Annotated in this window: 55 protein-coding genes, 1 pseudogene and 1 riboswitch (1 of these 57 running past the window's edge); of the genes and pseudogenes, 44 read left to right on the forward strand and 12 right to left on the reverse strand. The window is 36.0% G+C overall.

Features of this window, described 5'->3' with window-relative positions:
• The 7 genes and pseudogenes from BHX94_RS12965 to ribH all read left to right on the forward strand — a co-directional run.
• A pseudogene (locus tag BHX94_RS12965) lies at positions 1–83 on the forward strand (YjiH family protein) (its annotated part extends 94 nt beyond the left edge of the window); the annotation flags it as partial.
• A 20-nt stretch (positions 84–103) separates the two neighbouring features.
• Positions 104–1,753 (forward strand): urocanate hydratase, encoded by a 1,650-nt coding sequence (gene hutU / locus BHX94_RS01340; protein WP_111744603.1) that lies wholly within the window; start codon positions 104–106, stop codon positions 1,751–1,753.
• A 54-nt stretch (positions 1,754–1,807) separates the two neighbouring features.
• Complete coding sequence (gene hutI / locus BHX94_RS01345) at positions 1,808–3,037, forward strand: imidazolonepropionase (protein ID WP_111744604.1); 1,230 nt, start codon at positions 1,808–1,810, stop codon at positions 3,035–3,037.
• A gap of 170 nt (positions 3,038–3,207) precedes the next feature.
• A riboswitch (FMN riboswitch) is annotated at positions 3,208–3,334 on the forward strand.
• A 124-nt stretch (positions 3,335–3,458) separates the two neighbouring features.
• The gene (ribD, locus tag BHX94_RS01350; protein WP_111744605.1) at positions 3,459–4,520 is read left to right on the forward strand and encodes a bifunctional diaminohydroxyphosphoribosylaminopyrimidine deaminase/5-amino-6-(5-phosphoribosylamino)uracil reductase RibD; all 1,062 of its coding nucleotides are present in this window, start codon (positions 3,459–3,461) and stop codon (positions 4,518–4,520) included.
• Complete coding sequence (locus BHX94_RS01355; protein WP_096076090.1) at positions 4,501–5,124, forward strand: riboflavin synthase; 624 nt, start codon at positions 4,501–4,503, stop codon at positions 5,122–5,124. Before ribD ends, BHX94_RS01355 begins: the two co-directional genes overlap by 20 nt.
• A complete protein-coding gene (gene ribB, locus BHX94_RS01360; protein WP_111744606.1) occupies positions 5,124–6,314 on the forward strand; it encodes a 3,4-dihydroxy-2-butanone-4-phosphate synthase in 1,191 nt (396 codons plus the stop codon). Before BHX94_RS01355 ends, ribB begins: the two co-directional genes overlap by 1 nt.
• On the forward strand, positions 6,311–6,775 hold the full coding sequence (gene ribH / locus BHX94_RS01365) for a 6,7-dimethyl-8-ribityllumazine synthase (protein WP_096076092.1): 465 nt from the start codon (positions 6,311–6,313) through the stop codon (positions 6,773–6,775). The genes ribB and ribH overlap by 4 nt, the downstream gene beginning before the upstream one ends.
• Positions 6,776–6,857: 82 nt before the next feature.
• On the opposite strand, the gene BHX94_RS01370 is transcribed toward ribH, so the two are convergent.
• Together BHX94_RS01370 and BHX94_RS13070 are read right to left on the reverse strand one after the other, a co-directional pair.
• The gene (locus BHX94_RS01370; protein ID WP_096076093.1) at positions 6,858–7,847 is read right to left on the reverse strand and encodes a proline dehydrogenase family protein; all 990 of its coding nucleotides are present in this window, start codon (positions 7,845–7,847) and stop codon (positions 6,858–6,860) included.
• A gap of 169 nt (positions 7,848–8,016) precedes the next feature.
• Positions 8,017–8,148, reverse strand: coding sequence for a hypothetical protein (locus BHX94_RS13070; protein ID WP_257790034.1), 132 nt, complete (start codon positions 8,146–8,148; stop codon positions 8,017–8,019).
• A 162-nt stretch (positions 8,149–8,310) separates the two neighbouring features.
• Here BHX94_RS13070 and BHX94_RS01375 point away from each other — a divergent pair, with 162 nt between their 5' ends.
• The 5 genes from BHX94_RS01375 to BHX94_RS01390 all read left to right on the forward strand — a co-directional run bounded on the left by BHX94_RS01375 (position 8,311) and on the right by BHX94_RS01390 (position 11,564).
• A complete protein-coding gene (locus tag BHX94_RS01375) occupies positions 8,311–9,405 on the forward strand; it encodes an AAA family ATPase (RefSeq protein ID WP_111744607.1) in 1,095 nt (364 codons plus the stop codon).
• A gap of 11 nt (positions 9,406–9,416) precedes the next feature.
• Positions 9,417–10,142, forward strand: a complete 726-nt coding sequence (gene pnuC / locus BHX94_RS01380; protein WP_111744608.1) for a nicotinamide riboside transporter PnuC — start codon at positions 9,417–9,419, stop codon at positions 10,140–10,142.
• Positions 10,143–10,220: 78 nt separating this feature from the next.
• Positions 10,221–10,355 (forward strand): VOC family protein, encoded by a 135-nt coding sequence (locus BHX94_RS13075; protein ID WP_275068258.1) that lies wholly within the window; start codon positions 10,221–10,223, stop codon positions 10,353–10,355.
• 74 nt (positions 10,356–10,429) lie between these two features.
• The gene (locus tag BHX94_RS01385) at positions 10,430–11,095 is read left to right on the forward strand and encodes an NAD(P)H-dependent oxidoreductase (RefSeq protein WP_379874944.1); all 666 of its coding nucleotides are present in this window, start codon (positions 10,430–10,432) and stop codon (positions 11,093–11,095) included.
• Between the two features lie 136 nt (positions 11,096–11,231).
• Positions 11,232–11,564 (forward strand): hypothetical protein, encoded by a 333-nt coding sequence (locus BHX94_RS01390; protein WP_096076097.1) that lies wholly within the window; start codon positions 11,232–11,234, stop codon positions 11,562–11,564.
• A 35-nt stretch (positions 11,565–11,599) separates the two neighbouring features.
• Here BHX94_RS01390 and BHX94_RS01395 read toward each other — a convergent pair whose 3' ends face one another.
• Positions 11,600–12,124 (reverse strand): gamma carbonic anhydrase, encoded by a 525-nt coding sequence (locus BHX94_RS01395; RefSeq protein ID WP_096076098.1) that lies wholly within the window; start codon positions 12,122–12,124, stop codon positions 11,600–11,602.
• A gap of 86 nt (positions 12,125–12,210) precedes the next feature.
• On the opposite strand from BHX94_RS01395, the gene BHX94_RS01400 reads away from it, so the two are divergent.
• Entirely contained in the window at positions 12,211–13,032 is an 822-nt protein-coding gene (locus tag BHX94_RS01400; protein ID WP_111744609.1) for an alpha/beta fold hydrolase, read from the forward strand.
• Between the two features lie 29 nt (positions 13,033–13,061).
• Positions 13,062–13,469 carry a transcriptional regulator, SarA/Rot family gene (locus BHX94_RS01405; RefSeq protein ID WP_096076100.1) on the forward strand — a complete coding sequence of 136 codons (408 nt, stop codon included), beginning with the start codon at positions 13,062–13,064 and terminating at the stop codon, positions 13,467–13,469.
• Between the two features lie 43 nt (positions 13,470–13,512).
• Here BHX94_RS01405 and mnmM read toward each other — a convergent pair whose 3' ends face one another.
• Positions 13,513–14,064, reverse strand: coding sequence for a tRNA 5-(aminomethyl)-2-thiouridylate-methyltransferase MnmM (mnmM, locus tag BHX94_RS01410; RefSeq protein ID WP_096076101.1), 552 nt, complete (start codon positions 14,062–14,064; stop codon positions 13,513–13,515).
• Complete coding sequence (gene mnmL / locus BHX94_RS01415) at positions 14,065–15,012, reverse strand: tRNA modification radical SAM protein MnmL/YtqA (RefSeq protein ID WP_096076102.1); 948 nt, start codon at positions 15,010–15,012, stop codon at positions 14,065–14,067.
• A gap of 86 nt (positions 15,013–15,098) precedes the next feature.
• Here mnmL and BHX94_RS01420 point away from each other — a divergent pair, with 86 nt between their 5' ends.
• From BHX94_RS01420 to BHX94_RS01430, 3 genes are all read left to right on the forward strand, one after another.
• Positions 15,099–16,268, forward strand: a complete 1,170-nt coding sequence (locus tag BHX94_RS01420; RefSeq protein ID WP_096076103.1) for an MDR family MFS transporter — start codon at positions 15,099–15,101, stop codon at positions 16,266–16,268.
• A gap of 336 nt (positions 16,269–16,604) precedes the next feature.
• Complete coding sequence (leuS, locus tag BHX94_RS01425; RefSeq protein ID WP_111744610.1) at positions 16,605–19,019, forward strand: leucine--tRNA ligase; 2,415 nt, start codon at positions 16,605–16,607, stop codon at positions 19,017–19,019.
• An 8-nt stretch (positions 19,020–19,027) separates the two neighbouring features.
• On the forward strand, positions 19,028–19,324 hold the full coding sequence (locus BHX94_RS01430; protein WP_111744611.1) for a rhodanese-like domain-containing protein: 297 nt from the start codon (positions 19,028–19,030) through the stop codon (positions 19,322–19,324).
• A 184-nt stretch (positions 19,325–19,508) separates the two neighbouring features.
• On the opposite strand, the gene BHX94_RS01435 is transcribed toward BHX94_RS01430, so the two are convergent.
• A complete protein-coding gene (locus BHX94_RS01435; RefSeq protein WP_096076106.1) occupies positions 19,509–20,756 on the reverse strand; it encodes a BaiN/RdsA family NAD(P)/FAD-dependent oxidoreductase in 1,248 nt (415 codons plus the stop codon).
• Positions 20,757–20,914: 158 nt separating this feature from the next.
• On the opposite strand from BHX94_RS01435, the gene BHX94_RS01440 reads away from it, so the two are divergent.
• The 8 genes from BHX94_RS01440 to BHX94_RS01475 all read left to right on the forward strand — a co-directional run bounded on the left by BHX94_RS01440 (position 20,915) and on the right by BHX94_RS01475 (position 29,076).
• Entirely contained in the window at positions 20,915–22,537 is a 1,623-nt protein-coding gene (locus BHX94_RS01440) for a putative polysaccharide biosynthesis protein (protein ID WP_111745073.1), read from the forward strand.
• Positions 22,534–23,244 carry a pseudouridine synthase gene (locus BHX94_RS01445; RefSeq protein ID WP_111744612.1) on the forward strand — a complete coding sequence of 237 codons (711 nt, stop codon included), beginning with the start codon at positions 22,534–22,536 and terminating at the stop codon, positions 23,242–23,244. The genes BHX94_RS01440 and BHX94_RS01445 overlap by 4 nt, the downstream gene beginning before the upstream one ends.
• A 68-nt stretch (positions 23,245–23,312) precedes the next feature.
• Positions 23,313–23,759: a YtxH domain-containing protein gene (locus tag BHX94_RS01450; protein WP_111744613.1), complete on the forward strand. Its 447-nt coding sequence runs from the start codon at positions 23,313–23,315 to the stop codon at positions 23,757–23,759.
• 122 nt (positions 23,760–23,881) lie between these two features.
• Positions 23,882–25,294 (forward strand): dipeptidase PepV, encoded by a 1,413-nt coding sequence (gene pepV / locus BHX94_RS01455; protein WP_111744614.1) that lies wholly within the window; start codon positions 23,882–23,884, stop codon positions 25,292–25,294.
• Position 25,295: 1 nt separating this feature from the next.
• A complete protein-coding gene (gene dat / locus BHX94_RS01460; protein WP_111744615.1) occupies positions 25,296–26,135 on the forward strand; it encodes a D-amino-acid transaminase in 840 nt (279 codons plus the stop codon).
• 186 nt (positions 26,136–26,321) lie between these two features.
• On the forward strand, positions 26,322–27,113 hold the full coding sequence (locus tag BHX94_RS01465) for a phosphotransferase family protein (protein ID WP_096078068.1): 792 nt from the start codon (positions 26,322–26,324) through the stop codon (positions 27,111–27,113).
• 13 nt (positions 27,114–27,126) lie between these two features.
• Positions 27,127–27,762 (forward strand): tRNA (guanosine(46)-N7)-methyltransferase TrmB, encoded by a 636-nt coding sequence (trmB, locus tag BHX94_RS01470; protein WP_111744616.1) that lies wholly within the window; start codon positions 27,127–27,129, stop codon positions 27,760–27,762.
• Positions 27,763–27,873: 111 nt separating this feature from the next.
• Positions 27,874–29,076 (forward strand): MalY/PatB family protein, encoded by a 1,203-nt coding sequence (locus tag BHX94_RS01475; RefSeq protein ID WP_111744617.1) that lies wholly within the window; start codon positions 27,874–27,876, stop codon positions 29,074–29,076.
• 39 nt (positions 29,077–29,115) lie between these two features.
• On the opposite strand, the gene BHX94_RS01480 is transcribed toward BHX94_RS01475, so the two are convergent.
• Complete coding sequence (locus BHX94_RS01480; RefSeq protein WP_096076113.1) at positions 29,116–29,400, reverse strand: hypothetical protein; 285 nt, start codon at positions 29,398–29,400, stop codon at positions 29,116–29,118.
• A 94-nt stretch (positions 29,401–29,494) separates the two neighbouring features.
• Here BHX94_RS01480 and BHX94_RS01485 point away from each other — a divergent pair, with 94 nt between their 5' ends.
• The 14 genes from BHX94_RS01485 (at position 29,495) to ccpA (ending at position 44,415) form a co-directional block, all read left to right on the forward strand.
• Positions 29,495–30,559 carry a M42 family metallopeptidase gene (locus BHX94_RS01485; RefSeq protein ID WP_096076114.1) on the forward strand — a complete coding sequence of 355 codons (1,065 nt, stop codon included), beginning with the start codon at positions 29,495–29,497 and terminating at the stop codon, positions 30,557–30,559.
• A 150-nt stretch (positions 30,560–30,709) separates the two neighbouring features.
• Positions 30,710–31,474 carry an amino acid ABC transporter substrate-binding protein gene (locus BHX94_RS01490; protein WP_111744618.1) on the forward strand — a complete coding sequence of 255 codons (765 nt, stop codon included), beginning with the start codon at positions 30,710–30,712 and terminating at the stop codon, positions 31,472–31,474.
• Positions 31,458–32,177 (forward strand): amino acid ABC transporter permease, encoded by a 720-nt coding sequence (locus BHX94_RS01495; protein ID WP_111744619.1) that lies wholly within the window; start codon positions 31,458–31,460, stop codon positions 32,175–32,177. The genes BHX94_RS01490 and BHX94_RS01495 overlap by 17 nt, the downstream gene beginning before the upstream one ends.
• Entirely contained in the window at positions 32,174–32,902 is a 729-nt protein-coding gene (locus tag BHX94_RS01500; RefSeq protein WP_096076117.1) for an amino acid ABC transporter ATP-binding protein, read from the forward strand. Before BHX94_RS01495 ends, BHX94_RS01500 begins: the two co-directional genes overlap by 4 nt.
• Positions 32,903–33,055: 153 nt before the next feature.
• A complete protein-coding gene (locus BHX94_RS01505; RefSeq protein ID WP_111744620.1) occupies positions 33,056–34,054 on the forward strand; it encodes a PTS sugar transporter subunit IIC in 999 nt (332 codons plus the stop codon).
• A 4-nt stretch (positions 34,055–34,058) separates the two neighbouring features.
• Positions 34,059–34,367, forward strand: a complete 309-nt coding sequence (locus tag BHX94_RS01510; protein ID WP_111744621.1) for a thioredoxin family protein — start codon at positions 34,059–34,061, stop codon at positions 34,365–34,367.
• Between the two features lie 77 nt (positions 34,368–34,444).
• Positions 34,445–35,320: a DUF1444 family protein gene (locus BHX94_RS01515; protein ID WP_111744622.1), complete on the forward strand. Its 876-nt coding sequence runs from the start codon at positions 34,445–34,447 to the stop codon at positions 35,318–35,320.
• Positions 35,321–35,445: 125 nt separating this feature from the next.
• Entirely contained in the window at positions 35,446–36,042 is a 597-nt protein-coding gene (ytpR, locus tag BHX94_RS01520; protein WP_111744623.1) for a YtpR family tRNA-binding protein, read from the forward strand.
• 9 nt (positions 36,043–36,051) lie between these two features.
• Entirely contained in the window at positions 36,052–39,618 is a 3,567-nt protein-coding gene (locus BHX94_RS01525) for a DNA translocase FtsK (protein WP_111744624.1), read from the forward strand.
• A gap of 11 nt (positions 39,619–39,629) precedes the next feature.
• Entirely contained in the window at positions 39,630–40,925 is a 1,296-nt protein-coding gene (murC, locus tag BHX94_RS01530; protein ID WP_111744625.1) for a UDP-N-acetylmuramate--L-alanine ligase, read from the forward strand.
• 82 nt (positions 40,926–41,007) lie between these two features.
• Complete coding sequence (locus tag BHX94_RS01535; protein WP_111744626.1) at positions 41,008–41,550, forward strand: DUF948 domain-containing protein; 543 nt, start codon at positions 41,008–41,010, stop codon at positions 41,548–41,550.
• Positions 41,551–41,647: 97 nt separating this feature from the next.
• The gene (locus BHX94_RS01540; protein ID WP_170120724.1) at positions 41,648–42,187 is read left to right on the forward strand and encodes a YtxH domain-containing protein; all 540 of its coding nucleotides are present in this window, start codon (positions 41,648–41,650) and stop codon (positions 42,185–42,187) included.
• Between the two features lie 82 nt (positions 42,188–42,269).
• Positions 42,270–43,340 (forward strand): bifunctional 3-deoxy-7-phosphoheptulonate synthase/chorismate mutase, encoded by a 1,071-nt coding sequence (locus BHX94_RS01545; protein ID WP_111744628.1) that lies wholly within the window; start codon positions 42,270–42,272, stop codon positions 43,338–43,340.
• An 85-nt stretch (positions 43,341–43,425) separates the two neighbouring features.
• A complete protein-coding gene (gene ccpA / locus BHX94_RS01550; protein ID WP_111744629.1) occupies positions 43,426–44,415 on the forward strand; it encodes a catabolite control protein A in 990 nt (329 codons plus the stop codon).
• A 68-nt stretch (positions 44,416–44,483) separates the two neighbouring features.
• Here the strand turns inward: ccpA and BHX94_RS01555 are convergent, their stop codons facing one another.
• From BHX94_RS01555 to BHX94_RS01565, 3 genes are read right to left on the reverse strand one after another with little or no spacing between them, the layout of a single operon-like run.
• A complete protein-coding gene (locus BHX94_RS01555) occupies positions 44,484–45,620 on the reverse strand; it encodes an acetoin utilization protein AcuC (protein WP_111744630.1) in 1,137 nt (378 codons plus the stop codon).
• A complete protein-coding gene (locus BHX94_RS01560) occupies positions 45,617–46,255 on the reverse strand; it encodes a CBS and ACT domain-containing protein (RefSeq protein WP_111744631.1) in 639 nt (212 codons plus the stop codon). The genes BHX94_RS01555 and BHX94_RS01560 overlap by 4 nt, the downstream gene beginning before the upstream one ends.
• A gap of 9 nt (positions 46,256–46,264) precedes the next feature.
• The gene (locus BHX94_RS01565) at positions 46,265–46,897 is read right to left on the reverse strand and encodes a GNAT family N-acetyltransferase (RefSeq protein ID WP_111744632.1); all 633 of its coding nucleotides are present in this window, start codon (positions 46,895–46,897) and stop codon (positions 46,265–46,267) included.
• Between the two features lie 131 nt (positions 46,898–47,028).
• On the opposite strand from BHX94_RS01565, the gene acsA reads away from it, so the two are divergent.
• Positions 47,029–48,741 carry an acetate--CoA ligase gene (gene acsA / locus BHX94_RS01570; protein ID WP_111744633.1) on the forward strand — a complete coding sequence of 571 codons (1,713 nt, stop codon included), beginning with the start codon at positions 47,029–47,031 and terminating at the stop codon, positions 48,739–48,741.
• Between the two features lie 103 nt (positions 48,742–48,844).
• Positions 48,845–50,512 carry a formate--tetrahydrofolate ligase gene (locus BHX94_RS01575; protein WP_111744634.1) on the forward strand — a complete coding sequence of 556 codons (1,668 nt, stop codon included), beginning with the start codon at positions 48,845–48,847 and terminating at the stop codon, positions 50,510–50,512.
• 93 nt (positions 50,513–50,605) lie between these two features.
• Here BHX94_RS01575 and BHX94_RS01580 read toward each other — a convergent pair whose 3' ends face one another.
• A complete protein-coding gene (locus BHX94_RS01580; RefSeq protein ID WP_111744635.1) occupies positions 50,606–52,996 on the reverse strand; it encodes a transglycosylase domain-containing protein in 2,391 nt (796 codons plus the stop codon).
• Between the two features lie 386 nt (positions 52,997–53,382).
• Here BHX94_RS01580 and tyrS point away from each other — a divergent pair, with 386 nt between their 5' ends.
• The 3 genes from tyrS to BHX94_RS13080 all read left to right on the forward strand — a co-directional run bounded on the left by tyrS (position 53,383) and on the right by BHX94_RS13080 (position 56,201).
• Positions 53,383–54,639: a tyrosine--tRNA ligase gene (gene tyrS / locus BHX94_RS01585; RefSeq protein WP_111744636.1), complete on the forward strand. Its 1,257-nt coding sequence runs from the start codon at positions 53,383–53,385 to the stop codon at positions 54,637–54,639.
• A gap of 120 nt (positions 54,640–54,759) precedes the next feature.
• Complete coding sequence (locus BHX94_RS01590) at positions 54,760–55,353, forward strand: LemA family protein (RefSeq protein ID WP_096076135.1); 594 nt, start codon at positions 54,760–54,762, stop codon at positions 55,351–55,353.
• The gene (locus BHX94_RS13080) at positions 55,353–56,201 is read left to right on the forward strand and encodes a TPM domain-containing protein (protein WP_111744637.1); all 849 of its coding nucleotides are present in this window, start codon (positions 55,353–55,355) and stop codon (positions 56,199–56,201) included. The genes BHX94_RS01590 and BHX94_RS13080 overlap by 1 nt, the downstream gene beginning before the upstream one ends.
• A 48-nt stretch (positions 56,202–56,249) precedes the next feature.
• Here the strand turns inward: BHX94_RS13080 and BHX94_RS01600 are convergent, their stop codons facing one another.
• Entirely contained in the window at positions 56,250–57,506 is a 1,257-nt protein-coding gene (locus tag BHX94_RS01600; protein ID WP_111744638.1) for a S1C family serine protease, read from the reverse strand.
• Positions 57,507–57,671: the final 165 nt, after the last annotated feature.

Consider the following 57,671-nt stretch of genomic DNA (forward strand, 5'->3'; position numbering starts at 1 on the left):
TTTGGAAACTTTTAGTTATTTGGTTTGAAAGAGTAGTTTTAACTTTATTAATCACAATTCCATTCGCATTATTTATTTTTTAATATAACAGGAGGATTTAAAAATGAGAAATATTAGAGCAAAGAAAGGTTTAGAGATTGAATGTAAAGGATGGGAGCAGGAAGCTGTTCTTCGTATGTTATATAATAATTTAGATCCAGAAGTAGCAGAACATCCAGAGAATTTAGTTGTATACGGTGGTATCGGTAAAGCGGCACGTAACTGGGAAAGTTTTGACGCAATCGTTGAAAGCTTACGCAACTTAGAAAAGGATGAAACATTACTTGTGCAGTCTGGTAAACCTGTCGCAGTGTTTAAAACACACGATCAGGCACCACGTGTCCTGTTATCAAACTCAGTATTAGTACCTAAATGGGCAAATTGGGAACATTTCAATGAATTAGATAAGAAAGGTTTAATGATGTACGGTCAGATGACTGCAGGTAGCTGGATTTACATTGGTTCTCAAGGGATTGTTCAAGGAACTTATGAAACGTTTGGTGAACTTGCAAACCAGCATTTTAATGGTGATTTAAAAGGTACGATCACATTAACAGCAGGTCTTGGTGGTATGGGTGGTGCGCAACCTTTATCAGTAACGATGAACGGTGGTGTTGTTATCGGTATCGATGTGGATGAATCACGTATCGATAAGCGTATCGAAACACGTTATTGTGATGTTAAGACACATGACATAGATGAAGCTATTCGTTTAGCGAATGAAGCGAAAGAGAAAGGGGAAGCGTTATCTATCGGTTTAGTAGGAAACGCTGTTGATGTATATAAAGCATTACTCGAAAAAGATTTCAAAGTTGATATTGTAACTGACCAAACGTCAGCACATGATCCATTAAATGGTTACGTGCCTGTTGAATATTCACTGGAAGAAACAATTGAGTTACGTAAGACAAATCCTGAAGAAGTTGTGCGTTTAGCGAAGAAATCGATGGCGAAACACGTGGAATACATGCTTGAATACAAAAATCGTGGTGCTGTAACATTCGATTATGGAAACAATATTCGACAAGTTGCTTTTGATGAAGGAGTTGAAGATGCATTCAGCTTCCCTGGATTCGTTCCTGCTTATATTCGCCCGCTATTCTGTGAAGGTAAAGGACCTTTCCGTTTCGCAGCATTAAGTGGTGATCCGAAAGATATTGAACGTGCAGATGAAGAGATGAGAAAGCTATTCCCGGATAATAAGAAATTGATGCGCTGGTTAGATTTAGCTAGTGAGAAGATTGCGTTCCAGGGATTACCTTCTCGTATCGCTTGGCTCGGATACGGTGAACGCGCTAAAATGGGGTTAGCATTAAATAAACTTGTTGAGACAGGTGAAATTTCTGCACCAATCGTAATCGGTCGTGACCATTTAGATGCAGGTAGTGTTGCAAGTCCAAACCGTGAAACTGAAAGCATGCAAGATGGTAGTGATGCAGTTGGTGACTGGGCAGTATTGAACGCTTTAATTAACACTGCAGCAGGTGGATCATGGATTTCATTCCATCATGGTGGGGGTGTTGGTATGGGTTATTCATTACATGCAGGAATGGTTGTTGTTGCAGATGGTACGAAGAATGCTGAAGAAAGATTACAACGTGTGTTAACAACTGATCCAGGTATGGGTGTAGTGAGACACGTTGATGCAGGATACGAAATTGCGATTGAAGTTGCTAAAGAAAAAGGTATCAACGTACCGATGTTAGAAAAATAAAATAGTACAATACAGATATTAAGATATCAATATATATTTGAAAGGATGTAGAAAATGAACGATATTATCATTCAGAATATTAGTGAACTGATCTTACCTAAGAAAACAGAAAAGCCACTTAAAGGTACTGAACTTGCAGAACTGAATGTGATTGAAAATGGTACGGTTGTGATAAAGGATGGCAAGATTGTATACGCTGGTGAATTTAGCGAAGACTTTGAGGCTAATGAGACGATCGATGGAACGAATAAAACTGTATCTCCTGCACTTGTTGATGCGCATACACATTTAGTACACGGTGGTTCTCGTGAACATGAGATGAGTTTAAAGCGTCAAGGTGTTTCATATCTTGAAATTTTAGAACAAGGTGGCGGTATTCATTCAACTGTGAAAGCTACGCGTGAAGCATCTGAAGAAGAACTATTCGAGAAAGCTGAGCATGAATTACTCCGAATGATTCATCACGGTGTATTAAGTGTAGAAAGCAAGAGTGGATATGGCTTATCTTTAGAACATGAGTTAAAGCAACTGCGTGTATCTAAACGTCTTCAGGAGAAATACGGCATCAATATGAAACATACATATCTTGGGCCGCACGCAGTACCAAAAGATAAAGATAGTGAAACATTTATTGATGAATGTATTAAAGATTTACAGGTAGTTAAGGATATTGCAGATTTTGCTGATATTTTCTGTGAGACAGGTGTATTTACAATAGATCAGTCTCGTAAATATATGCAGGCAGCAAAAGCAGCTGGTTTACCTGTTAAAATTCATGCAGATGAAATCGACCCATTAGGTGGATTAGAGTTAGCAATAGAAGAAGAAGCAATTAGTGCTGATCACCTTGTTGCAGCGAGCGAAAAAGGTAAGCAGATGTTAGCAGACAGTGATACAGTAGCTGTATTATTACCAGGAACAACCTTTTATTTAAATAAAGAAGAATACGCAGATGCTCGAGGCATGTTAGACAACAATGGAGCAATTGCGATTGCAACGGATTATAATCCGGGAAGTTGCGTAACTAGTAATTTACAGATGGTAATGAGTATAGCAGCACTTAAGTTGAACTTATCACCGAAAGAAATCTGGAATGCAGTAACTGTTAATGCAGCGAAAGCAATGGGTGTTGACGCAGGTACGATAGATGCTGGTGATGCAGCTAATCTAGTCATCTGGCATGCAAAGAATCATGAATATATCCCTTATCATTATGGTGTGAACCATGCAGAAAAAGTAATCCATAACGGTAAAGTGATTGTGAATAATCACTTTAAATTATAATATCAGAGACTGGGACAGAAGTGTTCTGCCGTTTAAGCTGTTAAACAGAAGCGCGCTAAGACTTATGTCTCACCCTCTATACAATTTTCGATGAAATATATTATTTGCATTGATTTTTTATACAATCTTCGCTATGATGAAATTGTCTTAATTGACAGACAAGTTAATAACTATTCTTTCGGGGCAGGGTGAAATTCCCAACCGGCGGTGATAGTCCGTGAGCTGAAAATATATATTTGATGCTGATTCTGTGAAACTCAGAAACCGACAGTATAGTCTGGATGGGAGAAAGAATAAGGTGCCATTGTGATGGTTTATTTGTTGATGTATAAATTCTGCAAATACTATTATCATGGTCTTATTTATTGAACCTAAAATACAAATGCCCAAATCTTTTGATTCGGGCATTTTTTTATAGGAGATGAATAATAACTTGTATTTAGATAAAGCATTTGAACTTGTTAAATGGACGGATGGTCAGACAGGCAGTAATCCTGCTGTAGGTTGTATTGTAGTGAAAGATAATAGAATTGTAGGTATTGGTGCACATCTTACAGAAGGTGAAGCACACGCAGAAGTGAATGCACTGAATATGGCAGGACGCCATGCAATTGGAGCGACGCTTTACTGTACGCTCGAACCCTGCAGTCACTTTGGTAAGACGCCACCATGCACACAAAAGATTATCGATAGTGGTATAAAGCGTGTGGTATATGCAGTGCAAGATAAATCGCTGCATTCAGATATTGATGCTATGAAAGCGCACGGAATCGTTGTAGACCAACTGTATATCAGTGAAATCGATGACTATTATCAGCCGTTCTTTAAAGCAAAGCTACGTAAGATACCTTATACGATACTGAAAATGGGTGTGACACTCGACGGTAAGACAGCAGATGATGATGACGTTAGTAAGTGGATTACTAATGAAGCATCAAGAAATCATGCACATTGTGTGCGTTATACCAGTGATGCCATACTTGTAGGCTACAATACATATAAACATGACCAGCCAACACTTGATAGTAGAAATTATAGAGATAAACGGATCAGGAAAGTCGTTATTTCTAATGGATTATTCGAAATAAATGACAAAGATAATAACGATTATGACAAATCACGTTTAATCGTTGTGACGACAACTGATCAGTCGATTGATGGTGTTACCGTAATCGTACTCACTGATCTACATCCTGAAACCATTTTAGAAGCCTTATATTTACATAAAATTAACCGCATAATTATAGAAGGCGGTATGCAGACGATGCGTGCGTTTGTATCTGCCAGAACTTTTGATGAAATACACCAGTATATTGCCCCGAAAATTTTAGGTGGATCCTCAAAGCATCAGTTTTTAATAACTGATCAACCTTCACAAATGTCAGAAATTACTGACCTTTCTCTTGTCTCTGTTAAGACTTTCGACCAGGATGTATTACTGATTTACAGAAAGGATGATGTTGATGTTTACAGGCATCATTGAAGAAGTTGGTGTCATAGCTCAACTGAAAAAGCAGGGAGATACTACCTTTATGACGATAGATTGTAATCGTATTATAGAAGACATGCACATTGGTGATTCTATCAGTGTGAACGGTGTATGTCTTACAGTCACTGCCTTTAATCATTCGAGCTTCAATGTGGATATATTAGAAGATACGAGTGCTATTACGTTGTTTCGAAATATGAAGCAAGGTACGAAAGTAAATTTAGAACGTGCATTATTACCGACGACAAGGCTTGGCGGTCACTTTGTAACTGGCCATGTCGATACGAGTCTCATTGTAGAAAGCGTTAATCACAGGGAAAAGACAATGCAGTTAAAGCTCAGACTTCCAAATGAATTTCGCAAATTTGTTATTCCGAAAGGCTCGATTGCTGTTAACGGTATATCTTTAACGATTTTTAAATTAGATCATAGCGTTGGGCTGAATATCATACCTGAAACGGTAAGAAGCACGATGCTTTCAGAACTTAAACCAGGTGATAAAGTACATATTGAATTCGATATGTTAGGAAAATATATATTGAACAGTAAACAAGAAGAAAGTGGTCTTTCTTTATCGAAATTGGAGATGATGTTGTAATGTTTGATACTATTAAAAGTGCATTAGAAGATTTAAAGGCAGGTAAGCCAATTATCGTGGTTGACAATGAAGATCGTGAAAATGAAGGCGACCTTGTAGCGATAACAGACTTTATGACTGAAGATACGATAAACTTTATGATTACACATGCACGTGGATTGGTTTGCGCGCCTATATCTACAGCGTTAAATGAACGCTTGAATTTGCAGCCGATGACGCATAATAATCAGGATCCAAATAAAACCGCATTTACCATCAGTATCGACCATGCTTCAACAACTACAGGAATCAGTGCATTTGAAAGATATTGTACGGTGAAAGCATTGACGGACACAAACGTTACATTGAGTGACTTCAATCAACCGGGACATGTATTCCCGTTAATTGCTAAACCAAACGGGGTGCTTGAACGTGTTGGGCATACAGAAGCATGTGTAGATTTAGCGAAACTATGCGGTGCAAGTGAGACAGGTGTTATCTGTGAAATAATTAAAGATGACGGAACGATGGCACGCAGAGACGATTTAGCGAAATATAAAGTAGAACATCGATTAAAGATGATTACTATTGCCGATCTGGTTGAGTATATAAAAAGCGAAAAGCCTCTCGTAACACGCGAAGCTAAAGTGAATATGCCAACTGAATTTGGTGAATTTACGATGTATGGGTTTAGTGAACTTTATAGCGATAAAGAACATGTTGTGTATGTTAAAGACTATAAAGGTATTCCGGATATTCGAATACATTCAGAATGTCTGACAGGAGATGTATTTCATAGTAAACGATGTGACTGTGGGATACAACTAGAAAAAGGCATGCAGCATATTGAAGAAAAAGGCGGTATTTTAATCTATTTACGACAAGAAGGCCGCGGCATCGGACTGATCAATAAATTAAAAGCATACGAAAAGATTGAACAAGGACTTGATACAGTTGAAGCAAACCATGCATTAGGATTTGATAGTGATATGCGGGATTATGCTGTCGCTGCTTCAATATTAAAGGATTTAGGTGTAAGTAAAGTCAACCTGATGTCAAATAATCCAAGAAAGATTAACGGATTAAAGCAATACGGCATAGAAGTTGAAACAAGAATTCCACATCAATTTCAAAGCAATGCAATAAATAAACATTATCTTGAAACGAAAAAAGAAAAATTAGGACATTTACTGGAGGAGAAATTAATATGAACTATAGTGCACAATTAACAGGACAAGGATTAAAGATTGCAGTTGTTACATCAAGATTTAATCATTTTATAACAGACCGTTTAACAGAAGGTGCAGTTGATACGTTAGAAAGACATGGCGTAGAAAGTGAGAGCATTGATACTTTCTTAGTACCAGGCGCGTTTGAATTACCATTTATCGCAAGTAAACTCGCACAAAAGAAAAAGTATGATGCTATTATTACTTTAGGTTGTGTGATAAGAGGTGCGACAACACACTATGATTACGTATGTAATGAAGCAGCAAAAGGTATTGCTAAAGCAGGAGAATATGGTACCCCAGTAATTTTTGGTGTAGTTACAACAGAAACAATCGAACAGGCCATTGAAAGAGCTGGTACTAAAGCAGGAAATAAAGGTGGAGAAGCGGCAATCGGTGCTATAGAGATGGCAAATCTTAATAAGATGGTTGAATCTATCTAGTGCGAAATTGGTGAAACCCCAATTTCAAAATAACAAAAACAAAAAAGACCGTGAACACAATTTGTTCACGGTCTTCAAACTATTATTTCTTTAATAATTTTCTTAAAACTACAAGTCCAGCTAAAGCTGATCCAGCAACAATCGCACCACGCTCTACTTGAGGTGTAACGATTGATTTATAAACTAATTGTAAGTTTTGTGGGCGTTCAGCTAAACGTCTCATAAAGTAACCGTACCAGTCTTCACCATAAGGAACATAAGTACAGAAGTTGTAACCAGAGTTTGCGATTTCAACTTGTAACTCAGAACGGAATCCATATAACATCTGGAATTCGATTAAGTCATTGTTTAAGTTATGTTGCGCGATAAACTTCTTCACGTGATCGATAATGTTATGATCGTGTGTTGCAATTGAAGTCATTGCTTTAGCGTTTAATAAACGTTGTTCGATAATTTTGATGTAGTTTGCATCGATATCTTCTTTAGATTGGTAAGCAACAGATGCATCTTCTTTATAAGCACCTTTTACTAAACGTAAACGTACATCTTTATATTTCTCGATTTCTTCAGTAGCACGGAATAAGTAAGCTTGAATTACTGTACCAACATTTTTAAATTCACCTTTTAAACGATCTAACATTTCAAAAGTTTGAACTGTATGATTGTAGTCTTCAGTATCCATATTGATATGCATGTTGCCACACTCATGGGCTTTTAAAAGAATTTCGCGTAAATTTTCGTAACAGAATTCTGGATCAACGTCTAATCCAATTTGTGTCAGCTTGATAGACATATGTGCATCTACACCAGCATCAAATAATGCCTGAATCATCGTTAAAATGTTGTTTTTTGCTGCAGTGGCTTCTTCTTTAGAGAAAACAAATTCACCTAAATTATCAACAGTTGCAGAAATGTTTTGAGCATTTAATGCACGAATTGATTCGATTGTTGTTTCAACATCAGTTCCAGCAACAACTTTGTTAGCACCTAATGCTAAACCATACTTTTTTGCAGCTTCATTTAAAGTTGCGTTCTCACTTAAAGCAATAAAAAAATCTCTTGATAATCCCATCTATTGTTCCTCCTTAATTATAGTAATCATCTGATTACAATCCCCTAATAGAATAATCATAATGAAAACGCTTTTAAAGGTCAAAGGAAAATTTAAATATTTATAAAAATTAAAGTATCATTTAACACAAAATTCACAAAAAATTCACTTTTTAATCAAAGAAAAAAGCTTAGTCAATTAACTGAGCTTTCTTCATATCTGCTACTAATTTTTTTTCGATAGGTTCGTTACTAATTTCTATAAAATGGGGTAAAGCTAAAAAGATTGATAATACGATAATTAATTTTTTTATAAATTTCATAACGCACCTCCTTCGTATTTAAATTCAGTTTAAACTTTGAATATGAAGAACCAGTGAATTATATGTAAATTGTTTATATAGAAATTGTAAACAATAATTAAGATAGATAATTATCGTATAATTGATATAATGATATTAATTTACATAAAAGGGGTAAGGCAGATGAGAGATTTAGGAATTTATTTCGGGACGTTCGCACCGTGTCATGTCGGACATCTGGAACAGATTATTAGGGCGAAACGTGAAAATGCGCATGCGTTAGTAATTGTTTCTGGGTATGAAGGTGATCGTGGTGATTTAGCAGGTATGAGTTTAACAAACCGTGTCAAAGCGATGCGTGAATTATTAAAGGATGACACGAATGTTACTGTGTTAACATTGGATGAAACTAATATTCCGCGTTATCCTGACGGTTGGGGACCATGGCTTGCTTTACTTCAGGAAAAGATTGAAACTGCAGCAACAGAAAATAACTATGCGATGCAATCCGTAACGTTTTATGTTGGCGAAGAAGAGTATATTCAGCCACTTGATGAATATTTTAAAGGTGTGTTCAAATCTAGCGACGTTCAGATTACGAAAGTGGATCGTCGTATCACTGGTATAAGTGGAACTTCTATTCGCGAGAATCCAATATTAAACTGGGATTTTGTAACGCGCCCGTTCAGACGTTTCTTTGTACAGAATATATTGATTATCGGAACGGCAAGTACTGGAAAAACAACACTCGTACGAGATTTAGCACGCCGTTATTCAACATCGTATTCATTAGAATATTCGAGAGAATATCAGACAATACGTCAAGTACGTGATGATGAACTCGACATTAAAGACTTACATGCAATTGGAATTGGTCAGTTTGAACTGAATCGTAAACATATTCATTCGCCAGGTACACGTAAAGTATTCTTTGCAGATACTGACGTGATGACAACTAAACTTTATACAAAATTATATGCACCACCAGAAGATTACGAGAAAATTGCACCGGTCTTTGATTATTATATTTCTTTACAGACGTGGGCATTAATCATCGTATTACCTCCTACGACGCAATATGTCGATGATGGCTTCCGCGATATGAGTATGGCAGATCAGAAAGCACGTCTTGATATGCACCAGATGTTCCTGGATGAAATCAAATATCAAGGACTGGAAGATAAGATGGTTGTACTTAAAGGGAATAGTTTCCAGGAAAAATATGAAGAAGCACATCGTCTGGTAGATGAAATTTTAGCAGATGGCAAAGATAACTAAGGAGATGAGATATGTTTTTAATAAAAGATTTTAGAGGATTTACGAAATATGAAAAAGTATTCTTTGGATTATTTTTATTAGCGCAAGTTGCTATTCTTGTATATTTCTTTATCAAAACGAAGGAAATTGACTGGATTAACGTTATTGCAAGTATTTCTGGTATCCTGTGTGTGATTATGAGCGCAAAAGGTCGTTTAAGTACGTTCCTCTATGGTTTAATTCAGGTGATTACATATGGCTGGATCAGTTATCAGGCAAATTTAATGGGTGAAGTATACTTACAAGTTGTATTTGGTGTATTCCAGTTTATCGGTTTATATGCATGGATTCGCAATATGCACACGTTAAGCACGCCAAAAGTTGAAGTTCAGGAAGTTGATACGAAAGGTTTAACAGCCATACAATGGGCGATTACTTTATTGCTTGGCGGAGCTTTTTATTTCGCATTTGCAAAATATCTTGAAAGTATTAAATCAGGGCAACCATTTCTTGATGCATTAAATGTCAGTTTAAATTTAACAGGTCAAGTATTGATGTCACTTCGATTTAAAGAGCAATGGTTCTTCTGGATTGTTGTTAATATCGTATCTATCACGCTATGGGTTAGAAAAATGATGCATACTGGTGCTATTGATGCGACAGGTGTTACAATGGTAGTGATGTGGATTGGATTCTTAATCAACAGTGTCTATGGATACTACTACTGGAAGAAACTTCAGATTGAAACACAACAATAATTTTTTAATCTCTCTTATATTTATAAGAGAGATTTCTTTATGTATGATTTATAATTGAGAAAAAAGAGGGAGAAACAGATGAAATTACAAAGTGTGATGCTTTATGCTAAAGATCAGGCGCAGGCGGTTAAGTTCTGGACCGAAGTGATGCAGTTTGAAATCAACTTCTCAGATTTTGAAGGTAACTATTTTGCATTAACACAAAAGCATTAAATGAAAAGACTCAGTTGAGTCTTTTTATTTTGATTTTATATATAGGTGTTGTATATATAATGTTAGAGGTGACAATGATGGAAAAATCAATAATCAAGGAAGAAATATTAAAAGCACATCATTTTAGACATGCTACAAGACAATATAATGAAGTGAAAATTCCTAAAGAGGATATGGATTTTATTCTGGATGTGGCAAGACTTAGCCCATCTTCAGTGGGATTAGAGCCGTGGAGATTTGTTGTATTGGAGAATGAAGAAATAAAGAATAAGATTAGCGATGTAGCCTGGGGTGCAAAGAAACAACTGGCGACCGCAAGTCATTTCGTATTAATCTTAGCACGAAAGGATGTACGTTATGATTCGGATTATTTTATTGAGCATTTTAAACAACGTCAACCGGATGAAGATAAATTAAAGCGTATGCTATCGATTTATAAAGAATTTCAGACGGAACATATTGAAGTGGTAGATTCAGAGCGTGCACTATTTGACTGGTCAAGTAAACAGACATATATTGCGCTTGGGAACATGATGACTGCTGCAGCACAAATCGGTATCGATTCATGTCCGATAGAAGGATTTGATTATCATAAGGTAAATGCTATTTTAGTAGAAGCGGGTATCATTGATGATCAGCATGAAAGTATTTCTGTTATGGTTTCGTTTGGTTATCGAAAGTTTGACCCCCGACAGGAAAAATCTAGAAAGTCTGTTGACGAAGTAATTACGTGGTTCTAAAACAACGTAACAAGCCGTTTGTAAATTCTTTGTAAATGTATTCAAGCAATCTTTAAATAATCTTAATATTGAAAGCACCTTTTCAGTGATAGAATAAAAAGTGAATTATAAAGTATATCAATGAAGAGGTGTCTATATGTTTAAAGATATGGCGTATTATATTTTCGGTGGATTAGATCCATTTTTCCAATTATTCGTTTTTGAACCGATTGTTATTACAATTATCGCTGTAATTGTTGCAATGGTAACGAAAAAAGCGTGGTTAATGGGAATTGTAATTATTTTATTAAACTTAGTCGATAGTGCAATTGATGCAAACTTTGCTTTTGCTGCTGAAGGTATGGGTGCTGTAATTAGTCATACATTCACATATTTCTTTGCTAATTTCTTCTCAATGTTCTATGAGTTCGTATTTAGTTATATCATCGCTGGATTACCATTCATGCATAAAAAATTTGGAATTGCATAAACAATAAAAAGGTGAAGCCATCAAGCTTCACCTTTTTATTGTTTATGAGTTTCATGCATCGCTTTATATACTTTTGCTTTATCAGCATACTCCTGCTGGATGCGTGCCATATCTTGTTTATCTTCTTCTGTTAAAGCTCTTACTACTTTTGCTGGTCTGCCCATAGCTAGCATACCTGGTGGAATCTTTTTACCTTGAGTGAGCAATGAACCTGCTCCTAAAAATGCACCCTCACCAATTTCTGCTCCATCGAGTACTGTAGAATCCATTCCTACTAATGCACCTGTGCGAATAATACTTGAATGTAGCGTGACGCGATGTCCGACTGTTACATTATCTTCGATGATAAGCGGTGCATCCGGTGATTGATGGAGACAGCATAAATCCTGTACATTTGAATGTTCTCCAATAATGACTGGACTGACATCTCCTCGAATAACTGTACCGTACCAGATTGAGGCATCTTTTGCGATTTTTACATCGCCAGTTATCACTGCATTCGGTGCGATAAACGCACTGTCATCAATTTCAGGATACTTACCATCATATTCATATAACATATTGTAACCACCTTTCATAAGTTTTGATATAATAATAATAATATCATTAAAAAGGCGGATAAAGAAATTATTAAAGGAGTATCATTATGTGGAAATGGGAAACTGAAAAGGCACCAAAAGGAATAGTTGTAATTGTACATAATATATTAGAGCATCATGGTAGATATGCATGGTTTATCACACATTTAAGACGTGATGGCTATCATGTAATTATGGGAGATTTACCTGGACAAGGACAAACTTCCCGTGTAAATAGAGGACATATCGAAAATTTCGATGAATATCGTGAGAAAGTATTGGAATGGATTGAGGTTGCTGAAGAATATCATCTTCCGGTATTTTTATTAGGTGTTGGATTAGGTGGCTTAATCGCTGTCAATTTACTTGAAAAGGTAAATATAAAACTAGAAGCTGTGATGCTTATTTCACCTTTATTTGGATTTCAGAACACAGTTACTACACGTAAAAATTTCCTCGCATCAAGTTTAAGTTCTATCTCAAAGGATGCGAAGTTTGATATGAATATTCCTTTAGAAGATTTCTCGCGTGATAAAGAAATTATCGCTGAAATGAAAAGTGATCCTTTGATGCTCCAAAAAGTAAGTTTTAATTGGTACAAGTCAATTATTGAAAGCATGAAGGAAACGATGGAGAATATTCATAAAATCAATGATATCCCGGTACTAATAATGTATTCAGAACAAGACCGTATTGCAGATGTCGATCAGATCAAATTATTTTCACAGGAAATTAAGTCTTCTGAAATATATATTAAAAACTGGCGTACGTTGTTTCATGAACTTCACAATGAGCCTGAAAAGGACAATGTTTTATACTATATCGAATCATTTATGAACAATAGAATGAATTATATTGGATTGATTACAGAGGAAGTGGGTATAGAATAAGATATTGCAAATTTAGAGGGTGAGAATGAATGTCAAAAGATAAACATGAAGTCAGTGATATGGTTCTATTGAATGACTTACAGAAAGAAATAGATGAAATTTTTGAAATGATATCTTCAGAATTTAACTTAACGAAAGAAGAATATATTGTAATGGTAGCGCTTTGGGATAAAGGACCGATGCCGATGAAAGAATTAGATAAATTTTTAGATATTAAGCCATATAAAAGAACGCGTTTCTACAATAATTTAGTAGCAAATGGCTGGATTAAGAAAGTTCGTCCGGCAGATGATGAACGTACTGTTATGATTTATTACAATGAGGATCGTTTACCTGAAAAAGAAAAGATAGTAGATGCAGCTTGTTCTTGTTTAAAAGGTAAAAAAGATAAGTTGAAGCGTCAATTTGATGATATACTTGAAATTTGTGGTTTATAACAAAAAAAGCAAGTGGTTGTTCAAAAACAACCACTTGCTTTTTTTATCTTTTTTCAATCCCTACGACAAATGGTGGATTATTCTTCTGGTTAATAAATTCATATTTAAAGATATGTGCCTTATTTTGATCTATTTGTTTAAGATATTCTAAGACAGCATCTTTTTCAACCTGCCCTTCAGGATGTCCTGGATAGATGACGAGTATGATGATGCCTCCAACTTCAAGTAATGAAAATATATTGTCGATGGCCAGAATCGTTGTCTTTGGTATCGTTACAATGCTTTTATCGCCTTTTGGTAAATAACCAAGATTAAAAATAGCAAGTTTTACAGTTTGGTTTAACACATCCAGCACATTTTCATGACCTGTCTGATGATAACTGATATTATGGTAACCTATAGTTTTTTCTTTAGCATTGTTAATTGCCTGTGACTGAATATCGAATGCGTGTATATGACCTGTATTATTCAAAAGTTGTGCTAAAAATAAAGTATCATTTCCATTGCCACACGTTGCATCGATAACGATATCGCCTGATTCAATATAATTTGTTATAAGTGCACGTGCAAAGGGGAGTATACCTAAAGCTTTCATTTATACTGTTTCCTTCTTATAAAGTTTACCTTGATAGCTATTACGATTTTTGAGTTCAGCATCAATACCGTTTAATACTTCCCATTTATTGACACTCCACATCGGTCCAATCATTAAGTCAATTGGTCCGTCACCTGTGATACGATGTATGATCATCTCTTCCGGTAAAACTTCTAACTGATCGGCAACGAGCTTCACATAATCTTCCTGACTCATAAATTCGACCATACCCTTTTCGTATTGTTTTACCATTGGTGTGCCTTTTAATAGATGAAGTAAATGAATCTTAATGCCTTGTACATCCATTTGTGCAACAGTATGCGCGGTTTCCATCATCATGTCGTAATCTTCTAACGGTAATCCGTTAATAATATGCGTACAAATATTAATATTATGTTTACGCAGTTTCGCAACACCATCATAATAGCACTGCATATCATGTGCACGATTGATGATGTTAGAAGTTTTTTCATGAACGGTTTGTAGTCCAAGTTCAACCCAGAGGTATGTTCTTTTATTTAATTCTGCTAAATATTCAACGACGTCATCTGGCAGACAGTCAGGACGTGTTGCAATAGATAATCCGACAACGCCAGGTTGAGCTAATGCGGCTTCATATTTTTCTTTTAGTACTTCGAGTGGTGCATGTGTATTCGTATAAGCCTGAAAATAGGCGATATATTTACCGTCATGCCATTTTTCGTGCATTTTATTTTTTATTTTTTCGAACTGGACAGGGATAGGGTCTACACGTTCACCTGCAAAGTCACCGCTTCCCGCAGCAGAACAGAACGTACAACCGCCAAACGCTACAGTGCCGTCTCGGTTGGGGCAATCGAATCCACCTTCTAAAGCGACTTTAAATATTTTTGTACCGAATTTTTGTCTTAAATGATAATTCCATGTATGATAAAGTTTTGAATCTAATGTATATTTAAATTGTGTCATTATGTCTCCTTCTTTCTTAACATATGGATTTTAACATATAATAGAGAAAATCGGAAAAAATAATTTTAAGAAAGGTAGATGATTCTATGAAAATGCCAAAACTCGTATGGCTACTTGTCATCGGAATGGCAGTAAACGTAACAGGTGCCAGTTTAGTGTGGCCGCTTAATACCATCTATTTACATAATGAACTTGGGAAAAGTTTAAGTTTAGCAGGATTAGTATTAATGCTTAATTCAGGTGCTTCTGTGCTTGGCAACTTGTTAGGTGGGTCAATGTTCGATAAATACGGTGGATACCGTTCGATACTTATTGGTATCGTTATTTCCATGCTTAGTTTAATCGGTATTTTATTCTTACATGGGTGGCCATGGTATGCCGTGTGGCTCGTCATTTTAGGTTTTGGGTCAGGTATCGTATTTCCTTCTATTTATGCGATGGCTGGTACAGCATGGCCACAAGGAGGACGTAAAACATTTAATGCCATCTATTTATCCCAAAATATAGGGGTGGCATTAGGGGCAGCACTTGGTGGCTTTATTGCTGAACTAAGCTTCGATTATATTTTTATGCTAAATCTATTGTTGTATGTCGTATTTTTCTTTATCGCATTCTTTGGGTACCGAACAGCTGGTGTTGTCCAAACGGGTGGTAATGTAATGAAAGATGTCAGCAATATTAAAGATAAGGATCGCTTTACAGCACTCATACTCATTTGTGTTACATATTGTGTATGCTGGATTGGCTATGTACAATGGCAGTCTACGATTTCAAGTTATACGCAAGACCTTGGCATATCACTTAAACAATATAGTTTGTTATGGGCCATCAATGGCGTATTAATCATAGCAGGTCAGCCACTGATTAAACCGGTGATTAATTTTATGAGTGAAAAGATAAAGATGCAGATAGCAACAGGTTTGATTATTTTTATTATTTCATATATCGTAACGAGTTTTGCACAGGATTTCTCTATGTTTATTATTGGAATGGTTATATTGACAATCGGAGAAATGTTTGTCTGGCCAGCAGTTCCTACCATTGCCAATGATCTGGCACCACAAGGGAGAACTGGTGTATATCAAGGGATTGTTAATTCCACAGCAACATTAGGTAGAGCGATAGGACCAGTTTTAGGTGGCGTTATCGTTGATCTTTACAATATGCATATGATGTTCTATACGATGATCGGATTTGTCTTAATCGGATTTATATTCCTGTCAATATTCGATAAAAATATAAAACAGACTACATGAACGATGAAGTTTTAATTTTACACTAAAAATTTAAAATATTTGCATAATTCAAATTAATTGATTGAGATGTATTTTATTTTTAGTAAAAAGACTTGAAAAAGATTTAAAGCTACTTTATAGTATATGTATCTAGAGTAGTAATAAGCGAACATTTTTTTAGAAAACCAGTGGTTGATGTGAACTGGTATTTGTTACTTATGAACTTGCTAGTGTTGAATTGTATATATAAAGCTGCACTTTAAAGTGAATTGCGGGTGGTACCGCGGTTGTCATAGATGACAGTCGTCCCTTTTATTGAGGGATGACTGTCTTTTTTAATTAAAAGGAGGAATAAGTATGAGTTATCAGCATGAAACGATAGAAAAGAAATGGCAAAAATACTGGCAGGAAAATAAAACTTTTAAAACTTTAGAAACATCGGACAAACCGAAATTTTACGCATTAGATATGTTCCCTTATCCATCAGGAGCTGGACTTCACGTAGGTCATCCAGAAGGTTATACAGCAACAGATATCGTGTCGAGATTCAAACGTATGCAAGGCTACAATGTATTGCATCCAATGGGATGGGACGCATTTGGATTACCTGCTGAGCAATATGCGATTGATACAGGTAATGATCCTGCTGAATTTACAAAGAAAAATATCGAAACATTTAAACGTCAAATTCAGGAATTAGGTTTCAGTTATGACTGGGATCGTGAAGTAAATACGACAGATCCTGAGTATTATAAATGGACGCAGTGGATCTTTATCCAGCTGTATAAAAAAGGATTAGCTTATGTCGATGAAGTTGCTGTGAACTGGTGTCCTGCATTAGGAACAGTACTTTCTAATGAAGAAGTGATTGATGGTGTGTCGGAACGCGGTGGACATCCTGTTATCCGTAAACCGATGCGTCAATGGGTACTTAAGATTACTGAATATGCAGATCGTTTACTAGAAGATTTAGACATTCTTGATTGGCCGGAATCTTTAAAAGATATGCAACGAAACTGGATTGGTAAATCTGAAGGTGCAGAAGTTGAATTTAAAGTAGACGGGAAAGATGCTTCATTTAAAGTGTTTACGACACGTCCAGATACTATTTTTGGTGCAACTTATGCTGTATTATCACCAGAACACACACTTGTAGAATCAATCACTACTGATGAACAACGCGTGGCGATTCAGGCATATCAGGAGCAGGCAAGCCGTAAATCGGATTTAGAACGAACAGACTTAGCGAAAGATAAGACTGGTGTATTTACAGGAGGCTATGCGATTAATCCATTTACGAATGAACCGATGCCGATCTGGATATCTGATTACGTATTAGCATCATACGGAACAGGTGCGATTATGGCAGTACCCGCACACGATGAACGAGACTATGAATTTGCGAAACAATTCGGATTAACAATTAAACCGGTACTTGAAGGTGGAGATATCGACAAAGAAGCATTCACTGGTGACGGTGTACATATCAATTCTGGTGAATTAGATGGCTTAAATAAAGAAGAAGCTATCACTCGTGTGATAGAAATGCTCGAAGAAAAACAAATCGGTGAGAAGAAAGTTTCTTATAAATTACGTGACTGGTTATTCTCACGTCAACGTTACTGGGGTGAGCCGATTCCAGTAATCATCTGGGAAGATGGTTCTATGACGACTGTGCCAGAAGATGAGTTACCGTTAATGTTACCGAAGACAGATAAGATTATGCCATCAGGTACAGGTGAATCTCCGCTTGCAAATATTGATGAATTTATTAATGTGGTAGATCCTGTAACAGGCATGAAAGGTCGACGCGAAACAAATACGATGCCGCAATGGGCAGGCTCTTGCTGGTACTACTTACGTTACATCGATCCACATAACAGTGAAGCGTTAGCTGACCCTGAAAAATTAAAATACTGGTTACCAGTTGATTTATATATTGGTGGGGCAGAGCATGCTGTACTTCACTTATTATATGCGCGCTTCTGGCATAAAGTGTTATATGACTTAGGCGTAGTCCCAACGAAAGAACCATTCCAGAAGTTATTTAACCAAGGGATGATTCTAGGTGAGGGTAACGAAAAAATGAGTAAATCTAAAGGAAACGTCGTAAACCCTGATGATGTTGTTGAAAGTCACGGTGCAGATACATTAAGACTTTACGAAATGTTTATGGGACCACTTGATGCATCAATAGCATGGAGTACGAATGGATTAGACGGTGCTCGCCGATTCTTAGACCGTGTATATCGTGCGTTTATTACCGAAGAGGGTACTTTAGCTGCTAAAGTTGTAGATACTGCAACACCAGCATTAGAAAAAGTTTATCACCAAACAGTGAAGAAAGTAACGGATGATTATAATACTTTAGGATTTAATACAGCAATTTCTCAAATGATGGTATTTATCAATGAAGTTAATAAACAAGATGCTGTAAGTCGTGAATACGTTGAAGGATTTGTAAAGCTATTATCACCAATTGCTCCGCATATTGCAGAAGAAATCTGGTCAATTTTAGGTCACGATGGAACAATTACGTATGAAGCTTGGCCAACGTATGATGACAGTAAACTTGTCGACGACGAAGTAGAAATTGTTATCCAGGTAAACGGTAAAGTGAAACTTAAAGCGAAAGTTGCAAAAGATACTGACAAAGAAGCATTAGAAGCATTTGCACTTGAGCAGGATGCTATAAAAACACAAATTGAAGGTAAGACGATTCGCAAAGTTATCGCAGTACCAAATAAATTAGTCAATATTGTGGCAAACTAGGAGTTATAATGAATATTTCAACTGAAGCATTTGTAGCAAAGATTAAAGCAACTGAAGCGATGAACATTATTGATGTGCGCGAACAATTCGAAGTAGAGCAAGGTATGATCAAAGGTGCGATGCATATCCCGATGAATGATATTCCTGAAGCGATGGAGAATTTAGATCGTGACAAAGAATATTACATCGTTTGTGCACATGCAGTAAGAAGTGCGAATGTTACTCAATATTTATTAGCAAATGACTATAAAGCTGTGAATGTAGAAGGTGGCATGGCAGTTATTGAACCAATGTTAAGTGAATAAATGTGTGGCAGGCATTTCCGGATACCTGGATTATCCGGCAAAGATGAAGTTAAATTTGATGGTTATGTAGCCAACATTTCCGGATACTTGGAGTATCCGGCAAAGATGAAGTTAAATTTGATGGTTATGTGGCTAACATTTCCGGATACTCTAAGTATCCGGCATTGTTTCATTATATTTAGTTTTATCTGCAGCTCATTCCGGCAACATAACCAGTGACAAGTGCACTCGTTATATTATAGCCTCCCGTATAGCCATGTATGTCTAACACTTCACCACAAAAATACAGATTATCATGTATTTTCGACTGCATCGTTGCTGGTACGATTTCTTTTATGGTTACACCACCACCGGTAACAAATGCTTTATCAATCGATAATGTACCGTTAACAGTAAAGGTAAATCCTTTTAACAGCGCTATAAATGTCTTAAGACTGTCTTTTTTTATATGATGACCATTTTCATCAAGATTAATTTCTGCACGTTCCAGTAGAAAATGCAAATAACGCTCCTGCACCAATCCCTTTAAACTATTCTTAAGCGCTTTATCTTTATTATCATTGATAATTTTTTCGATATGCTGTGTAAGTTGACCGATAGTCATGTCTGGAAAAACATCAATCATCATCGGTATCTCTTGTTTCTTCTGACTTTTTTGCTCGTGATAGATAAATTGTGAACAGCGCAGTGCTGCTGGTCCTGAAATTCCGAAATGCGTAAATAACATATCCATTTGATGGGTAATGCGTGGTTTACCATTTTTACGCAGTACACTTAACCCGACATTTTGCAGACTAAGTCCTTGTAGTATCTTTGATTTTATAAATGATTCACTTGAAGTAATCGGTACTTCGGTAGGAAATAGCTCGGTAATCGTATGTCCTGCTTGCTGTGCAAATACGTATCCATCACCTGTTGAACCGGTATGCGGTACAGATTTGCCACCTGTTGCTATAATTACATTTTCTGAATAAACAGGTATGTTATCTGATAGCATCACACCTTTAATCTTACCTTCTTCTGTTATTAATGATTCAACTTTAGTCGTTGTTCTCACTTCAACCTTATTGTTAATAAGTTGTTGTTTAAGTACATTAACGACATCTTTTGCGTTATTGGATACAGGGAACATACGACCATGATCTTCTTCTTTTAACGCGACACCAAGATTTTCGAAATATTCGATGATGGCATAATTATCGAACGTATTAAATGCACTATATAAAAACTTACCGTTACCAGGCAGATGTTTAATCAGTTCTTCATGAGTGACGTTATTTGTAACATTACAACGTCCACCACCGGATATTTGTAATTTACGACCTAGCTGATCTTTTTTATCGATAAGTAAGACTTTGTTATTGTTTTCGCTCGCACTGATTGCAGCCATCAATCCACTAGGGCCACCACCTATGACAATTGTCTGATACATATTTGATACCTCCATTTTCAATTATTATACATTTTATTTATAGTAAAATATATGAATTCAGTAGTTAAAAATTTATAATGGTGGTATGATAATCTACATTGAAAATGGGTTTAATCATTTATGAAGTTTTTATTTTAAAAAAAGATAGGGATGAAGTTATGTCACAGAAAGATTCACTTGTCAGAAGTACTTTCTTATTAACGGCAAGTATTTTTATTACAAAAATTTTAGGGATACTTTATATTATTCCGTTCTATGCCATTATCGGTGGTGAAGAAAATTTAGCACCTTATAATATGGCATATCCACCATATGTAGTTATGCTTACTGTTGCTGCAGGTGGTATACCTTTAGCGGTAGCTAAATATGTTTCGAAGTATAATGCGATTGGTGCCTATAAAGTCAGCTATAAACTGTATAAGTCATCATTGTTAGTAATGGGTATCACCGGTTTCCTGGGCTTTGTTATTCTTTACTTTTTAAGTCCGATGATTGCTGAGGCATCATTAGCTGGTTCTGAAGGTAAATGGACTGTTGAAGATATTACTGAGATTATTCGCATCATCTCATTTGCAGTGTTATTTATTCCATTCTTAGCGACATGGCGCGGGATATTTCAAGGTTATGATTCAATGGGGCCAACGGCAGTGTCACAAGTTATTGAACAGATTGCACGTATACTATTTCTACTTGGCGGGACGTATCTGGTCCTTAACATTATGAATAAATCAATGTTACTGGCCAATGAGATTGCTGTATTTGCAGCAGCAATCGGAGCAGTTGCTGCAATTCTAACACTCTGGTATTACTGGAGAAGACGTAAGCCATTTATCGATAAGATGGTTGCGTCTGATGATTCCAATACTGATGTAAGTTACGGAAGTATGTATAAAGAAATATTAAAGTATAGTATTCCTTTTGTTATCGTTAGTTTATGTGTGCCGCTTTATACAACGATTGATCAGTTTACACATAACTATGCATTAGGTTTAGCAGGTGTGCCCGGAAAAATGAATGATATGCTCCTTACAATATTAAATACGACATCTAATAAACTTGTTATGATTCCAACATCACTTGCAGGAGGATTTGCAATCAGTCTTGTACCATCAATTACAAGAACACATGCTTCAGGTAAGATTAAAGAAATGCATCATCAGATTAAAACAACATTTGGTTTACTGATGTTCCTTACAGTGCCAGCTTCACTTGGTATTATGGTATTAGCTGCGCCACTTTATACGGTTTTCTATAGCTATAATCCAATTGCGAATAATATTTTATTTTATTATGCACCTGTAGGAATTTTACTTGCACTTGTTTCTGTAACTGCAGCAATAATGCAGGGTATTGATAAACAAAATTTAACGGTTTATATCGTACTTGCTGCTTTACTTGTTAAATTAGTGATTAATATCCCATTAATTATGGCATTCCATACAGTAGGAGCAGTCCTTGCGACCGCGATTGCTATGACATTTAATATTGTTTGTAACCTATATGTGATTAAGAAATATGCCAGATTTCAGTATCGAACGACTGCCCGTCAAATGTTGATGATTACGTTATACAGCTTAATTATGGTACTAGTTGTACAAATCGTTTATGTTATTTTAATGCAGTTCCTTGCAGTATCAAATAAACTTGATGCACTTATCATTTTAGTCATTGGAGCAGTAGTCGGTGCATTAGTTTATGCTTCATTATCGATGAAATCTCGTTTAGCTGATGAATTCTTCGGCTCACGTATCCAATCTTTAAGAAATAGGTTGACGCGATGAGACTTGATAAATTTTTAAGCAACCATGGTATAGGTTCACGGAAAGTTGTTAAAGCGTTACTCAAGAAAAAAGTGATTACGGTTAACGAGGAAGTTATCACGAAATCAGATGTTAAGATTAATCCAAAAAAAGATATAGTAAAGGTTCAAGGTGAGACGATTCACTTTGAACCCTTTATCTATCTTATGCTTAATAAACCAGCTGGCGTAGTTTCAAGTACACATGATAAAGATAAGACTGTCATTGACCTTATTACAGGGCTGGATCATTATGACTTGCATCCGGTTGGTAGACTGGATAAAGATACAGAAGGATTGCTCATCATAACCAATGATGGTCAATTCTCACATGATGTTCTGAGTCCGAAGAAACATGTGAATAAAACCTATTATGCTAAAATTGACGGCATTGTCACTGAACAGACGGTGGAACAATTTGCTCAAGGCATAACTTTAGATGATGGCTATCATACAATGCCTGGTGATTTAACTTGTCTATCAGTTGATCCGGAAAAAGGTACAAGTGAAATAGAGCTTGTAATTCAGGAAGGTAAGTTCCATCAAGTGAAAAGAATGTTTGAAGCAGTAAGCATGAAAGTAACTTATCTTAAACGTATTAAGATGGGTGATTTATCTTTAGACAATCGTTTAAACCCTGGTGAATATAAGAAATTAATGCAGAATGAACTTAATTTAGTAAGAAAATAATTTTAAATGTTTAGACCTTTACACCATGGGTATAATTACAGTACAAATCAAAAGAAGAGGTGTTTAACATGGCTAACAACAATCAAACAGGTTTATTAAAAGCAGCATTAGTTATTGGTGGTACTGCAGTAGCAGCATTCCTTTCAAAAAAAGAAAACAGAGATAAAGTATTAGATGAATACAACAAAGCAAAACAAGATCCTAAAGGTTATGCAGATGGCGCTAAAGGTAAAGCTGCTAACTTACAGCAAGTTGCTAAAGAAGAAATCAACAAAGCGAAAGAAAATCCAAATGCTTATAAAGCAAACTTAACTTCAAAAGTTGAAGAAAAAGTGGCTCCATTAAAAGAAAAAGCAGCACCATTAGCTGATAAATTAAATAAAAAAGACGTTTCTGTTGAAGAAGAAAAACAAAACTTCGACGATGAAGGTGGAGCAAACAATATCCACGTTGTAACAGATAAAGAAGTTGCAGAAAAAAATCCTAATGCAGTTTCTAAAGAAGAATTAAAATAATTATGCTTTATCAAAGTCAGCGTATGCTGGCTTTTTTATTTTGATAAATTTTACGATTATTATTTTGAATTCCTTTATGTATCATGTAATATAGGAGTATACAAGCAATAGGAGGAATCATTATGTGGAGAGAAAAAGTTGCACAATATGAAGATAGAATTATCGAAGACCTTACAGGTTTATTAAATATAGAAAGTGTACGTGATGACAGTTTAGCTGATAGTGAAAACCCAGTTGGACCAGGTCCACGTAAGGCTTTAGATTTTATGTATGATATAGCACAACGTGATGGATACGAGACGGTTGATATTGATCATATCGCTGGACGTATCGAAGCAGGGAAAGGTGATGATATTTTCGGGATATTATGTCACGTTGACGTAGTACCTGCAGGAAGTGGCTGGGATACAAATCCCTTCGAAGCTGTTGTAACTGAAGATAAAATCATTGCACGTGGTACTTTAGATGACAAAGGACCAACAATTGCTGCATACTACGCAATAAAAATTTTAGACGACATGAAAGTAGACTGGAAGAAACGCATCCACATTATTATTGGTACAGATGAAGAATCAGGATGGAAATGTACAGACCGTTATTTTGAAACTGAACCGATGCCGGATTCAGGGATTGCACCGGATGCTGATTTCCCATTAATTCACGGTGAAAAAGGTATCACAACATTTGATATTATTCAAAACAGTGATGAGGAAAGCGAAACAGCACCAGAAGTGGAATTAAAAGCATTTAAAGCTGGCGAAAGATACAATATGGTCCCGGATTTTGCAGAAGCAAAAATCGAAGTTAAAGAAAAGATGGATGCTGTTATTCAAGCTTTCGAAGGATATTTATTAAACAACAAATTAACTGGGAAACAATTTGTAGAGAATGGTCAGATTTCACTTCAAATTGAAGGTAAGTCAGTGCATGGTATGGAACCGTTTAAAGGTGTGAACGCTGGTCTATATCTTGTTAATTTCTTAAATACGTTAGATTTGGATAAGAAAGCAAAGTCATTCGTTAATTTTGGTGATACATATTTATTTGACTCTCACTTTGGTGAGAAGCTAGGTATGACTTATGAAACTGAAGAAATGGGTCAGTTAACTACAAACTACGGTGTGATTAGTTATACTGACGTTGATGGCGGACATTACGGTGTAAACTTACGTTATCCAAACGGTTTTGATTTTGACACTGAAATTAAGAAATTTGAAGAACAGATTGCTAAAGATGGCTTTGAAATTGAAGTTGAAACGCACCAGGTTCCTCACTATGTCGATAAAAATGATCCATTCGTTCAAAAGTTATTAACAGCTTACCGTAACCAAACAGGGGATATGACTGAACCGTATACTATCGGTGGTGGTACGTATGCCCGTAACTTAGAAAAGGGTGTAGCATTTGGTGCGATGTTTAAGGATTCAGAAGATTTAATGCACCAAAAAAATGAATATATCAGCAAGAAACAATTATTTGATGCGACATCAATTTATTTAGAAGCAATTCACTCTTTGTGTGTAGAAGGTGAGTAAAATGGTAGTTTTTATTAACGGGAGTTATGTGTCTGATGACACGAAAATAAGTTATAACGATCGTGGCATCCAGTTTGGTGATGGTGTATATGAAGTCGTGCGAGTATACCACGGTACTTTATTTACAGCCACTGAACATTTCGAAAGACTCATGCGTAGTGCAAATGAAATAGAAATTACAAGTCCCTATACAGTTGATGAATATATCGAAATTTGTAATCAGCTTATTACTGAAAAAGAAATTGATAACGGTACAATTTATATTCAGTTAACACGAGGAGATGCAGTTAGAAATCATTGGTATCCAACAGATACTCAACCGAATATATTGTTATATACAAATACTGCAGAACGACCGATGCAGGATCTTCAGCAAGGTGTGAAAGCAATTACAACTGAAGATATACGCTGGTTACGCTGTGATATTAAAAGTTTGAATCTGCTTGGTAACATTATGAATAAACAAAAAGCGGTAACCAATGGTGCAAAAGAGGCGATTCAAATACGTAACGGTATTGTTACAGAAGGCGCATCAAGTAATATATTCATCGTTAAGGATGATAAAATCATTACGCACCCTGCAAATAATTTCATCCTAAACGGTATTACACGTCGTGTCATTAAACAAATTGCAGATGCTGAAGGTATTGCTTTTGAAGAGTTTACATTTGATGAGAAAGCATTAAAAGATGCGGATGAAGTCTTCTTAACGAGTACGACACAGGAAGTGATGCCGATTACTGAGATAGATGGTGAAAATGTTAATCAAGGTCAGGTTGGTTCGATTACGAAGCAGCTGCAAAGCAAGTTTGATGAGCATATTATCACGAATCACGCCTAAATGGCATCATATTACACATTGAATTACATTTGAACATATATTCAGTGCGCTTAAAAAAGTTTGACTTGAATATTTTTATAAAAGGTTATAAAATTTAAATAAGTCGTTAAAACGTTCGAACTAAAAATAAGGCAAGAGATTATTTCTCATTGCCTTTTCTTTTTTCTACTGTGGGAGGTGAACATGTTGGAACATTTCTATCAGCTTGGTTGGACATTAGATTCCGCTGGTGGCGCTTCTGGAGAGGCATATATGGCAGAGCAGGATGGTCGCAAATTATTTCTTAAACGAAATTCTTCGCCATTCTTAGCAGCGTTATCTGCTGAGGGTATCGTACCTAAGCTCGTATGGACCAAACGTATTGAAACGGGTGAGGTAGTTACCGCTCAACATTGGAAGAACGGAAGATCATTGACACACGAAGAAATGGGTTCCAAGCGTGTTGCGAAACTCCTCAGAAAAATTCATCGTTCTAAACCTTTACTTAACATGTTAAAACGTTTAGAAATGAAACCGATGCATCCTCACATATTACTTAAGAAAATTAATAGTTCTCTTTCACGCAATGTATTAGCGCATCATACGGTTAGAAAAGCTTTAATTTACTTAGAAGAACATATGCCTAATTTAGATAGTCAGTTTTATACTGTCTGTCATGGCGATGTGAATCATAATAACTGGTTACTTTCAGATCAGGATGAACTGTTTATTGTTGACTGGGAAGGTGCGATGATTGCAGATCCTGCGATTGATATCGGTATGATTTTATATACGTATAGTAAAGAAGTTGACTGGGAAGCGTGGCTTGCTGATTACGGTATTAACTATACAATCGATTTAGAGAAACGTATGAAATGGTATACGATTATACAGGCGATTGCGATGGTACAGTGGTATGAGGAGAAGAGTCGTTACCACGATATGAACGAATGGTTGAAGTTTTTAGATGAAGTTTTAACACAGAATAGATTTATTTAAAGGAGCAACATACATGAGAATGCGTAATAAACCGTGGGCAGAGGATTATCTGCTTGAACATCGTGATATTGTAAGTATCGACTTGTCACAAAAAGACAATATCACATCATGGTTTGAAAAAGTTCAGCCGATTCATATAGAAGTCGGAAGCGGTATGGGTAGATTTATTACTGAGATGGCTAAAGCAAATCCAGCAATCAATTATATCGGTATTGAACGTGATAAGAATGTAATGATTCGTATTGTAGAAAAAGCGATAGAGCAGGATATTAAAAACTTAAGATTATTGACGGTTGATGCTGAGAAGCTGACTGAAATATTTAATCCTGGAGAAATTGACCGCATCTATTTAAACTTTTCGGATCCATGGCCGAAGACACGACATGCCAAACGTCGTTTAACGCATGCTAATTTCTTATCTGTCTATAAGACTATCCTGAAAGATGAGGGAGAAATTCACTTCAAGACAGATAATCAAGGACTGTTTGAATTTTCGATTGAAAGTATGAGTCAGTTTGGGATGAAACTTAAAAATATCAATTTAAATCTGCATGACAATGAACCTGCTGATAATATTAAGACAGAGTATGAAGAGAAATTTTCTGCTAAAGGCTTTAGAATCAACCGACTTGAAGCAAGTTTTAAATAACATTTGAAGAATTATTAAATGGTGAGACATTATAAGTGTCTCATCTTTTTTTTATGCTTTATTTAGTGTAGACTAGATATATTGAGAGAATTTTCTGAACTGGAGGAAACTATGTATAACTTTAATGAAAATGTTAACCGTTTAAATACAAATGCAGTTCAAACTGAAATGATTCCATTAATCTATCAGCGTAGAGATTTAATGCCATTCTGGATAGCAGATATGGATATTAAAACGCCGGAAAAGATAACAAAGTCTATCGCTAATCGTCTGGAACACGGAATTTTCGGATACACGAGCTGGAAGAATGATGCTTTCTATACGCCGGTTAAACAATGGTATAGTAACCGATTTAATACAAACATTCTTAAACAAGACCTCTTCTATTCACCATCAGTGCTTTTTACTGTGACAGAAGCAATACGTATCCTGACTAATGAAGGTGAAGGTGTTATCCTTAATACGCCTTCCTATAACAACTTTATCAATCTGATTAACGGTAATAAACGTATGATCGTAGAAAGTGAACTTTACTTTGATGGCTACGAATACACGATGGACTTTGTACATTTTGAATATCTTTGTCAGATGCCTCAAAATAAAGTGTTCTTATTATGCAATCCACATAACCCAACAGGTAAAGTGTTTTCTGAGCAGGAACTTTTAAAGATTATTGAAATCTGTAAGAAATATAATGTGTATATCATTGCTGATGAAATTCATATGGATTTTGTGCGTCGTGGTCAACATGAAACACTTGCAAAATACATGCAGGATTATGAGCAGATGTTAGTGACGACATGTTTAGGTAAGACATTTAATGTTTCTGGTATTCCGCATGCATACTTTATAACAAAAGATAAATATATGCGTGAGACAATTAATACGAAAGTGATGTCTGTCTATGGTTTAGCCGCAGTAAATTTAGTAGCACTTACTGTAATCCAGACCGCTTACTTAGATTGTGGCGATTGGGTAGATGCGCTTAATCAGCATATCGATAATAATATGACACTCGTAGAAGACTACATTGCAGATCATCTGTCTGATTGTCTATTTTTCCAGAAGCCGGATGCTACATTTTTAGCCTGGATTGATTTCGAGAAGAGTGGATTTAGTGAAATGGAAGTACAGGATGCCTTACAGCATGTCGGTAAGATTGCGACGGGTATCGGTAATACTTACGAACTATCTACAAGTACACATTTTAGATTTAATGTAGCGTGTAGTGAAGATAAATTATTAGAAGGCCTTGACCGCATAAAAAAATCATTCGATTACTTAAAAACAACAAAAGAAAAAGAAGCACAATAAATTTTGTGCCTCAAATACATAACAGATTTTAAAATTAGATTATATTTCTATAGTGTCGATGAGTTCACCGGTATAAGCATCGACAGTAAATTCGTAATCTTTATCCTGCGTATTAATGATACCGCGATAAATGTGAGAGATCTGACCAAACTTTTCTTGTTTTTCTGGTTCATATACGATAGCTGAACCTGTGACGTGATCGAAATTTGTCAGCACTTGTTGTAGCAGAGTTTCAGGGTGCTGCATCGTCATATGATGACGTAGTTGATAAGCGATAATACCAGTGACTACAATAACGGGAATGATGATTTGATATTTTTTCATAGTTAAAAGTCCTCTCATCAATAAATTTGAATGCATTGCGTATAACTTTTAGGTTAACGATTTGATTATATTCTACCATAAGGAGCAAAAAAACATGACAGAACAACTATTAGATACGATAAAAACATTAACTGAACTACATGGTGCCCCAGGACACGAACGTCTCGTACGTGATTATCTGATAAAAAGACTATCGCCACTAGCGGACGAAGTATTACAAGATGGTTTAGGTGGCGTCTTCTTCGTAAAGAAATCAAAACAGGACAATGCTAAACGCATCATGATTGCGGCACATATGGATGAAGTTGGATTCATGGTAACAGATATTACAGAAAAAGGATTACTTAAATTCACAGAAATCGGTGGGTGGCCAGCTGATGTCCTGCAAGCCCAAAAAATGAAAGTATTAACGCGTGACAGCAAAGAATATAGTGGTGTAATTGGCAGTGTGCCAGCACATTTTAGAACAGGTAAGGAAGCAACACCGCAAATTAAAGATATGCTGCTTGATGTGGGAGCTGAAAGTAAAGAACAGGTATTAGCAATGGGCATCCAAATCGGTGATTCAATCGTTCCGGCAGTTGATTTTGAACAATTGACTGAGAACAGATTCCTATGTAAGGCATGGGACAATCGTTATGGATGCACAATCATCGTTGACTTATTTGAACAACTGAAAGATACAGATTTACCATTTGATCTATATGTTGGTGCTAACGTGCAGGAAGAGGTTGGACTGCGTGGTGCAGGGCCATCTGCAAATATGATCAAACCCGACTTAGCATTTGTCGTTGATTGTTCACCAGCAAATGATACTGCAGGAAGTAATGCGAATGGTAAACTAGGTGAAGGAACACTTGTTAGAATAATTGATAGAACGATGATTTTGAAGCCGTCATTTAAACAATGGCTGGAAGAAATCTATGAAACAAATGATATTAAACATCAGTTTTATACTTCGCCAGGTGGTACGGATGGTGGCGTTATCCACACAGCATTACATGGTATACCGACAGCAGTAATCGGTGTGCCAGCACGTTATATTCATTCAAATCACACGATTTTTGATATTCGCGACTATTATGCAGCTCGTAATGGACTGCTTGCATTACTTAAAGATGTCAATGATAAAAAAATTGAATATTTAAAGATGAATTAATAGTTTGCTTTTTATAGAGATGAAGCGATAATATTTGCTTCATCCTATTTTTATTATCTAATCTTGAGTATCTTTTTATTGACTTAAAATTAAAATGCTTTAAAATAAAATCTATTCCGAGTAAATTGATAAGAATAGGAGAATGGAAAATTGAAAAAATTATTAGCATTATTGTTTACAGCATTATTTATTTTAGCGGCATGTGGTAGCAATAACTCAGATAAAAAAGACAGCAAGCAAGAAATTACGATTGGAACAGAAGGTACTTATGCACCATTTACTTTCCATGATAAGAACAATAAATTAACAGGTTTTGATGTGGAAGTAGCAGAAGCAGTAGCGAAAAAAGCAGGATACAAAGTGAAATTCGTAGAAACACAATGGGATTCAATGTTCTCAGGACTTAACTCAGGTCGTTTCGATACGATTGCAAACCAGGTAGGTATGGATGCAGACCGTAAGAAGAAATATAACTTCTCTAAACCTTACACATATACACAAGGTGTATTGGTGACACGTAAAAATTCAGATATTAAATCATTTGATGACGTTAAAGGCCGTGCATTAGCACAAACTTTAACTTCAAACTACGGTAAATTAGCGAAAGAAAAAGGCGCTAAAGTAACTTCAGTTGAAGGATTTAACCAGGCGATGGAAATGGTATTATCTAATCGTGTGGAAGCAACTTTTAACGATAAAATTTCAGTATTAGATTACTTAAAACAAAAGAAAAATGCTGATATCAAAATTGTTGAAGGTAACGCTGAGAAAACACAATCAGGATTTGTATTTAATAAGAAAACAGATGAGAAAATCATTAAAGACTTCGATAAAGCATTAGATGCATTACAAAAAGACGGTACAATGAAAAAAATCAGTGAAAAATGGTTCGGTGAAGATGTCACTCGTCCTTAATGAAGAAATGTCCCATGCCCTGAATGCAGCGGCTCAAGCTTTTGAGCCAATGCTTTGGGGTTTAGTCAAATATTCGATTCCGATTGCGATTGTTACGTTTATATTAGGATTTATTATTGCGATATTTACAGCACTTGCGCGTATTTCTAACAGTAAATTATTGCGCATTCCAGCACGTGTATACGTATCAATCTTTCGAGGTACACCGATGCTTGTTCAGATGTTTATCATCTTCTTCGGGATTCCTGAAATCGGCCGTCTGATTACAGGAGACCCCGACCAGGCATTTAAACTCGGTTCACTTACAGCAGCAATTATTTCGTTAAGTTTAAATGTTGGTGCTTATGGATCTGAAATAATTCGTGGTGGTATATTATCTGTACCACACGGACAAACTGAAGCGGCTTATTCAATTGGGATGAGCCCCAAAAAAACGATGCAACGTATTATATTACCACAAGCAATTCGTACAGCAACACCAGCATTAGGGAATACATTTTTAAGCTTAATTAAAGATACTTCATTATTAGGTTATATATTAGTAGCTGAAATGTTCCGTAACGCACAACAAGTTGCATCGACGACATATGAATTCTTATCGATCTATACATTAGTGGCGATCATGTACTGGGTTGTTTGTTTCATCGTTTCAATCATTCAAAGTATTTATGAAGCACGTGTTGAAAGGAAGTATCAGCGATGATTTCAATACAAAATTTAGTTAAAAAATTTGGTGAAAAAACTGTACTGAAAGATATTGATCTTGAAGTAGCGAACGGTGAAGTTGTAGTACTGATTGGTCGTAGTGGGTCAGGAAAGACGACGTTACTGCGAACAATGAATGCATTAGAAATTCCAACATCAGGAACTGTGACTGTTGATGGTGTATCTTACACAGCAAACGACAAAAAATCACAAATTGCAGTGCGTAAGAAAACAGGTATGGTATTCCAGAACTTTCAGCTGTTTCCGCATATGACTGCACTTGAAAACGTAATGGAAGGATTAATTCAAGTGAAAGGCATGAGTAAAGTCGAAGCGGAAAAAATCGCCGTAAACTTACTTGAAAAAGTTGATCTATTACATGTAAAAGATCAGTATCCAATTTCTCTTTCTGGTGGACAGCAACAGCGTGTAGGGATTGCAAGAGCGCTTGCGATGAATCCGAAAGTAATGCTGTTCGATGAGCCGACATCAGCACTTGATCCGGAACTTGTTCAAGACGTATTAAAAGTGATTAAAGGATTAAGAGATGAAGGCATGACGATGGTGATTGTTACGCATGAAATGGCATTCGCAAGAAGTGTTGCCGATAAAGTGGCGTTTATCCATGATGGACGTATTGAAGAAATGGATCATCCAGAACAAATCTTCACAAATCCAAAGTCTGAACATTTACAGCGTTTCTTAAACATTATATCGATTTAATTGAATCATTCATTTGCATATGCAGATGAATGATTTTTTTATGTGATTAAAGAAAAAGCGCATATCTTTATCTCAATAGAATCAATTAACATATGTTATTATTAAATACATTTGTGCTATGATAATGAAAATGATATTAAAGGAGCTGGCAGTTTGAAAGCATTACTTAAACGTTGGTTTGTTGATGGAATGAGCTTTATGGCATTAGGTTTATTCTGTTCGTTGATTATCGGTCTTATATTAGAAACTGTAGGAACAGAATTAAAGCCATTTCTCGACACTTCATTATTGATAGAAATCGGTAAACTGGCAAAACTTTATACCGGTGCAGCAGTAGGTGTTGCCGTTGCATTTGGTTTAGGTGCAAAGCCAATGGTCATATTTGCGAGTGCTGTAACGGGTATGTATGGCTATGAGCAAGGTGGGGCTGCTGGAACGTATGTGGTCAGTCTTGCAACAGCTGAGCTAGGTAGATTTTATAGCGGTAAAACAAAGATTGATATTATATTGACACCGCTCTTAACATTAGTAATCGGAGCAATCATTGCCAAGCTTGTAGGACCATTTATTCAGGCATTTATGTTGTCACTAGGTGAATTTATTTCATTTGCCACAGACCAACAGCCGTTACTTATGGGAATTCTTGTTTCTCTTATTTTTGGACTTACTTTATCTAGTCCAATCTCGAGTGCAGCTTTAGCCCTGATGTTAGGTATTAACGGAACAGCAGCAGCGGCTGCTACAATCGGCTGCTGTTGTCATATGATCGGTTTTGCGATGACAAGTTTTAAAGATAACGGTATACAAGGTTTGATTGCTCATGGTATTGGAACGAGTAAGATTCAAATTCCAAACTACATGTTACATCCATTTATTTTAGTGCCGCCTGTAATCGCCAGTATTATTGTAGCGCCTATCATGACGATGCTTTGGCCGATGAAAAATGTGGCTGCAGGTGCTGGGATGGGGACGAGTGGTTTCGTAGGACAGATTATGACAATCAAAACGATGGGTAGTAGTTTAACAACATGGATGCAGATCGGACTGTTTCATTTCCTTTTACCCGGTGTTATCAGTTATATTGTATATATAACGATGAGCCGAGCTAATATTATTAAAGCCGGCGAACAAAAGATTAACACAGGAGGTTAACTTAATGAAAAAGATAGCGCATGTTGAAGCATTTAGAGAGGCGATTACACAACCAACGATAGCAATGTTTACTGCAACGTGGTGTCCGGATTGTCATTTTATTGATCCGTTAATGCCTGAAATTGAAGCAGAAAATCCAGAGTACCAGTTTATTTCTATCGACAGAGATGAATTTATTGATTTAGCGGTAGAATATGAAGTGATGGGTATTCCGAGCTTTATCGCATTTAAAGATTCTGAAGTGATCGGACGCTTTGTATCGAAAGATAGAAAAACAAAAGATCAAGTAAACGAATTTATTCAGAGTTTATAAAATATACTAACCACTACGCGTTGCTTTAAACGGTAGTGGTTTTATTGTACAATGAAAGTTATGTGAGGAGTGAGAATATGAATGTTTTTGAAATAAGAGATCGATTGACTGAATCATTAGATAAATCAATCGTTTCAACAAAGTTTGACCGTAAAGAAGAAACATTACGCGTAGAGCGTCTTGATAACAATAAAGGTTTAACAATAAAGCTTGCACCTGTTGCAGCTAAATATAAAGAGAAGAAAGAAAGCATTATTGAAGAAGTATTATATTATATCAACGAGACAATTCAGGCGATGGGAAATACGACTTTACCGGAAGGTGCGAAGATCATGCCTGTTATTCGTTCGACGAGTTTTCCTAAAGCACAAAATGATGTGCCATTTTTAATTACAGAACATACGGCAGAAACAAATATTTATTACGCAATAGATTTAGGCAAGACTTATCGCTTAATAGATGCTGAGATTCAAAAAGAATTAAGCATAGATGAAACACACATTAAAGAACAAGCTTTATTTAATGTGAAAGGGTTAAAAACGACTTATAAAACAGATGTTGTCTCTGGCAATACATATTACTTCTTTAATGCCAATGATGGTTATGACGCAAGTCGCATATTAAACAAGCAGCTGTTAAAAGATTTTGAAGCACGCATCACCGGAGAAATGTTAGTTGCTACACCTCATGCAGATGTTTTGATAATCGCTGATATTCAAAATGAAACGGGATATGACGTACTTGCACAAATGATGATGACTTTCTTTGCGAATGGACTCGTACCGATTACATCTTTATCTTTCCAGTATAAAGACGATGTGTTAACACCTGTATTTATATTAGGCAAGAATAATGCAAAGCGCGATCAGGAAGCAATTAAGCGTATAGAAAGTAACCGTCAGAAGTTTATGGCAGAGCAAGCGCAACAAACACAACATAAAGACAAAAAATGATGCTATCATTATATTATATTGAGTGTAATATTTCTGTTATTTTTAATTAATTTTTTTAAGAAAAACGATTGAATAAAGCATATAATAGATAAAGAATAATAATACAAACCTTAAGGAGCAATCATATGAATATTTTTTATAACAAAGTTGTTGGAGATTATTTATTTATTACATTAGAACCAGTAGATGGACCATTTGAATATGTAACGAACGGTGACATCATCACGATAAAAAAAGATGGCAAAGTCGTAGGGTATAATGTTAGTGGTGTTGAATCATTAGGATTAGATACGAATGGACAAGTGAAGTTAGATGAAAATTTAATGTCTAAAATTAATGACCTATTATTACAAAAAGGATTAGACGCACCATTAGAAGTAGATTTATCACCTAAGTTTGTTGTAGGTTATGTTGAAACATGTGAGAAACATCCTGATGCTGATAAATTAAATGTTACAACAGTTGATGTTGGCACTGAAAAATTACAGATTGTTTGTGGAGCAAAAAATATCGCACAAGGTCAGAAAGTTGTTGTCGCTAAAGTTGGTGCTGTAATGCCTAGCGGTATGCAGATTAAAGATGCTGAGCTACGTGGCGTACCTTCAAAAGGTATGATTTGTTCGGAACGTGAATTAGGATTAACAGATTCTGAAGAGAAAAAAGGTATTTTAGTTCTAGATGATTCGCGTGAGATTGGCGAAGACTTCTTTAAAGCAGAATAGGGTGATAACATGAGTTGGTTTGATAAACTATTTGGAGAATCATCAGAGAAAACAGAAGATACGCACGATCAAACACATGAAGACGATGTCTATCACAGACCACGAGGGAAATTCAGATTTCCACTTAATATAGAAAATATTAAAACAGCAGAACATCATCGTACACTAGATAATGTTAATGAGACAAAGATTACAGATCATAAGCATGAATATATCGAACCGGTTCAACCTCGTCGTGAAACAAATATTGCTCAAAATGAAAGTGTTAACACAGAAGAAATTAGAGCATCATTTTCCTCTGATTACGTTCCAAGACGTGAAAGAAGAAGAGGTAGAAATAGCGAACAGCAATCATTTCATACAAGACGCACTGAATCATTAAGTAATAATGAAGTTATTGATCGTTATCAGCCTAAGACAAGATTAAACGATGCACCAAAGTATACTTCTTATCAACCTAAGAATAACCGAAGTAGTATTCATAAAACTAACAGTGCCCAGACATTCAGTGAGAAACAATATAGTGTGCATCAGCCTAAATTTAAAGCATCTTTAGTACCTTCAGCTGTCTATGGTACGAAGCCAAGAAAAGATCCGTCATCTTTAAAGCAACCGATTCAACCGATACAGGGTAAGAAAACTGTAGCATCAAGACCTGCAAATCCGACACATCGCAAAGAAGATAATACAGTCAATATTGAGAATGTCTATGCCTCTCAAATTGTTGCTGAAATTAGGCGAGAACGTGAGAAAAAGTTACAGCGTAAAAAAGCGTTTGAACAAGAACGTGAACTCAAGAAACTTCAGGAATTAGAAATATCATCGATGATGCGTGAAGATAAAAGTGATGTTGAATATGTTCATGCTGAACCGGAAACAACTGAATTTGACGAACGTGTAACGATTATAGAGGAAGATGTTGTAGCACACGAACCCGTTATCAATCCTATTGATTTAACTGAAGACAGTGAAGAAGATATCATGGCAATAGATGTCAGTGAAATAGAAGAACATGAAATAGAAGAAAGTATTGATGAAACAGAAGCCATCACTATTTCTGAAGGAGAAAGATATACCTATTCTACAAAGACACCATTCAATCCTGCTAATGCTGAGCGTTTAACAATTATTGAAGCAACAGAAGAAGAAAGTTATGAAGATGAAACTGCTGAAGATGGTAAAGAAGAAATTGCTGAAGTGAAAGAAGTAACACTTTTAGAGAGTGACGTTGAAACATTGGAACAAACATCAACAGAAGAAGAATTTTTAGATGAGAATGTGACGTTCGAACCCGTAGAAGAGCAACGGATTGAAATCGATGATGTTTCTTCTGAGATGATTGATGAAGATTTAGAATATAAAGAAGATGAATCTGAAGAAGTAACTTTCGAAACAACAGATGTACATACAGCACACTCAAAATCTTTAGAACCGATACTTGAACCGGATTTCAAACAAACGTCAGAAGTCGATGAAGTAGTTTCTGAAGCTGAAGCAGTTGATGAAGGTTCTTTAGAACCCGTTATTCCGTTTATTGAAACAGAAGAAGATACCGAAGCATTCGTTGAATTAGATGCTACTGAAGAAACAGACGTAATTGTTGAATTGGATACTACAAAAGCGCATGCATCATTTGAACCTGTTCTTATTCCTGAAAATACAGAAGAAGTGACTCAACCTGAGTTAACAATTGATGATAGTGATCAATTAGATGAAACAAATGAAGCAGAACAAAGCGTTGTAACAGGTAATATCAATCAGCATTTATCTTCAGGACATTACGTTCAAATTGAAAATAATGAGATTAAAGTAAACATTCGTGATCATCAGCCGCACGCCGTTATCTCATCAGCTCAACAACCTAAAAAGAAAGTGTCACCATTCAATGTCGTCATGACACCAAGTGATAAACGTCGTTTACTGGATAAAAAACGACAAGCTGATTATTCTCCTGCAGTTGATATTCAGCAGTCATTTGAACAGCAGGGTACGACAGAGGGAAATATCGTTCAGGAAGATCATAACGTAGTCGAAGAAGTAAAAGAAATAGTAGAAGTAGATAAAGATATTGAAACAGTAAAAGAAGAAAATATATCAACTACTGTAATTGCATCACAACCTCAATCTAACCAGATTGTGAGCAACAACGGTTACCCGATGAAAAAAGAACCGACGAAACGTATCGGTCCAAAATATTTGTTACCACCGGTTTCTCTATTAAATCCTGAAGATAAGGTAGAACGCGATGAAATGTGGGTTGAAGAACATAAAGCACAGCTGGATGATGCTTTCTATCACTTTAATGTTCCGGCAAAGGTTGAAAATGTTGTCGTCGGTCCATCCGTTACACGATTTGAACTGTCAGTAGAAAAAGGTGTTAAAGTTTCTCGCATTACAAATTTACAGGATGATATTAAGATGGCACTTGCTGCTAAAGATATTCGTATTGAAGCACCGATTCCAGGCACTTCACTTGTAGGTGTAGAAGTACCTAACGTTGAAACGCGTAATGTAAATTTAAGCGAAGTTTTATTCAGTAAGAAGATGAAATTTGCGGAGAGCAAACTTACAGTAGCACTTGGTGCTCGTATTAATAACGAGCCTATGATTATGGATCTTGCTAAGATGCCGCACGGTTTAATCGCTGGTGCTACCGGTTCTGGTAAATCTGTCTGTATCAATTCGATATTAGTTTCGTTATTATATAGAAATAATCCGAATGAGCTTAAATTGTTATTAATCGATCCGAAGATGGTAGAACTTGCGCCGTATAATGACTTACCACACTTAATTGCTCCTGTTATAACAGATGTGAAGGCTGCGACAGAAAGTTTAAAATGGGTCGTTGAAGAGATGGAACGTCGCTACAAAATATTTGCAGATATTCATGTTCGTAATATTACAGCTTATAATCAGAAGGTAAGTTATGTAGAGCGTTTACCGAAGATTGTCATCGTAATCGATGAGTTAGCGGATTTAATGATGATGTCTCCGCAAGATGTAGAACATGCTATCGCACGTATTGCACAGAAAGCACGTGCTGCGGGTATTCATATGATTCTAGCAACACAACGCCCTTCAGTAAATGTAATAACAGGACTGATTAAAGCAAATGTTCCTACGCGAATTGCCTTTATGGTTTCTTCAGCAGTCGACTCAAGAACGATAATTGATAGTGGCGGAGCCGAAAAGCTTTTAGGAAACGGTGATATGTTGTATCTTGGTAATGGAATGAATAAACCAATTCGAATTCAAGGTAACTTTGTTTCAGATGAAGAGATTGATGCGGTTGTTCAATATGTCAAGACGCAAGGTGAACCGAATTATTTATTTCAGGAAAAAGAATTGCTGAAGAAAGTTTCGGAAGCACCTAAAGATGAATTATTTAATGAAATTTGTGATTTTATGATTGATGAAGGTCATATTTCAACATCTCAAATTCAACGTAGATTCCAGATTGGTTATAATCGTGCTGCACGTATTATTGATCAGCTAGAAGAAATGGGCTACGTCAGCGGTCAGAACGGCTCTAAACCAAGAGCAGTATTAATAACGGAAAAACAAGCAGAATATTAGGAGATGAGCACATGACTTTATATCATTTCGTTGGTATTAAGGGTTCAGGAATGAGTGCATTAGCACACATCTTATTCGATATGGGTGAACAGGTTCAAGGTTCAGATATTGAAAAGGAATTTTTTACTGAGATTGGTTTGCGTGATAAAGGGATTACAATCCTTCCATTCAATGCAGATAATATTAAAGAAGGTATGACAGTAATTGCCGGGAATGCATTTCCTGACAATCACGAAGAAATTGTTCGTGCGAATGACTTAGGTTTAGAGGTCATCCGTTACCATAAATTTTTAGGTGACTTTATGAGCCGTTACATTTCTGTGGCAGTTACAGGTGCCCATGGAAAGACGAGTACAACAGGTCTTTTATCGCATGTGATGAATGGAGATAAAAAAACATCATTCTTAATTGGTGATGGTACTGGTATGGGTATGCCAGGCAGTGAATACTTTGCTTTTGAAGCTTGTGAGTATCGTCGTCACTTCTTAAGTTATTCACCTGACTATGCGATAATTACGAATGTAGATTTCGATCATCCGGATTACTTTAAATCTTTAGAAGACGTGTTCAGTGCATTCCAGGAAATGTCTTATAAAGTGAAGAAAGCGATTGTGGCATGTGGAGATGATGAAAATCTTAAAGGATTAAAAGCAGATGTTCCAATTTATTATTATGGATTAGCTGAGGGTAACAAAGTCACTGCTAAAAATGTAGAATCTGTTGATAATGGAACAACATTTGATGTGTATATCGATGGTGAGTTTATTGATCATTTCAAAACGCCGATGTTTGGTAATCATCAAGTGCTAAATGCCTTGGCAGTAATTACAATTTGTTATCTTGAAGATTTAGATATGGCTGCAATTAAAGATGCATTAGCTACTTTTGGCGGTGTGAAACGTCGTTTTAGTGAAAAGAAATTTGGGGCACAAATCTTAATTGATGACTATGCGCATCATCCAACTGAAATTAAAGCAACATTAGAATCTGCATCAAAAAAATATCCGAATAAAGAGATTGTAGCAGTTTTCCAACCGCATACTTTTTCAAGAACGAGTGCATTCTTACAGGAATTTGCCGATAGTTTAAAAGTAGCTGATAAGACTTATTTGTGTGATATATTCGGTTCTGCCAGAGAATCATCTGGAGAACTTTCAATTAAGGATTTGCAAACTTTAATTCCTGATGCTGAACTCATCAGTGAAGCGTCAGTTTCTCAATTGAAAGCGCATGAAAATAGCGTTATTATATTTATGGGTGCTGGCGATATTCAAAAAGTTCAGAAATCTTATGAAAATCTTATATAACGTTACACAAAGTATGTTTAAGCTTTATTCAGCAGGGTATTTGACTAAATAACAAGAGTTATAAATAATAGGAGGCGTTTTTATGGAATGGATTTTACCAATCGCAGGATTAATCGCTGCAATTGCATTTTTAGTATTATGTATCTTCTTAGGATTGACTTTAATGTCAGTTAAGAAGAATTTAGACCATGTTGCTAAAACACTTGATGGTGTTGAGGGACAAATTCAAGGTATTACACGTGAATCAACAGATTTATTACACAAAACAAATCGTTTAGCTGAAGATGTTCAGTTTAAAGCTCAAAAATTAAATACAGTTGTTGATGCAGTAACTGGTATTGGTTCAACTGTTCAAAACTTAAACAGTTCAGTGGATAATGTGACTTCTTCAATTACTCACAATATCTCACAAAACGAAGACAAAATTTCTCAAGTTGTCCAATGGTCAAACGTAGCTATGGAAGTAGCTGACAAATGGCAAATGAGAAAACAACGTCGTAATTCAGTAAACTTTGCTGATACAACACCGAATTACGAGAACCATGTAAACCAGAACAATTTTAATGAAACACACACAAAAGGTGATCATTTAGACCAAGATAAAATCAATGCTGGTTTAAAATAATCAATAATTGGGAATGTACATATTGTACATTCCTTTATTTTTTGAATAAAATAAGGATTAAAGCATCAAAATCAATATACTAACGGGGGCGTTAAAATTGGCAAATACTTATAATAGAGACTTACATACACATACAGTAAAAGAATATAAAGTTCAAAATGATACAACAGCACGTGACTTTTCAATCGGATTAACTGCGGGATTAGTTGTCGGCTCGTTTCTTGGTTTACTTGTAGCACCGAAAGCAGGTAAAGATTTACAACAGGATTTAAGTCAAAAGTCAGAAAGTTTAAAAGCGAAATCAGTAGATCATTACAATAAACAAATTGAAAATGCACAAGGTTTCAAAGAAAAATCAAATGCATTTGCTGCAAAGTTAACAGAAAAAACGGCAGAATTAAAAGAGAAAGCGGCGCAAAAATTAAATAATGGTGATAAAGATAATCATGTGACGTTTAATGAATTAGAGCGACAAAAACAAGCGATTAAATCGGAAGTAAATGATGATTCATTAGCACAACCGATTGCAATTGTAGATAAAGAATTAGATACACCGATTAAAGATGAAGCTTTAGCAGAACGTGAACAAACAATAAAAACAGCTAAAGATGCTGACAATAAAGTAAGAAACAAATAATATACAATTTTTTTTGGATTATGATAAAATAGTAGGCTGACGGTCTACTATTTTTTGAATTTATATAAAAGAGGTTATAGCGATGGATGAATTGAATCATTTACGAGAAAGAATAGAAGCAATTAATATTGAAATCTTAAAGTTACTGAGCGAACGCGGTGAAATCGCTAAACAAATAGGTGAAGAAAAGCGTAAACAAGGAACTGCAATTTATGATCCTGAACGTGAAAAAGAAATGATTAACATGTTACTGGATAAAAACGATGGACCATTTGATGATAATGTGATCAAGCAGTTGTTTAAAGAAATTTTTAAAGCATCGACAGAATTACAAAAATCAAATAGTGAAAAGCATCTTTTGGTATCACGTAAATTAAAACCAGAAGATACGATTGTTTCTTTTGATAATGGGGCGATTATTGGTGACGGTAATAAGTCATTTGTATTTGGTCCATGTTCAGTAGAATCTATTGAACAGGTGGATGCAGTTGCGAAAAATTTACATCAAAAAGGTGAGAAATTTATTAGAGGCGGTGCATTTAAACCAAGAACTTCTCCTTATGACTTCCAGGGACTAGGTGTTGAAGGTCTAAAGGTATTAGGTGAAATGAAAAAACGCTATGACTTAAATGTTGTAAGTGAAATTGTTAATCCAAACCATTTTGATCTTGCTGATCCATATGTGGATGTATTTCAGATTGGTGCACGTAATATGCAGAATTTCGAATTGTTAAAAGAAGCGGGAAAAACAAATAAACCGATTCTTTTAAAACGAGGATTAAGTGCTACAATTGAGGAGTTTATCTATGCTGCTGAATATATTTATGCCAATGGGAATAGTAAGATAGTACTTTGTGAACGAGGTATTAGAACGTACGAGAAAGCTACTCGTAATACACTAGATATATCTGCTGTACCAATTCTTAAACAAGGTACGCATCTGCCTGTATTGGTAGATGTGACGCATTCAACGGGCCGTAAAGATATTATGTTACCTGTCGCACGTGCAGCTTTAGCAGTTGGAGCAGATGGTGTGATGGCAGAAGTACATCCTGATCCATCTGTTGCCTTAAGTGATGCAGGTCAACAAATGGACCTTAACGAATTTGAAACTTTCTATCAGGAAATTACAAAGGCAGCACGAAATTATTAACAATTTGTGAATTTGCTAACTTTAAAAATGAAAAAGTTATGAAAACGTGTTAGAATAATAAATAAAACGGTTACAGGAGGATATAATGACAGTTACAATATATGATGTTGCTCGCGAAGCAAAAGTTTCGATGGCAACTGTCTCTCGTGTGGTGAATGGCAATCCAAACGTGAAACCAGCGACAAGAGATAGAGTCAATGAAGTAATTAAAAGATTAAACTATAGACCGAATGCAGTTGCACGTGGTCTGGCAAGTAAAAAAACTACGACAGTTGGTGTTATCATTCCTGATATTTCAAATGTTTATTATTCTGAATTAGCACGTGGATTAGAAGATATTGCAACGATGTATAAATATCAGACAATCATTTCAAACTCAGATAACGATGCACAAAAAGAACAGGAAATCTTCAACAATTTATTATCTAAACAAGTTGATGGTATTATTTTCTTAGGCGGTACTTTATCTAAAGAAACGACAAATATTATTAAAACATCTTCTGTACCAGTCGTTGTATCAGGTACACATGACCTGGATGCAAGTTTACCGGCAGTAAATATAGATTATGTTAATGCAAGTAAGGAAATTACTGAGAAGTTCGTTCAAGATGGTGTGAAGAAGTTTGCTTTCGTAGGTGGAGGTTACTCAGAGAAAGCGCAAATCGATATATTAGAAGGTATGAAGTCTGTACTTTCAGCAAATAATATTAAGCTTGACGATGCATCTGTTTACATCGGACAAGAACAATATTTAGATGGCGAGAAGGCGTATGAAGCAATTAAATCTCAAAACCCTGAAGTAATCATGTGTATCAGTGATGAACAGGCAATCGGCATTGTTCATGCAGTACAAGATGATGGTAAAGATATACCAAATGAATTACAGGTGATTAGTTTCAACAATACACGTTTAGTTAAGATGGTACGTCCAAAATTATCAAGTGTGATGCAACCACTTTATGATATCGGTGCTGTTGGCATGCGACTACTTACTAAATATATGAACGATGAACAAATTGAAGAATCAAAAGTAACATTACCTTACAGTATCGTCTATAGAGGTACTACAAAATAGAAATAAGCGATTAAACTGATTCAGTTTAATCGCTTATTTTTTTATGAATAATATGATATTTATTTTGTTTAATAATGCATTAAAGTTCTCTGAAGTGTCTGTTCATTTTTTTCTTCAATATCCAACCTTCTAGGGATTGATTCGTAATTTTCCAGATCCTCATTCCATGTCTTCGGTAATTTAATTTTTGATTTTGGCTGCCACATATCGATCCAGGATTTTGGTATCTCTCCTTCTAGCGATGGGTTTCCTAACATTGCATTATAAACTTGTGCCCAGGCGAGTGGTGCCACTTGAAAGATATTATACCCGCCACCACCGATTGCGATCCACTTGCCGTCTGTATACTGTTCTGCACACTGATGTACGATTTGAGGAATTGTCTGGTATGTTCTATGTGTGACAGATAAATGTGTCAATGGGTCAAGGTAATGCGCATCTGCACCATTTTGACTCAGTATAATATCAGGTTTAAAGAATTCACATGCTTTAATCAGACTTTCTCGGAAGATGTGAAGAAAAGAGTCATCTTCAGTATAGGCATCTACAGGTAAGTTCATGCTATATAAATAACCGTTACCGTCTCCTTTTTCATGGATTGTTCCTGTACCCGGAAATAAATATCTTCCTGTTTCATGGATTGAATATGTGAAGACATCGTTATCATTATAAAATGAAAACTGAACACCGTCCCCATGATGGGCATCTGTATCGATATAAAGCACGCGTTTATTATACTTTTGTCTCATATATTCAATCGCAACAGTGGAATCATTATAGATACAAAATCCGGAAGCACGACCTCGGAATCCATGATGTAATCCACCACCAAAGTTGCAAGCTGTTTTTGTCTGTCCGGTCATGACAGCATCTACAGCTGTTAACGTTGCTCCTACGAGTGTCGCACATTTATCATGCATGCCTTCAAAGTTTGGTGTATCATTTGAATTCAGACCAAACTTTTCACAATCTGTTGCGCTTAAAATCTGCTGACCTGCATCTTTAACAGCCTGAATATACTCTGGTTGATGACCGAGTAATAACTCTTCGTCTGTTGCAATACGAGGTTTAATGATTTTATCTTCAGGAAGTAACTGTAAAGCTTCTAGCAATGTTTTCGTTAACAGTAATCGCATTTGATTGAAAGGGTGATCGTTACTGAAACGGTATGCGAGTAATGCATCATCATATACAAATAACGTCATAGGCTGTTTTCCATTGGATTGTATACTTGAAATCCTTTTGCTTCGAGTTCAGCAATGATTGTTTGAGGATGCATTGACATCATACGTACGCTAACGATTTTTTTGCCTGGATTTTTTTTATCACGAAATACGAGGACACTTTCTATTCCGGTCTTAAATCTATGGAAGACTTCAGTCACTTCGTGAAGATTGCCCGGTATATCCGGTATTTGAATTTGAATTGTTGTTCCTGGTGTTACGACGCCTGTCAGTTCGATAAAAGTATTCAGCATGTCTTTAGCAGTGACAATACCAACAACTTTGCCTCGTTTCACGACAGGGATACTACCGATATTTTCATTGTAGAAGTCTAGCGCAATTTCTTCTACAAAATCGAGTGGATGACATGTAATAACGTTTTTCGCCATAATCTTTGTTATCGGTACATTTAAATCCAGAACAAGGCGATCTTGTAAGTTTGATGGTAAAGCCTGTTTAATATCTCGGTCGCTAATAATGCCGAGCAGTCTATTTTCATCATCAACAATTGGGACATGATGGATATTTTTTTCATGCATTAAAGTGATGATTTCTTCTATTGTGCCCTCTACATTGAATGTAATACAGGGACTTGTCATTATTCGTTCAACTAACATAGTATCCTCCTATAAGAAAAATCTGTTTTGAAATCTTAAATTATCAAACGCCTGAATCTGTTCATTATTAATACGTTTGCCGATTCGTGCCATTAGTGAATTGGCAGGATGACTCGTAATTTCCGGATCATTGGTTGAAAATACTTTCATACCACAGCTGCCCATCATTTTTTGCATAATCTCTTTGTACTGAAACACATCGAGCCCGCTATTCTTTAAATCCCAGTGCCAGTAATATTCTGTTGTAATAACGATAAAATCTTCCATCGCATCATCCATCATAGCAACTCTCAGCATTTCACTTCCTAGTCCTAATGCACGGTAATCTTTACTGATTTCAATTGCACCAAGTTCTAAAATAAATTCAAGGTTACCATGGGACCACCGTTCCATCGGATCTGGATATAAGTAGGTGGTATACCCAATGATGTTAATACCGTCGCGGCAAATAATGATACGTCCTTCTTCGAGATCAGCAATTTCTATGATTGCTTCAAATTGTTCATCCGGTCGTCGAAAAGCTACGAGTCCTTTATCAAAGGTATATTTTTGAAGCGTATGACCATCAACAGGGCCTTCTATTATTAATTCACGGTCATTAAATGTACATGTCGATTTGTGATAGGTTTTGATATGTTTCATGCATCCTCCTTGTAGTGTTAATGAAATATATTATCAATTGCATAAAAATTTGCATATTTTTTGAATTATCAGTTAAATTTATTATATAATAAAATAAGAAATAATGAAAACGTTTACAAGGGGGATTTATTGTGAAGACAGAAATATTTAAGGCAACAGCAGGCAATCATAATTTAAAGGATTATGATAAAACGTATGAGAACTTTGACTGGAATGAGATTGTGAAGCATTTTTCATGGTCTGAAACAGGAAAAGTAAATATGGCATATGAATGTATCGATAAACATGTCAAAGATGGATATGGTGATAAAGTGGCATTACTCTATAAAGATGCGAACAGAAATGAAGGCTATACATTTAAAGAAATGATGGAGAATTCCAATAAAGCTGCGAATGTATTGGTTAAAGAAGCAGGCGTGAAAAAAGGGGATCGCGTCTTTATCTTTATGCCACGTTCTCCTGAACTTTATTTTGCATTACTCGGTACGCTTAAGATTGGTGCTATCGTTGGTCCTTTATTTGAAGCATTTATGGAGAAAGCAGTAAAAGACCGTCTGGAAAATAGTGAAGCAAGTGTCATCATTACGACAAATAGCTTACTTGGACGCATTCCACAAAGTGAATTACCACAATTACAACATATCGTCGTAATCGATGATAATGTCGAAGATAAATACATAGATTTTAATCATCATTTTAAAACTGCATCAACTGAGTTTGATGTAGAATGGTTAACGCGTGACGACGGATTGATTCTGCATTACACGTCTGGCTCAACTGGACAACCTAAAGGTGTATTACATGTACAGAATGCAATGATTCAGCATTATATTTCAGGACTTTACGTATTAGACTTAAAAGAAGATGATGTATATTGGTGTACAGCAGATCCAGGCTGGGTAACTGGAACAAGTTACGGTATATTCGCACCATGGTTAAACCGTGCAACAAGTGTCATCGCTGGGGGAAGATTCTCACCTGAAGGATGGTATGGTATTCTGGAACAATTTAAAGTGACTGTCTGGTATTCAGCACCAACAGCTTTCCGTATGTTAATGGGAGCAGGTGATGAACTAGTTGAAAGGTATGATTTATCACATTTAAGACATATCCTATCAGTTGGTGAACCATTAAACCCTGAAGTCGTAAAATGGGGATATAAAGTATTTAAACTTCGCATTCACGATACTTGGTGGATGACTGAAACGGGGGCACATATGATTGTGAATATACCAGATATGGATATTAAATCAGGCTCTATGGGTAAACCATTGCCAGGTGTTCAGGCGGCTATCGTAGATGATCTAGGTAATGAGTTACCACCAAACAGAATGGGGAATTTAGCGATGAAAGCTGGTTGGCCATCTATGATGAAGACAATCTGGAATAACGAACCAAAGTATCAATCTTACTTCTTACCAGGTGATTGGTATATTTCAGGTGATAGTGCTTATATGGATGAAGATGGATATTTCTGGTTCCAGGGCCGTGTCGATGATGTAATCATGACGGCAGGAGAACGTGTTGGACCTTTTGAAGTTGAATCAAAGCTTGTTGAGCATCCTGCCGTTCAGGAAGCAGGGGTCATCGGTAAGCCGGATCCAATTCGCGGTGAAATCATTAAAGCATTTATTGCTTTACGTGAAGGTTATAAAGAAAGTGACGAGCTTAAAGAAGAAATCAGAGTGTTTGTAAAAGAAGGTCTTGCAGCACATGCAGCACCGCGAGAAATTGAATTTAAGGATAAATTGCCGAAGACACGTTCAGGTAAAATTATGCGACGTGTACTTAAAGCATGGGAACTAGACTTACCAACTGGTGATTTATCAACGATGGAAGATTAAATGTAAATTTTACTTAAAATTTCTATAAAATTAGTCGACATCTTGAAAGCGTTATCTTATTATGGAATAGTAAAGACACTTTTAAGATTAGGAGAATGTGAAAATGACTAAATATTTATCAGATTTAGAAATCGCTAACCAAGCGACAGTTCGACCTATTTTAGAAATTGCACAAGAAGCGGCAATCCCTGCTGATGCAGTTGAGCCTTATGGCCACTTTAAAGCAAAGATTGATACTTCTAAAGTGACAACAAACAAAGAAGGTAAGATTGTCCTTGTTACTGCGATGAGCCCAACACCAGCTGGTGAAGGTAAATCAACAGTAACTGTTGGTATTTCAGATGCATTTAAAGCGTTAGGTAAAAGTGTTATGGTTGCATTGCGTGAACCAAGTTTAGGACCTGTATTCGGTATGAAAGGTGGTGCTACTGGTGGTGGCCGTGCACAAGTATTACCGATGGAAGAAATCAACTTACATTTCAACGGCGACTTACATGCTATCACGACTGCAAATAATGCGTTAGCTGCATTCATTGATAACCATATTTATCAAGGTAACCAATTAAACATTGATCCGCGACGTGTTGAGTGGAAACGTGTTATTGACATGAACGATCGTACATTACGTCAAGTCGTCGTTGGTCTTGGTGGACCTTTCAAAGGTGTACCACGTGAAGATGGTTTCGATATTACAGTTGCTTCTGAAATCATGGCAGTATTCTGTCTATCAAATAACATCACTGACTTAAAAGAAAACTTAGGTAAGATGACAATTGGTTATACATATGATCGTAAACCCGTTACAGTTAAAGATTTAGGTGTAGAAGGAGCGTTAACTTTAATCCTTAAAGATGCATTAAAACCAAACTTAGTGCAAACGATAGAAGGCACACCAGCCTTAATCCATGGTGGACCATTTGCAAACATCGCACACGGTTGTAACTCAATTATCGCAACGAAGACTGCACGTAAACTAGCTGATATCGTTGTTACTGAATCAGGATTTGGTTCTGACTTAGGTGCTGAGAAATTCATGGATATCAAATCACGTAAAGCTGAAATCCAACCAGATGCTATCGTTGTTGTAGCAACTATTCGTGCGTTAAAAATGCACGGTGGCGTAGCAAAAACAGATTTAGCTAATGAAAATGTAGAAGCTTTAAAATCAGGTATTGCTAACCTTGCAAAACATATTGAAAACTTAAAGTTATTCGGTGTAGAACCGGTAATCGCATTAAACAACTTTGTAACAGATACAGATGCTGAACGTGAATTTGTTCAAAACTGGGCAAAAGAACAAGGTGTTAAATTAGCATTAACTGAAGTTTGGGAACATGGTGGAAAAGGTGGCGTTGAGCTAGCTAAATTAGTACTTGAAGTACTTGAAACACCACAAAACTTCAAACCTTTATATGAATTAACTTTACCAGTTGAAGAAAAAATTCGTACAATCGTTCAAAAAATCTACGGTGCTGATGATGTAGTATTTGAAGAAAAAGCGAAAAAACAATTAAAAACAATTGTTGAAAATGGTTGGAATGAATATCCTGTTTGTATGGCGAAAACACAATACTCATTCTCAGATGATCCTAAAAAATTAGGTCGTCCAACAGAATTTAATGTAACAATTCGCGAGTTAATTCCTAAAACAGGTGCAGGATTTATTGTAGCATTAACAGGAGATATCATGACAATGCCTGGTCTTCCAAAAGAACCAGCAGCGTTAAAAATGGATGTTGACGCAGATGGCAATGCAGTAGGGTTATTCTAATCAATATAAAAAACTCACTAAAATTATTTTTAGTGAGTTTTCTTATTTTAGCCTCCATGAATTATATCGTGGAGGCTTATTTTATTGTGCAGATTAATTATCTTTCTTCTTATCATTCGTTGGTTTTGCTTTTTGATTTGCTTTTGATAAAGTATCAGATGGACTTTGTTTAGATGAGATTTTCTTTCTCGTTTCAGGATCTAGTTTCTCACCTAAACGAGATAATATTCTATAATCATCTAATTTCTTTTGTGAGGTATCTGTCTTACTCCATACTAAGCTTTGCTTCAGAGGTTCACCGCCATCACATGATCCTTTTTGAGACATTGAATATTGACACATTTCAATCTTTTTAACATCATCAGGCTGATTAAATCTTTCACCTACACCCATCTGTAGCTGATCCTGAGTGGTAATCTGATTGATTATATCTCGCCATAATCTTAACTGGTAATGATTTTCTTCATCAAATGATGTAGGGACGTCATATCCCATCCAGATGCCCATCGTTACTTTTGGATTATAGCCGATAAATAAGCTATCTTTACCTTCTTGCGCTGTACCTGTTTTTCCTGCCCAATCCTGGTTATACATAAATGTTCCTTTTAACTGATATCCACTACCTGTATCTAATACACCACGCAGCATGTCTGTTGTAATATATGCAGTTTCTGGACTGTAAATGCGAACAGGACGCGCATTATGCTGATAGATGACCTTACCGTCACGCGTTTTAATCGACTCAATCATATAGCTTTCCTGATAGTTCCCTTTATTTGCTAAAGTAGAAAACCCATCGACATTGTTTTCTAACGTAATATCAGTGGCACCAAGCGCTAATGATAAGTTCTCTTGTTCTGACTTCGGTATGTTAAAATTCATCTTCTGCAATAATTCCCATGGCTTTCTATCTTGAATGCCAGAGTATAAACGTAATGTACTTAAGTTAAGTGAGTTTTCTAATGCATAACGCGTTGTTACAACGTTATATTCCATTCTTGCATAGTTCTCTGGAGAGTATCCATTATAATTAAATTGTTTATCAAGTAATGCTGCTTCTGGTGCAGTGATACCATATTCGATTGCTGGCGCATATGTTAGTAAAGGTTTAATTGTTGATCCTGGAGAACGTTTCGTTTTAGTCGCATGGTTGTTTTGAGAATCATTATGATTACGTCCGCCGATGAATGACAGAATTTTACCAGAGTCATTTTCTTTTAAAAGGACACCGACTTCCATATTGATTGCTTTTGTTTTACCATTTACATTTGCATTTCTGGCATAAGAATAGTAATTTGGGTTATCTTTAATCTGATCCATCGTATCAAAAATTTTCTTATGAATTGTCGTATCGATGATGTAACCATTATTTCGAATAGCACGATTTGCTATGCCGACATATTTTTCTTGTAATACTGGTGTTTCATCTAATTCCTGGCGAGAAATATTATCTTTTTCAGCGAATATATATTTTAGAATATCAATTGCGCGTGATTCAACTTCCTGAGTTAAGAATGGATACTTTTCGTTAGGAACTTCGAAATCTTTTGTAAATGATTTTTTTAGATTAAATTTTTTAGCCTGTTCATATTGCGCTTTTGTAATTTTTTTCTCTTGATACATACGCATTAGCACATATTGTTGACGTTCAAAACCGAACTTCAAGTCTTTATCTTTCTTAAACTCACCTGTCTGTAAGAATGGTGTGTATGTATAAGGATTTTGAGGCATACCCGCAATATAAGCTGCTTGAGCGACATTTAATTTATTTGCATCAACGCCAAATATACCTTGTGCAGCAGCCTGAACTCCGGCAATATTTTGTCCATTTGTATTTCGACCAAAGCTGACAACATTTAAATAAGCTTCAATAATTTCTTTTTTAGAGAGTGATTTCTCAACTTTAAATGAAAGCATCATTTCTTTTGCTTTACGTTTAAAAGACGTTTCGTTTGTTAGCAGCTGGTTCTTAATTAATTGTTGTGTTAGCGTACTACCCCCACTTGTTACGCCCATATTTAAAAACTCTTGTGCAGTTGCACGGATAAATGCTTTAGGTACGATACCATTATGTTTATAGAAATTTTCGTCTTCTGTAGCAATTAATGCATCGATGACGTGGGGACTCATTTTATTATACTTAATCACTTCACGTTGTACGTCAGCATTAAGTGTACCAAGAGTTTCACCGGTACCGAAATAAACTGTAGTACTTTGTGTCATTTCGTATAATGATTTTTTAAGTGCAGTATTATTTTTTACCGGTTCATCTTTAACTAGTGCTAAAAAATACCCTGTACCTAGTCCCAAAAGTAATGTACCGATGAGTAATCCTGTTACTAAGAGGAACAGAAAGGTACGTGTAAGCGTTTCGTAAATACCGTGAAACCATACGTAAGGGGTGAATTCTATAGACTTAAAAGTTGATTTAATATTATCTTTCGTTTGTTTAGGTTTGAATATTTGACGTTGTTTTTTCGGCATACAAATTTCCTCCTGAATATTTTTTAGTATATCATAATTTCAGGGACTTGACGTTATAGAATCTATTGTTTACACTAGTATCATAATTTAAATTGAACTGAATATAAAGGTTTTTAGGACAAGTAGTATGACTTATTGAGTGAAGAGACTTAGTGGTTGGTGCAAACTAAGCAATGAACATATGAATACACCTAAACTTTCGGCCTTAAGGATAATGACCTTTTCATTAATAAGTGATGATTTAATCATAAGTATGGTGGTACCGTGCATGAGCACCCTTACATTTTTTGTAGGGGTGTTTTTTATTTTATTATAAATCATTTATTGATATTAAAGACATATCCATATCAGCAATTTAAACAATAAATTTTAGAGGAGGAACAAAGATGGCAAATGCATTATTAGAAGATTTAAGATGGAGAGGTCTCATCTATCAGGAAACGCATCCAGAAGAAATTGAAGCATTACTGAATAAGGAGAGTATTAGTGTATATTGCGGAACCGATCCTACTGCGGACAGCTTGCATATTGGTCACTTGTTACCTTTCATGACATTGAAACGATTCCAGCAACATGGTCATCGTCCAGTTGTATTAATTGGTGGTGCTACAGGAATGATTGGGGATCCATCAGGTCGTACAGACGAGCGCACTTTACAAACAATAGAACAAGTTCAACGCAATGTAGATGGTATTTCAGCGCAAATGGAACAATTATTTGATTTCGACGGTGATACAGGCGCGATGCGTGTCGATAATAAAGACTGGTTAGGTCAAATTGATCTATTAACATTCTTACGTGACTACGGGAAACACGTTGGTGTGAATTATTTATTAAGCAAGGATAGTATTGCATCACGTTTAGAGACAGGTATCTCATTTACTGAGTTTACTTATACAATTTTGCAGGCAATAGACTTCGGTCATTTAAATAAAGAACATAACGTTAAACTTCAAATTGGTGGTAGTGACCAATGGGGGAACATTACGAGCGGTTTAGAATTAATGCGTCGTATGTATGGTGAAGTTGAAGCATTCGGTATGACAGTCCCATTAGTTGTGAAATCGGACGGTAAGAAGTTCGGTAAATCTGAAGGCGGCGCGATTTGGTTAGATCGTACAAAGACAAGTCCGTACGAGTTCTACCAATTCTGGATCAACACACCGGATAGCGATGTAATTAAATTCTTAAAATACTTTACATTCTTAAGTAAAGAAGAAATTGATGCGTTAGAAAGGTCAGTTGAGACAGAACCTCATTTACGTTTAGCTCAGAAGAAATTGGCTGAAGAAGTTACAAAATATGTACATGACGAAGCTGCATTAGAAGAAGCAATCAATATTACTGATTCTTTATTTAAAGGTGATTTAAAAGCCTTAACAGCAGATCAGTTACGTACGAGCTTTAAAGACGTACCACAGAAAGCTGTAGAAAATACGAATCTTGTTGAAGTATTAATCGAAGCAGGTATTGCACCAAGTAAACGTCAGGCACGTGAAGATATTAAGAACGGTGCGATTTCGTTGAACGGTGAAAAAGTTACAGATACAAGTCATGAAATTACTTCAGCAGATAAAATTGAAGAAGAATTTACAATAATTCGCCGTGGTAAGAAAAAGTACTTTATGATCACATATAAATAAATGATTAAATGTTAAAGAGATGGAGCATTATGCTTCATCTCTTTAACATTTCTTTATTGAAGGCGTTTAGAAGCCAATTTAGAGGGTAAAAATAAATACTTAATTAAAAGGAGAAATGATATGAAAAAATTATTAATACCTATTATCGGATTAGTTGTTTTATTATTAATTATTGGTAGTATGTTAATCGGTCCTTACAATAAACTTGTCGGACTAGATGCTGATGTGCAAAATGCGGAAGCAAAGGTTGATACACAGTTACAAAGACGTCTGGATTTAATTCCAAACTTAGTTGAAACTGTAAAAGGTTATGCAAAACACGAAGAAAAAGTATTTAAAGATGTTTCTGATGCACGTGCGAAATTAGCAGGTGCAAAAGAAAACGGTTCAATGGAAGATAAAGCAAATGCCAATGCGGAATTAAACTCAGCATTGAGTCGTTTAATTGCAATTCAGGAGAATTACCCGAATCTAAAAGCTGATACGCAGTTTACAGGTTTACGTGATGAATTAGCTGGTACAGAAAATCGTATCGCTGTAGCGCGTAATGATTACAATGAAGTTGTTACAACTTATAATAAAGCGGTAAGAAGTTTCCCTGCAGCCTTATATGCTGGCATGCTTGGATTTGAAAAGAAAGAATTCTTTAAAGCCGATGAAGCTGCAAATAAAGCACCAAGTATCGATTTTAATGCTGATGGAGAAAGTAAATAATGTATAAGAAAAAGTTCGCGATTTTTATCGCGCTCTTTTTAATCTTCACGATTACTTTACCGGCGAATGCAGCTGAGCCATTGCCAAAGCTTGAACAACCTATATTTGTTCAGGACCATCTCGGCATATTCAAACAAAATGAAAAAGATTTTCTCAATCAGCGTGGTGAAACGTTACAAAAAGGTACTACCGCTGAAATCTTAATCATGACGATGCCGTCGATAGGGCAAGAAGTAAGAGGAGATTATGCACTTCGCGTTGGACGTGAATATGGCGTCGGAGATAAAGAGAAAAACAACGGGATAGTGATTTTGTTTAATTTAGATAACGGTAATGAATTTAGAAATAGAGGTATTGAAGTACAAGTTGGTTATGGCTTGGAAGGTGTCTTAAATGATGCGAAGGTCGGAGCTATGATTGATAAATATGCGATGCCTGATGTACGAAAAGCACTTGCAGCTGATCCAAAAGGTGAAACTGCTGAGAGTAAGGCACTTTATGCTCAAGGGCTTGGAAAACTTTATAATGCAATATTTGATGAAGTAAGTAAAAGTTATGGATTTGATGGTGAAAAATATACGAGAGATACACCGATGGTCGATGATAGTTCAGACGGTATTAGTGTATTCGAAATATTAATTGGATTATTCTTATTATACTTAGTCATCTCTATCTTTATGGGAGGTGGCCGAGGTGGCGGCGGTGGTGGACGTAGACGTTCATCAGGACCTGTCATCTTCTTCCCAACCGGTGGAGGCTTCGGCGGCGGATTCTCTTCAGGCGGATTCGGCGGCGGCGGATTTGGCGGCGGAGACTTTGGTGGCGGTGGCGCTGGCAGAGGATTCTAAAATTAAAGGACTAACAACACTACATACAATGTTGTTAGTCCTTTTTTATTATTTATCTTCAGTACTTCTTAATGTCAGTTCAACGTCTTTTTTATTACCATCACGGATAATTGTAAACTTTACATTATCTCCAGCTTTTTTGTTCTTGTATATATAGTTGCGAACGTCGCCATCTGTTCTAACATCCTGTCCTTCAATTTGAGCAATGACATCGCCTTCTCTAAATACTTTACCGGCTTTTTCATCAGTACCTGCAACAAGTGCTCCTGTGTTAGCCGATACATTCATTTTCTCTAAATAATTAGCAGGTACATTTTCAATACTAACCAATGCAAGGCCCATGAATGGGCGAACCACTTTACCATCTTTTACAAGTTGATCTATGATGACTTTCGTATCGTTTGAAGGAATTGCAAAGCCTAAACCTTCGACAGTGTCTGCTGATATCTTCAAAGTATTAATACCGATCAACTGCCCTTGATTATTAATTAACGCTCCACCTGAGTTACCAGGATTGATTGCAGCATCAGTCTGAATTGCTTTTACTGACGATTCTCCAGCTGAAGTATCGACCTTCATTGTTCTTTCTTTTGCACTAATAATACCTTCAGTAACACTACCTGATAATTCAATACCTAATGGATTTCCGATTGCATAAACAGTGTCGCCAATACGAATTTTTGAAGAATCTGCAAACGGAATAGGCTTAATATTATATTGACCAGAGATTTTTAATACTGCAATATCTGTTAAAGCATCGGTTCCTATTAAAGTACCATCCACAGTTTCCCCTGTAGATAAACGTACTTTTAAATCTTTAGCGCCTTCTACAACGTGGTTGTTAGTTACGATGTATGCTTCATTATCAGTCGACTGATAGATAACTCCAGACCCGGTGCCTGCAGGTGTCTCTTCACTACTACCACTATCTCCACGTAAAATATCAAAGATGCTACTATTTGCCTGTTGCATATTGATGACACCAACGACTGCAGGTGAAACCTGCTCTAACATATCAGCAAGTTCTGTATTATTACCGGCAGTTTTCTGGTCAACCTGAATCGGTGTAGCATTAGAATTAGAACCTGTACCTGGAGATACTAAATTGGGTAGATGTGATGCACCAATCGTCAGACCTGAACCCAGGACGGCAGCTAACAATAATTTAAAAAAGCCAGGTCCATTATTCTTTTTATATGTACGCGGCTCATCATTACGAACATATTGAACGTTTTCATTAGCATCATATGATTCATTATTATGTATTAATCTTTTTTCATTATCATGTTGATTATATCTTTCCATTAAATTTCCCCCTAAATATAGTTGATATAATAAAATAACATACCATTTATATCTGAAAATTTCATATATTAAACCTTCAGTTCACGAAATCGACAAATCAACAAAGTATATTCATATGCATTTAAATTGTGCTAAAATAAAATAGAGTTAAAATTATAATGCATA

The organism is Macrococcoides bohemicum, assembly GCF_003259675.1.
Lineage (GTDB): Bacteria > Bacillota > Bacilli > Staphylococcales > Staphylococcaceae > Macrococcoides > Macrococcoides bohemicum.

Bases quoted from the DNA above. Each gene is read 5' to 3' on its own strand.
- hutU (WP_111744603.1), top strand. From the start codon at position 104: ATGAGAAATATTAGAGCAAAGAAAGGTTTAGAGATTGAATGTAAAGGA.
- hutI (WP_111744604.1), top strand. From the start codon at position 1,808: ATGAACGATATTATCATTCAGAATATTAGTGAACTGATCTTACCTAAG.
- ribD (WP_111744605.1), top strand. From the start codon at position 3,459: ATGAATAATAACTTGTATTTAGATAAAGCATTTGAACTTGTTAAATGG.
- BHX94_RS01355 (WP_096076090.1), top strand. From the start codon at position 4,501: ATGTTTACAGGCATCATTGAAGAAGTTGGTGTCATAGCTCAACTGAAA.
- ribB (WP_111744606.1), top strand. From the start codon at position 5,124: ATGTTTGATACTATTAAAAGTGCATTAGAAGATTTAAAGGCAGGTAAG.
- ribH (WP_096076092.1), top strand. From the start codon at position 6,311: ATGAACTATAGTGCACAATTAACAGGACAAGGATTAAAGATTGCAGTT.
- BHX94_RS01370 (WP_096076093.1), bottom strand. From the start codon at position 7,847: ATGGGATTATCAAGAGATTTTTTTATTGCTTTAAGTGAGAACGCAACT.
- BHX94_RS13070 (WP_257790034.1), bottom strand. From the start codon at position 8,148: ATGAAATTTATAAAAAAATTAATTATCGTATTATCAATCTTTTTAGCT.
- BHX94_RS01375 (WP_111744607.1), top strand. From the start codon at position 8,311: ATGAGAGATTTAGGAATTTATTTCGGGACGTTCGCACCGTGTCATGTC.
- pnuC (WP_111744608.1), top strand. From the start codon at position 9,417: ATGTTTTTAATAAAAGATTTTAGAGGATTTACGAAATATGAAAAAGTA.
- BHX94_RS13075 (WP_275068258.1), top strand. From the start codon at position 10,221: ATGAAATTACAAAGTGTGATGCTTTATGCTAAAGATCAGGCGCAGGCG.
- BHX94_RS01385 (WP_379874944.1), top strand. From the start codon at position 10,430: ATGATGGAAAAATCAATAATCAAGGAAGAAATATTAAAAGCACATCAT.
- BHX94_RS01390 (WP_096076097.1), top strand. From the start codon at position 11,232: ATGTTTAAAGATATGGCGTATTATATTTTCGGTGGATTAGATCCATTT.
- BHX94_RS01395 (WP_096076098.1), bottom strand. From the start codon at position 12,124: ATGTTATATGAATATGATGGTAAGTATCCTGAAATTGATGACAGTGCG.
- BHX94_RS01400 (WP_111744609.1), top strand. From the start codon at position 12,211: ATGTGGAAATGGGAAACTGAAAAGGCACCAAAAGGAATAGTTGTAATT.
- BHX94_RS01405 (WP_096076100.1), top strand. From the start codon at position 13,062: ATGTCAAAAGATAAACATGAAGTCAGTGATATGGTTCTATTGAATGAC.
- mnmM (WP_096076101.1), bottom strand. From the start codon at position 14,064: ATGAAAGCTTTAGGTATACTCCCCTTTGCACGTGCACTTATAACAAAT.
- mnmL (WP_096076102.1), bottom strand. From the start codon at position 15,012: ATGACACAATTTAAATATACATTAGATTCAAAACTTTATCATACATGG.
- BHX94_RS01420 (WP_096076103.1), top strand. From the start codon at position 15,099: ATGAAAATGCCAAAACTCGTATGGCTACTTGTCATCGGAATGGCAGTA.
- leuS (WP_111744610.1), top strand. From the start codon at position 16,605: ATGAGTTATCAGCATGAAACGATAGAAAAGAAATGGCAAAAATACTGG.
- BHX94_RS01430 (WP_111744611.1), top strand. From the start codon at position 19,028: ATGAATATTTCAACTGAAGCATTTGTAGCAAAGATTAAAGCAACTGAA.
- BHX94_RS01435 (WP_096076106.1), bottom strand. From the start codon at position 20,756: ATGTATCAGACAATTGTCATAGGTGGTGGCCCTAGTGGATTGATGGCT.
- BHX94_RS01440 (WP_111745073.1), top strand. From the start codon at position 20,915: ATGTCACAGAAAGATTCACTTGTCAGAAGTACTTTCTTATTAACGGCA.
- BHX94_RS01445 (WP_111744612.1), top strand. From the start codon at position 22,534: ATGAGACTTGATAAATTTTTAAGCAACCATGGTATAGGTTCACGGAAA.
- BHX94_RS01450 (WP_111744613.1), top strand. From the start codon at position 23,313: ATGGCTAACAACAATCAAACAGGTTTATTAAAAGCAGCATTAGTTATT.
- pepV (WP_111744614.1), top strand. From the start codon at position 23,882: ATGTGGAGAGAAAAAGTTGCACAATATGAAGATAGAATTATCGAAGAC.
- dat (WP_111744615.1), top strand. From the start codon at position 25,296: ATGGTAGTTTTTATTAACGGGAGTTATGTGTCTGATGACACGAAAATA.
- trmB (WP_111744616.1), top strand. From the start codon at position 27,127: ATGAGAATGCGTAATAAACCGTGGGCAGAGGATTATCTGCTTGAACAT.
- BHX94_RS01475 (WP_111744617.1), top strand. From the start codon at position 27,874: ATGTATAACTTTAATGAAAATGTTAACCGTTTAAATACAAATGCAGTT.
- BHX94_RS01480 (WP_096076113.1), bottom strand. From the start codon at position 29,400: ATGAAAAAATATCAAATCATCATTCCCGTTATTGTAGTCACTGGTATT.
- BHX94_RS01485 (WP_096076114.1), top strand. From the start codon at position 29,495: ATGACAGAACAACTATTAGATACGATAAAAACATTAACTGAACTACAT.
- BHX94_RS01495 (WP_111744619.1), top strand. From the start codon at position 31,458: ATGTCACTCGTCCTTAATGAAGAAATGTCCCATGCCCTGAATGCAGCG.
- BHX94_RS01500 (WP_096076117.1), top strand. From the start codon at position 32,174: ATGATTTCAATACAAAATTTAGTTAAAAAATTTGGTGAAAAAACTGTA.
- BHX94_RS01510 (WP_111744621.1), top strand. From the start codon at position 34,059: ATGAAAAAGATAGCGCATGTTGAAGCATTTAGAGAGGCGATTACACAA.
- BHX94_RS01515 (WP_111744622.1), top strand. From the start codon at position 34,445: ATGAATGTTTTTGAAATAAGAGATCGATTGACTGAATCATTAGATAAA.
- ytpR (WP_111744623.1), top strand. From the start codon at position 35,446: ATGAATATTTTTTATAACAAAGTTGTTGGAGATTATTTATTTATTACA.
- BHX94_RS01525 (WP_111744624.1), top strand. From the start codon at position 36,052: ATGAGTTGGTTTGATAAACTATTTGGAGAATCATCAGAGAAAACAGAA.
- murC (WP_111744625.1), top strand. From the start codon at position 39,630: ATGACTTTATATCATTTCGTTGGTATTAAGGGTTCAGGAATGAGTGCA.
- BHX94_RS01535 (WP_111744626.1), top strand. From the start codon at position 41,008: ATGGAATGGATTTTACCAATCGCAGGATTAATCGCTGCAATTGCATTT.
- BHX94_RS01545 (WP_111744628.1), top strand. From the start codon at position 42,270: ATGGATGAATTGAATCATTTACGAGAAAGAATAGAAGCAATTAATATT.
- ccpA (WP_111744629.1), top strand. From the start codon at position 43,426: ATGACAGTTACAATATATGATGTTGCTCGCGAAGCAAAAGTTTCGATG.
- BHX94_RS01555 (WP_111744630.1), bottom strand. From the start codon at position 45,620: ATGACGTTATTTGTATATGATGATGCATTACTCGCATACCGTTTCAGT.
- BHX94_RS01560 (WP_111744631.1), bottom strand. From the start codon at position 46,255: ATGTTAGTTGAACGAATAATGACAAGTCCCTGTATTACATTCAATGTA.
- BHX94_RS01565 (WP_111744632.1), bottom strand. From the start codon at position 46,897: ATGAAACATATCAAAACCTATCACAAATCGACATGTACATTTAATGAC.
- BHX94_RS01575 (WP_111744634.1), top strand. From the start codon at position 48,845: ATGACTAAATATTTATCAGATTTAGAAATCGCTAACCAAGCGACAGTT.
- BHX94_RS01580 (WP_111744635.1), bottom strand. From the start codon at position 52,996: ATGCCGAAAAAACAACGTCAAATATTCAAACCTAAACAAACGAAAGAT.
- tyrS (WP_111744636.1), top strand. From the start codon at position 53,383: ATGGCAAATGCATTATTAGAAGATTTAAGATGGAGAGGTCTCATCTAT.
- BHX94_RS01590 (WP_096076135.1), top strand. From the start codon at position 54,760: ATGAAAAAATTATTAATACCTATTATCGGATTAGTTGTTTTATTATTA.
- BHX94_RS13080 (WP_111744637.1), top strand. From the start codon at position 55,353: ATGTATAAGAAAAAGTTCGCGATTTTTATCGCGCTCTTTTTAATCTTC.
- BHX94_RS01600 (WP_111744638.1), bottom strand. From the start codon at position 57,506: ATGGAAAGATATAATCAACATGATAATGAAAAAAGATTAATACATAAT.